At 45.5% G+C, this 57,671-nt stretch carries 51 protein-coding genes, 2 tRNA genes, 2 pseudogenes and 1 riboswitch (2 of these 56 running past the window's edge); of the genes and pseudogenes, 27 read left to right on the top strand and 28 right to left on the bottom strand.

Features of this window, described 5'->3' with window-relative positions:
• On the top strand, positions 1 to 530 hold the 3' end of the coding sequence (locus DWX23_RS10590; protein WP_122374474.1) for an AsmA-like C-terminal region-containing protein. 2,770 nt of this gene lie to the left of the window's left edge; 530 of the gene's 3,300 nt are visible here — the last part of the coding sequence; the start codon falls outside the window, past its left edge; its stop codon occupies positions 528 to 530.
• Here the strand turns inward: DWX23_RS10590 and rfbB are convergent.
• Together rfbB and rfbC are read right to left on the bottom strand one after the other, a co-directional pair.
• Positions 525 to 1,670, bottom strand: a complete 1,146-nt coding sequence (gene rfbB, locus DWX23_RS10595; protein WP_122374475.1) for a dTDP-glucose 4,6-dehydratase — start codon at positions 1,668 to 1,670, stop codon at positions 525 to 527. The genes DWX23_RS10590 and rfbB overlap by 6 nt on opposite strands.
• Before the next feature lie 8 nt (positions 1,671 to 1,678).
• Positions 1,679 to 2,239, bottom strand: a complete 561-nt coding sequence (gene rfbC / locus DWX23_RS10600) for a dTDP-4-dehydrorhamnose 3,5-epimerase (protein ID WP_122374612.1) — start codon at positions 2,237 to 2,239, stop codon at positions 1,679 to 1,681.
• 158 nt (positions 2,240 to 2,397) lie between these two features.
• On the opposite strand from rfbC, the gene DWX23_RS10605 reads away from it, so the two are divergent.
• The 5 genes from DWX23_RS10605 (at position 2,398) to DWX23_RS10625 (ending at position 8,707) form a co-directional block, all read left to right on the top strand.
• Positions 2,398 to 2,469 (top strand) — tRNA-Cys (locus tag DWX23_RS10605).
• Positions 2,470 to 2,505: 36 nt separating this feature from the next.
• A tRNA-Cys gene (locus DWX23_RS10610) sits at positions 2,506 to 2,577 on the top strand.
• 228 nt (positions 2,578 to 2,805) lie between these two features.
• Positions 2,806 to 4,389: an AGE family epimerase/isomerase gene (locus tag DWX23_RS10615; RefSeq protein WP_147382533.1), complete on the top strand. Its 1,584-nt coding sequence runs from the start codon at positions 2,806 to 2,808 to the stop codon at positions 4,387 to 4,389.
• 450 nt (positions 4,390 to 4,839) lie between these two features.
• Positions 4,840 to 5,058: riboswitch (cobalamin riboswitch) on the top strand.
• A 64-nt stretch (positions 5,059 to 5,122) separates the two neighbouring features.
• On the top strand, positions 5,123 to 7,642 hold the full coding sequence (locus tag DWX23_RS10620) for a ribonucleoside-diphosphate reductase subunit alpha (RefSeq protein ID WP_122374477.1): 2,520 nt from the start codon (positions 5,123 to 5,125) through the stop codon (positions 7,640 to 7,642).
• Positions 7,643 to 7,657: 15 nt separating this feature from the next.
• Positions 7,658 to 8,707: a ribonucleotide-diphosphate reductase subunit beta gene (locus tag DWX23_RS10625; RefSeq protein WP_122374478.1), complete on the top strand. Its 1,050-nt coding sequence runs from the start codon at positions 7,658 to 7,660 to the stop codon at positions 8,705 to 8,707.
• Between the two features lie 76 nt (positions 8,708 to 8,783).
• Here the strand turns inward: DWX23_RS10625 and DWX23_RS10630 are convergent, their stop codons facing one another.
• From DWX23_RS10630 to DWX23_RS10635, 3 genes are all read right to left on the bottom strand, one after another.
• Complete coding sequence (locus DWX23_RS10630; RefSeq protein ID WP_122374479.1) at positions 8,784 to 9,374, bottom strand: N-acetylmuramoyl-L-alanine amidase; 591 nt, start codon at positions 9,372 to 9,374, stop codon at positions 8,784 to 8,786.
• A gap of 61 nt (positions 9,375 to 9,435) precedes the next feature.
• The gene (locus DWX23_RS25265; RefSeq protein WP_255419589.1) at positions 9,436 to 9,570 is read right to left on the bottom strand and encodes a hypothetical protein; all 135 of its coding nucleotides are present in this window, start codon (positions 9,568 to 9,570) and stop codon (positions 9,436 to 9,438) included.
• A gap of 20 nt (positions 9,571 to 9,590) precedes the next feature.
• The gene (locus tag DWX23_RS10635) at positions 9,591 to 10,178 is read right to left on the bottom strand and encodes a protease inhibitor I42 family protein (RefSeq protein WP_122351626.1); all 588 of its coding nucleotides are present in this window, start codon (positions 10,176 to 10,178) and stop codon (positions 9,591 to 9,593) included.
• Positions 10,179 to 10,436: 258 nt separating this feature from the next.
• On the opposite strand from DWX23_RS10635, the gene DWX23_RS10640 reads away from it, so the two are divergent.
• Together DWX23_RS10640 and rimI are read left to right on the top strand one after the other, a co-directional pair.
• Positions 10,437 to 11,909, top strand: a complete 1,473-nt coding sequence (locus tag DWX23_RS10640; protein ID WP_122374480.1) for a RimK family protein — start codon at positions 10,437 to 10,439, stop codon at positions 11,907 to 11,909.
• A gap of 4 nt (positions 11,910 to 11,913) precedes the next feature.
• Positions 11,914 to 12,372, top strand: coding sequence for a ribosomal protein S18-alanine N-acetyltransferase (gene rimI / locus DWX23_RS10645; protein ID WP_122374481.1), 459 nt, complete (start codon positions 11,914 to 11,916; stop codon positions 12,370 to 12,372).
• A gap of 14 nt (positions 12,373 to 12,386) precedes the next feature.
• Here the strand turns inward: rimI and DWX23_RS10650 are convergent, their stop codons facing one another.
• Both DWX23_RS10650 and DWX23_RS10655 read right to left on the bottom strand, forming a co-directional pair.
• Positions 12,387 to 14,987 carry a glycoside hydrolase family 2 TIM barrel-domain containing protein gene (locus DWX23_RS10650; protein WP_233587576.1) on the bottom strand — a complete coding sequence of 867 codons (2,601 nt, stop codon included), beginning with the start codon at positions 14,985 to 14,987 and terminating at the stop codon, positions 12,387 to 12,389.
• A gap of 100 nt (positions 14,988 to 15,087) precedes the next feature.
• Complete coding sequence (locus DWX23_RS10655; RefSeq protein ID WP_122374483.1) at positions 15,088 to 17,079, bottom strand: glycoside hydrolase family 97 protein; 1,992 nt, start codon at positions 17,077 to 17,079, stop codon at positions 15,088 to 15,090.
• Positions 17,080 to 17,204: 125 nt separating this feature from the next.
• On the opposite strand from DWX23_RS10655, the gene DWX23_RS10660 reads away from it, so the two are divergent.
• Together DWX23_RS10660 and DWX23_RS10665 are read left to right on the top strand one after the other, a co-directional pair.
• Complete coding sequence (locus DWX23_RS10660; protein WP_122374484.1) at positions 17,205 to 18,941, top strand: SGNH/GDSL hydrolase family protein; 1,737 nt, start codon at positions 17,205 to 17,207, stop codon at positions 18,939 to 18,941.
• Positions 18,942 to 18,967: 26 nt separating this feature from the next.
• On the top strand, positions 18,968 to 19,825 hold the full coding sequence (locus tag DWX23_RS10665; protein WP_122374485.1) for a Bro-N domain-containing protein: 858 nt from the start codon (positions 18,968 to 18,970) through the stop codon (positions 19,823 to 19,825).
• 18 nt (positions 19,826 to 19,843) lie between these two features.
• Here DWX23_RS10665 and DWX23_RS10670 read toward each other — a convergent pair whose 3' ends face one another.
• The 4 genes from DWX23_RS10670 to tsaD form a co-directional block, all read right to left on the bottom strand.
• Positions 19,844 to 21,196: an MATE family efflux transporter gene (locus DWX23_RS10670; protein WP_122374613.1), complete on the bottom strand. Its 1,353-nt coding sequence runs from the start codon at positions 21,194 to 21,196 to the stop codon at positions 19,844 to 19,846.
• An 87-nt stretch (positions 21,197 to 21,283) separates the two neighbouring features.
• Positions 21,284 to 21,838 carry a Crp/Fnr family transcriptional regulator gene (locus tag DWX23_RS10675; protein WP_075558094.1) on the bottom strand — a complete coding sequence of 185 codons (555 nt, stop codon included), beginning with the start codon at positions 21,836 to 21,838 and terminating at the stop codon, positions 21,284 to 21,286.
• Positions 21,831 to 22,322: a CinA family protein gene (locus tag DWX23_RS10680; RefSeq protein WP_122374486.1), complete on the bottom strand. Its 492-nt coding sequence runs from the start codon at positions 22,320 to 22,322 to the stop codon at positions 21,831 to 21,833. Before DWX23_RS10680 ends, DWX23_RS10675 begins: the two co-directional genes overlap by 8 nt.
• Before the next feature lie 132 nt (positions 22,323 to 22,454).
• A complete protein-coding gene (gene tsaD / locus DWX23_RS10685) occupies positions 22,455 to 23,474 on the bottom strand; it encodes a tRNA (adenosine(37)-N6)-threonylcarbamoyltransferase complex transferase subunit TsaD (RefSeq protein WP_122374487.1) in 1,020 nt (339 codons plus the stop codon).
• A 143-nt stretch (positions 23,475 to 23,617) separates the two neighbouring features.
• Between tsaD and DWX23_RS10690 the strand changes: the two genes are divergently transcribed.
• The gene (locus tag DWX23_RS10690; protein ID WP_199673275.1) at positions 23,618 to 28,090 is read left to right on the top strand and encodes a translocation/assembly module TamB domain-containing protein; all 4,473 of its coding nucleotides are present in this window, start codon (positions 23,618 to 23,620) and stop codon (positions 28,088 to 28,090) included.
• On the opposite strand, the gene DWX23_RS10695 is transcribed toward DWX23_RS10690, so the two are convergent.
• From DWX23_RS10695 to DWX23_RS10725, 7 genes are all read right to left on the bottom strand, one after another.
• A complete protein-coding gene (locus DWX23_RS10695; RefSeq protein ID WP_122374488.1) occupies positions 28,050 to 28,985 on the bottom strand; it encodes a tRNA-dihydrouridine synthase family protein in 936 nt (311 codons plus the stop codon). The two genes, DWX23_RS10690 and DWX23_RS10695, sit on opposite strands and share 41 nt — an antisense overlap.
• A complete protein-coding gene (gene lipB, locus DWX23_RS10700) occupies positions 28,985 to 29,650 on the bottom strand; it encodes a lipoyl(octanoyl) transferase LipB (protein WP_122374489.1) in 666 nt (221 codons plus the stop codon). The genes DWX23_RS10695 and lipB overlap by 1 nt, the downstream gene beginning before the upstream one ends.
• Positions 29,596 to 30,390 carry a monofunctional biosynthetic peptidoglycan transglycosylase gene (mtgA, locus tag DWX23_RS10705; RefSeq protein WP_122374490.1) on the bottom strand — a complete coding sequence of 265 codons (795 nt, stop codon included), beginning with the start codon at positions 30,388 to 30,390 and terminating at the stop codon, positions 29,596 to 29,598. The genes lipB and mtgA overlap by 55 nt, the downstream gene beginning before the upstream one ends.
• A gap of 129 nt (positions 30,391 to 30,519) precedes the next feature.
• Complete coding sequence (xylE, locus tag DWX23_RS10710) at positions 30,520 to 32,067, bottom strand: D-xylose transporter XylE (RefSeq protein WP_122374491.1); 1,548 nt, start codon at positions 32,065 to 32,067, stop codon at positions 30,520 to 30,522.
• 141 nt (positions 32,068 to 32,208) lie between these two features.
• Positions 32,209 to 33,537, bottom strand: coding sequence for a xylose isomerase (xylA, locus tag DWX23_RS10715; protein ID WP_122374492.1), 1,329 nt, complete (start codon positions 33,535 to 33,537; stop codon positions 32,209 to 32,211).
• Between the two features lie 26 nt (positions 33,538 to 33,563).
• Entirely contained in the window at positions 33,564 to 35,069 is a 1,506-nt protein-coding gene (locus DWX23_RS10720; RefSeq protein ID WP_122374493.1) for a xylulokinase, read from the bottom strand.
• Positions 35,070 to 35,081: 12 nt separating this feature from the next.
• Positions 35,082 to 35,822 carry an NUDIX domain-containing protein gene (locus tag DWX23_RS10725; protein WP_122374494.1) on the bottom strand — a complete coding sequence of 247 codons (741 nt, stop codon included), beginning with the start codon at positions 35,820 to 35,822 and terminating at the stop codon, positions 35,082 to 35,084.
• 268 nt (positions 35,823 to 36,090) lie between these two features.
• Between DWX23_RS10725 and DWX23_RS10730 the strand changes: the two genes are divergently transcribed.
• On the top strand, positions 36,091 to 37,914 hold the full coding sequence (locus tag DWX23_RS10730) for a TrkH family potassium uptake protein (protein WP_122374495.1): 1,824 nt from the start codon (positions 36,091 to 36,093) through the stop codon (positions 37,912 to 37,914).
• Positions 37,915 to 37,926: 12 nt separating this feature from the next.
• A complete protein-coding gene (locus DWX23_RS10735) occupies positions 37,927 to 38,613 on the top strand; it encodes a TrkA family potassium uptake protein (protein ID WP_122351643.1) in 687 nt (228 codons plus the stop codon).
• A 235-nt stretch (positions 38,614 to 38,848) separates the two neighbouring features.
• On the opposite strand, the gene DWX23_RS10740 is transcribed toward DWX23_RS10735, so the two are convergent.
• A complete protein-coding gene (locus DWX23_RS10740; RefSeq protein ID WP_122351644.1) occupies positions 38,849 to 40,117 on the bottom strand; it encodes a hemolysin family protein in 1,269 nt (422 codons plus the stop codon).
• A 96-nt stretch (positions 40,118 to 40,213) separates the two neighbouring features.
• Between DWX23_RS10740 and DWX23_RS10745 the strand changes: the two genes are divergently transcribed.
• Positions 40,214 to 41,335, top strand: a complete 1,122-nt coding sequence (locus DWX23_RS10745) for a Card1-like endonuclease domain-containing protein (protein ID WP_122374496.1) — start codon at positions 40,214 to 40,216, stop codon at positions 41,333 to 41,335.
• A gap of 402 nt (positions 41,336 to 41,737) precedes the next feature.
• Here the strand turns inward: DWX23_RS10745 and DWX23_RS10750 are convergent, their stop codons facing one another.
• A complete protein-coding gene (locus DWX23_RS10750) occupies positions 41,738 to 42,673 on the bottom strand; it encodes a TIM barrel protein (protein ID WP_122351646.1) in 936 nt (311 codons plus the stop codon).
• Positions 42,674 to 42,772: 99 nt separating this feature from the next.
• Between DWX23_RS10750 and DWX23_RS10755 the strand changes: the two genes are divergently transcribed.
• The 3 genes from DWX23_RS10755 to DWX23_RS10765 all read left to right on the top strand — a co-directional run bounded on the left by DWX23_RS10755 (position 42,773) and on the right by DWX23_RS10765 (position 44,378).
• On the top strand, positions 42,773 to 43,048 hold the full coding sequence (locus DWX23_RS10755; protein ID WP_122361681.1) for a zinc ribbon domain-containing protein: 276 nt from the start codon (positions 42,773 to 42,775) through the stop codon (positions 43,046 to 43,048).
• 38 nt (positions 43,049 to 43,086) lie between these two features.
• On the top strand, positions 43,087 to 43,893 hold the full coding sequence (locus DWX23_RS10760; RefSeq protein ID WP_122374497.1) for an AraC family transcriptional regulator: 807 nt from the start codon (positions 43,087 to 43,089) through the stop codon (positions 43,891 to 43,893).
• A gap of 77 nt (positions 43,894 to 43,970) precedes the next feature.
• The gene (locus DWX23_RS10765) at positions 43,971 to 44,378 is read left to right on the top strand and encodes a pyridoxamine 5'-phosphate oxidase family protein (RefSeq protein WP_122374498.1); all 408 of its coding nucleotides are present in this window, start codon (positions 43,971 to 43,973) and stop codon (positions 44,376 to 44,378) included.
• 152 nt (positions 44,379 to 44,530) lie between these two features.
• Here the strand turns inward: DWX23_RS10765 and DWX23_RS10770 are convergent, their stop codons facing one another.
• Complete coding sequence (locus tag DWX23_RS10770; RefSeq protein ID WP_122374499.1) at positions 44,531 to 45,220, bottom strand: CDGSH iron-sulfur domain-containing protein; 690 nt, start codon at positions 45,218 to 45,220, stop codon at positions 44,531 to 44,533.
• A 91-nt stretch (positions 45,221 to 45,311) separates the two neighbouring features.
• Positions 45,312 to 47,888: a hypothetical protein gene (locus tag DWX23_RS10775; protein ID WP_233587577.1), complete on the bottom strand. Its 2,577-nt coding sequence runs from the start codon at positions 47,886 to 47,888 to the stop codon at positions 45,312 to 45,314.
• A 159-nt stretch (positions 47,889 to 48,047) separates the two neighbouring features.
• On the opposite strand from DWX23_RS10775, the gene DWX23_RS10780 reads away from it, so the two are divergent.
• The 3 genes and pseudogenes from DWX23_RS10780 to DWX23_RS10790 all read left to right on the top strand — a co-directional run bounded on the left by DWX23_RS10780 (position 48,048) and on the right by DWX23_RS10790 (position 49,599).
• Positions 48,048 to 48,326: a hypothetical protein gene (locus tag DWX23_RS10780; protein WP_122361677.1), complete on the top strand. Its 279-nt coding sequence runs from the start codon at positions 48,048 to 48,050 to the stop codon at positions 48,324 to 48,326.
• A 3-nt stretch (positions 48,327 to 48,329) separates the two neighbouring features.
• Positions 48,330 to 48,542 (top strand): annotated as a pseudogene (locus DWX23_RS10785) (RtcB family protein); the annotation flags it as partial.
• Between the two features lie 112 nt (positions 48,543 to 48,654).
• Positions 48,655 to 49,599, top strand: a complete 945-nt coding sequence (locus DWX23_RS10790; RefSeq protein WP_122374500.1) for a homocysteine S-methyltransferase family protein — start codon at positions 48,655 to 48,657, stop codon at positions 49,597 to 49,599.
• Positions 49,600 to 49,601: 2 nt separating this feature from the next.
• Here DWX23_RS10790 and DWX23_RS10795 read toward each other — a convergent pair whose 3' ends face one another.
• On the bottom strand, positions 49,602 to 50,075 hold the full coding sequence (locus tag DWX23_RS10795; protein ID WP_122374501.1) for an Lrp/AsnC family transcriptional regulator: 474 nt from the start codon (positions 50,073 to 50,075) through the stop codon (positions 49,602 to 49,604).
• A 173-nt stretch (positions 50,076 to 50,248) separates the two neighbouring features.
• On the opposite strand from DWX23_RS10795, the gene DWX23_RS10800 reads away from it, so the two are divergent.
• Positions 50,249 to 51,154: a DMT family transporter gene (locus tag DWX23_RS10800; RefSeq protein WP_122374502.1), complete on the top strand. Its 906-nt coding sequence runs from the start codon at positions 50,249 to 50,251 to the stop codon at positions 51,152 to 51,154.
• A gap of 135 nt (positions 51,155 to 51,289) precedes the next feature.
• A pseudogene (locus DWX23_RS10805) lies at positions 51,290 to 51,858 on the top strand (ORF6N domain-containing protein).
• Between the two features lie 118 nt (positions 51,859 to 51,976).
• Here the strand turns inward: DWX23_RS10805 and DWX23_RS10810 are convergent.
• Positions 51,977 to 52,504 (bottom strand): DJ-1/PfpI family protein, encoded by a 528-nt coding sequence (locus tag DWX23_RS10810; protein ID WP_122374503.1) that lies wholly within the window; start codon positions 52,502 to 52,504, stop codon positions 51,977 to 51,979.
• A gap of 165 nt (positions 52,505 to 52,669) precedes the next feature.
• On the opposite strand from DWX23_RS10810, the gene DWX23_RS10815 reads away from it, so the two are divergent.
• Positions 52,670 to 53,023, top strand: coding sequence for a helix-turn-helix domain-containing protein (locus DWX23_RS10815; RefSeq protein ID WP_122354025.1), 354 nt, complete (start codon positions 52,670 to 52,672; stop codon positions 53,021 to 53,023).
• Positions 53,024 to 53,294: 271 nt separating this feature from the next.
• Here the strand turns inward: DWX23_RS10815 and DWX23_RS10820 are convergent, their stop codons facing one another.
• Together DWX23_RS10820 and DWX23_RS10825 are read right to left on the bottom strand one after the other, a co-directional pair.
• On the bottom strand, positions 53,295 to 54,230 hold the full coding sequence (locus DWX23_RS10820; RefSeq protein ID WP_122374504.1) for a YafY family protein: 936 nt from the start codon (positions 54,228 to 54,230) through the stop codon (positions 53,295 to 53,297).
• 62 nt (positions 54,231 to 54,292) lie between these two features.
• Positions 54,293 to 54,715 carry a pyridoxamine 5'-phosphate oxidase family protein gene (locus tag DWX23_RS10825; RefSeq protein WP_233577116.1) on the bottom strand — a complete coding sequence of 141 codons (423 nt, stop codon included), beginning with the start codon at positions 54,713 to 54,715 and terminating at the stop codon, positions 54,293 to 54,295.
• Positions 54,716 to 54,964: 249 nt separating this feature from the next.
• Between DWX23_RS10825 and DWX23_RS10830 the strand changes: the two genes are divergently transcribed.
• A complete protein-coding gene (locus DWX23_RS10830; RefSeq protein ID WP_122354028.1) occupies positions 54,965 to 55,396 on the top strand; it encodes a hypothetical protein in 432 nt (143 codons plus the stop codon).
• A 7-nt stretch (positions 55,397 to 55,403) separates the two neighbouring features.
• A complete protein-coding gene (locus DWX23_RS10835; protein WP_122354029.1) occupies positions 55,404 to 55,628 on the top strand; it encodes a helix-turn-helix transcriptional regulator in 225 nt (74 codons plus the stop codon).
• Between the two features lie 478 nt (positions 55,629 to 56,106).
• Here DWX23_RS10835 and DWX23_RS10845 read toward each other — a convergent pair whose 3' ends face one another.
• Together DWX23_RS10845 and DWX23_RS10850 are read right to left on the bottom strand one after the other, a co-directional pair.
• Positions 56,107 to 56,472 (bottom strand): type II toxin-antitoxin system HigA family antitoxin, encoded by a 366-nt coding sequence (locus DWX23_RS10845; RefSeq protein WP_075558127.1) that lies wholly within the window; start codon positions 56,470 to 56,472, stop codon positions 56,107 to 56,109.
• Between the two features lie 41 nt (positions 56,473 to 56,513).
• Entirely contained in the window at positions 56,514 to 56,807 is a 294-nt protein-coding gene (locus DWX23_RS10850) for a type II toxin-antitoxin system HigB family toxin (protein ID WP_122354031.1), read from the bottom strand.
• A gap of 171 nt (positions 56,808 to 56,978) precedes the next feature.
• Between DWX23_RS10850 and DWX23_RS10855 the strand changes: the two genes are divergently transcribed.
• Positions 56,979 to 57,317, top strand: a complete 339-nt coding sequence (locus tag DWX23_RS10855; RefSeq protein WP_122374506.1) for a DsrE family protein — start codon at positions 56,979 to 56,981, stop codon at positions 57,315 to 57,317.
• Between the two features lie 57 nt (positions 57,318 to 57,374).
• On the top strand, positions 57,375 to 57,671 hold the 5' portion of the coding sequence (locus tag DWX23_RS10860) for a DUF3788 family protein (protein ID WP_122374507.1). It continues 120 nt past the right edge of the window; only the first 297 of its 417 coding nucleotides appear in the window; the start codon lies at positions 57,375 to 57,377; the stop codon falls past the right edge of the window.

Below are 57,671 nucleotides of genomic sequence, written 5' to 3' on the forward strand. Positions count from 1 at the left end.
CACTCGATCTCCCTTCTTTAAATTCAGCCTGCTATCTGCATGGAGAAAATATGGTACTGCTCGATGGCGAGACTTTTACGGAAATATCCAAGACGCTTATGTTCAAAAATAAGAAACGGAATGTCATAGACAGTATCTCTGTCGACCTTGCCATCAAAGACAATAAAATCGAAGTATTCCCCTTTCTGGTCGAAATGGACAGATATAAAGTGGCAGTCGGAGGAACACATAACCTGGACATGACATTCAACTATCATTTATCCGTACTCAAGTCGCCCGTTCCTTTCAAACTGGGAATAGACATCACCGGCAACCTGGACGATTTTAAATACAAGATCGTAAAATGCCGTTACAAAGATTTATTCAAACCGGCTAAAGAAGCCGAACTGGATAGCACACGGACAAACATCCGGAAAGAGATACGGGAATCGATACGCAATCAAATAAAAGAGACTGCCCCCGAACTGGTGAGCAGCCTCTCCTCAAATCATTCAGCGACTCCTCCGGATGGAGAAGCCAGTATTTTATAACTCACGGCCGGAATACATCCGGTCGTAATATTTCATATAGTCACCACCGGTAATCTCTTCCACCCATTGCTGGTTTTCCAGATACCAGCGGATTGTTTTGACAATACCGACTTCAAAACTGGTTTCAGGTGTCCAGTCGAGTTCTTCCGAGATCTTTGTTGGATCGATAGCATAACGCTGGTCATGTCCGAGGCGGTCTTTCACAAAAGTGATCAGGCTTTCGTTGATCCAGTCGATCCTAATCTCTCCGTCAGGACCGATCTCTTTCTTCTTCAATACCTGACGATATTCGGGGTGTTCAGTCATCAACTGACGAATTGTCTGAATGGTCAGTTTAACAATCTCGATATTCTGCTTTTCGTTATGTCCGCCAACATTATATACTTCTCCTACCCGACCGCGATGAATAACCGCATCGATAGCTTTACAATGATCTTCCACATACAACCAGTCCCGAACATTGGTACCGTCGCCATACACCGGCAAAGATTTCCCTTCCAGGATATTTTTGATAATAAGCGGAATCAGTTTTTCCGGGAAATGATAGGGACCATAGTTGTTGGAACAACGGGTAATACTTACCGGCATTTTATAAGTATCGGAATATGCCTTTACAAACAAATCGGCACTGGTCTTGGAAGCGCTATACGGACTTCTCGGGTCCAGCGGAGTCGTTTCATGGAAATAACCTTCCGCTCCAAGACTGCCATACACCTCATCCGTCGATACCTGGTGGAAACGTACGCCTTCACGCCACTGCGGATAACCGGTCTCCTCTTTTCCCGTCACCCAGGCTTTGCGCGCAGCGTCCAGCAGGTTTTGTGTTCCCAGAATATTCGTCACTAGGAACAACTGCGGATTTTCAATACTACGATCTACATGGCTTTCTGCAGCAAAATTGACTACATAATCGAAATTATACTTTGCAAAAAGTTCATCAACCAGCGTACGGTCACAGATATCCCCCTTTACAAACTCACAACGTTTGCCATCGATATCTCCTGCTATTGTACCCAGATTACCTGCATAAGTAAGCAAGTCGAGAACTACAATCTTTATATCCTGATGCTCTGCCAGCATATATTTGATAAAGTTGGCACCAATAAAACCAGCGGCACCCGTAACCAGATAAGTCTTCATCGTCCGTATTATTTATATGTAAAATTATATTCTGCCTCACTTAAGAGAGGCGCTTTTGTATCTTTCTCTGATAAAGTTAGAGATTCCGTGTCGGAAATCCTCCAATCGACCCCAATCGAAGGATCATCAAAACGAAGTCCCCTTTCATGACTCGGCATGTAAGGATTATCTACTTTATAAGTAAATACAGCTTCGTCGCTCAGTACATGAAATCCATGAGCAAATCCCTGGGGAATAAAGAACTGACGTTTATTCTCTGCTGAAAGTTCGACAGCTACATATTTTCCGAATGTCGGAGAATCGACACGGATATCCACTGCTACATCCAGAACACGTCCGGTGATCACCCGTACCAACTTCGACTGCGAATAAGGAGCCAACTGGTAATGTAATCCACGAAGTACTCCCCTGGAAGAACAGGATTCATTATCCTGAATAAAATTTATTTTACCGATATGTTGCTCGAACTCTTCTTTCTTCCAAGCTTCCATAAAATATCCCCGTGCATCATTAAAAACCTTAGGTTCAATAATCCATACACCCGGGATTTCTGTCTCAATATAATTCATCCTTTCATTTTTATAACTAACAGAAGACAAAGTAACTTCTTTTTCCTTAGTTCTGCAACTATCAACGCCTGCAAAAAGAATGAAAAAGATTTGCATAATCCAAACATAATCCTTTTCTTTGCACTCGCAAAACGATAAGACGTTATTTGAAACAAATTGGTTCCTTGGATGAGTGGCTTAGTCAGCGGTCTGCAAAACCGTGTACGGCGGTTCGAATCCGCCAGGAACCTCTAAAAAGAGTAACAGATTATCGATAAATAAATATTGGTTCCTTGGATGAGTGGCTTAGTCAGTGGTCTGCAAAACCATGTACGGCGGTTCGAATCCGCCAGGAACCTCTAAGAAAGCAGAAAGACTTCAATTAAGAATTGAAGTCTTTCTGCTTTCTTAGTATATACGTGGGTCTGTTTTTCAGGAAAGTTTCAACCTGTAATTTGTAAACCGAAGCTATCAAAAAACAAATTATGTCGTTCAAACAGGGTTTTATGCTGTCTGTGGAATATTTTTTGTCATCCGGTCGAAGTCCTCTACTTTTGCGGCGTGAAATAAAAATCAAGGAAACAAAAATGAAACAAAAAACATTTCTACTATTGGCTGCTGCTACTCTATTGGCAGCCTGTACCCCTTCTCCTAAACAGGTTTCGACCACTGAAATCGTGGAAATAACAAATACACTGCCACAAAAGAGGACAAATGTTTATAATGTAGATTCACTGGTAAAAGATCCCTGTAATAACCCGGAATTATGGATAGGACATCTGGAGAACGACCTGATGAAATTCTGGAACGGAAAGAATATACCAGAAGGAAAAAGTATCTTCTTCTCTACGTTCAGAAGCAACGACGGACAGGTCATTCCACAAGATACGGCACAATGGCCGACAGAATATAAGGAAGCGATGAAAGTTGCCGACCTGAAAGGGCTGGTGGAAGACGCAACCCAATATAACTATATCCGTGCCCATTCACGCCAGACTTTCGCATACGGCATTGCGTATAATATGACAGGAAATACCGATTATCTGCAAAAATGCCGCCAGGGAGCAATGGCGATCCTACAGGCAATGGACGAAAACAACGGCTTGTATAACAAACAAGATATCAATACCGGCGAATGGATGGACCCTGCCGACAAACGTAACAGTCAGGATCTGGCTTACGGAATAACCGGATTAGGCTATTATTACTACCTGACTCATGACGAAGCGGTTCTGAAACCATTACTTGCTGCGCGTAAATACATCTTCGATACTTATTTTGACGAAGGTAAAGATTTTCTGACCTGGCTACCCACATCAGTAATGGAAGGGAATGACAATGTAGAGATCGTCTCCCAACTGGACCAGTTGTATGCTTATATGCTCTGGGTCACTCCCTCTCTGCCAGAACCTTACCAGACAGAATGGAAAGCCGACTTGAAAAAACTGGCGAATGTAATGATAAACCATTTCTACAGCGAACGTTACGGTACTTTCTGGGGAAGTGCCACAAATGACCTGTCTAAAGAGTTAGGTACAGATCATACCGACTTCGGTCACTCTGTAAAAGCGATGTGGGTCATTTATGAGATCGGCAAAATCACCGACGATATTGCTTATGTAAATTTTGCCCGCGAAAAGATCAAAGTCATTTTAAACCGTGCATATATCGATGGAGACGGTTCATGGGCACGTCGTTACAATGCAGACGGTACATTAGACAAAGACAAAGAATGGTGGGGATTAGCCGAGCTCGATCAGGCTGCAGCTATACTTTCCTTGAATGACCCTTCTTATCTGCGGTTTACAAACAATACGTATAAATACTGGTTCGAATACATGGTCGACAAGCAGAATGGCGAAATCTGGCACATGGTAGATGCCGAAACCAACCTACCGTCACCGGAATACCCTAAGATACATGCCTGGAAGACATCTTTACACAGTTTCGAGCACTGTTTCCTGGGTTACGTGATCTCAAGCTATCACCGCAATCAACCTGTGACACTCTATTACGCATTTACAGAAAAAGAACCGGTTTCTTCCAGAAACGTTAATCCTTATTTCTTACGTGGTCATATCAAAGAGCAGAAAAAAGGAAACGTAATCGCATTAGATAATAACGAAAAAGGACGTAACGTTGTAGAGATAACGTTCGATTATATACATTAAATTCACGACCCTAACCCTCATAAACAATAATACTTGCATGGAAGGTGTGTCTACTTATATAGGTGCACCTTCCTTTTTTTTATCCATGCCTAGTCCTAAAAAGCGTTACACCTATCCGTACAAATAAATGCAGCCCGACAATCATTTTTCTATCTTATTAGAAAACTTACATCCAAAAAGATAATCCTTAACTTCTGTACAGTTCCGTATTTCACCGGCGAACCGGAACTGGATACTTATAAAGCAAAGATTCTGAAGGAAAAATAGCAGAATGACATTTCAACATCCAAAGCATAAAAATCAGGATGTTTGATAACATGAATAACATAATTTTTCTCATTCATATATTTTAAACCCGTTATAACATTATAGGATAGACGCTTACGAAAAATCGGTCATCATCTCTATTTCTTTTAACGTATTCCATGCTATTGGATTCCCAAATTCTGCTACCTTTGCTTTTGAACTGGTTCCGGATGGATTTCCTTTCATTCGGATTAAAAGGGAATCGGGTGAAAATCCCGAACAGTCCCGCTGCTGTAAAACTCCGCTCTACTTTCCGATAAAGACAATTGCCACTGGAGGTCATCCCCTTAAAGGGAGGACACCGGGAAGGTATCGGAAATTAAGGAGTCAGTCAGAAGACCTGCCGTTCATTAAAGGCTGTTTCTACTCGTGGGGATAGGGGAACAGTACGAAAGTATACTCTAATTTTATTTTTCAAAAGTATCTCATGGAAATAACCAAGAGAAATGGGGCATCCGAACCTTATAACAGGGAGAAAATAACCGTTGCCATCCGGAAAAGCTTTGCCAGTACCGGACAGGAAATAACGGACGAAAACATCCGCAGCATGGTGGATGAAGTGGAGCGTTTTGTAAACAGCAATGTAGCAAACCGCAGTGTAGAACGCATTCAGGACGAAGTGGAACGTAGCCTAATGGAACATGGTTTTTATGCCGAAGCTAAAAACTATATACTCTATCGCTGGCAACGGACGGAACGAAGGAAAGCCCTCAATCACATTACACATGAAGTGGGCGATACGACCATAATGGAGACACTCAAGGGTATACAGGATAAATTCACAGCCAACGAATATAGTCTGACTATACTGGCTGAGAAGTTTTTCAGTTTCTGCAAACCGGAAATGCCATCCAAAGAACGGCTGACAGCACTCATCAAAGCGGCTGTGGAACTAACTACGCAGGAAGCTCCCGACTGGGAGTTCATCGCTGCCCGCCTGCTCAACTTCCAATTGGCAAAGAAACTAAAAAAGCAGGAAGAAGCTGTCGGTTTCCATACATTCTATGATAAATTAAGCTATCTCACCAACGAAGGATTATATGGTAACTATATACTGGCTAATTACTCTCAGCAAGAGATAGAAGAAGCTGCCGGATTTATCTGTCCGGAAAGAAATGAACTGTTTAATTATTCAGGACTGGATTTACTGGCGAAACGCTACCTTATCCGTACTCGTTCCCATGAACCGGTTGAGTCCGTACAGGAAATGTTTCTGGGAATCGCCCTGCATCTTGCCATGCCCGAACAGCACGACCGGATGTTGTGGGTTAAAAAGTTCTATGACCTGTTAAGCAGCCTTCAGGTTACAATGGCCACTCCTACGCTTTCCAACGCACGCAAGCCTTATCACCAACTTTCCAGTTGCTTTATCGATACCGTACCCGACAGTCTGGAAGGTATTTACCGCAGTATCGACAACTTCGCAATGGTTAGTAAGTTTGGCGGTGGTATGGGAATGTACTTTGGAAAAGTGCGTGCCACAGGTGGTAATATACGAGGATTTAAAGGAGTCGCCGGAGGTGTGATCCGCTGGATGAAATTGGTAAACGATACAGCTGTTGCTGTCGATCAGTTAGGTATGCGGCAAGGAGCTGTAGCTGTGTATCTCGACGTATGGCACAAAGATCTACCCGAATTTCTCCAGCTCCGTACCAACAACGGCGATGACCGGATGAAGGCCCATGATATATTCCCGGCAGTATGTTATCCTGACCTGTTCTGGCGTATGGCAAAAGAAGACCTGAATCAAATATGGTATCTGTTTTGCCCGAATGAGATAATGACTATCAAAGGATATTGCCTAGAAGATTATTATGGCGAAGAATGGGAACAAAGATATCTGGACTGCGTGAACGATAACCGTCTTTCAAAACGTAGTATAAATATTAAAGATATTGTCAGGCTGGTATTACGCTCGGCTGTAGAAACCGGTACTCCTTTCACTTTCAACCGTGACACCGTAAACCGTGCCAACCCAAATCCCCACCGGGGTATTATTTACTGTTCGAACTTATGTACGGAAATAGCACAGAACATGTCATCCATCGAATCCGTATCTACTGAAATCCTCACTGAGAACGGTGATACGGTCGTGGTGAAAACAGTTCGCCCAGGCGATTTCGTGGTATGTAACCTAGCCAGCTTATCACTTGGGCATTTGCCATTGGAAGATGAACAACAGATGAAAGAAAAGGTAGCGACAGTGGTCCGTGCACTCGATAATGTGATCGACCTTAATTTCTATCCCGTACCCTTTGCACAGATAACGAATCATCGTTACCGCAGTATCGGCCTTGGGGTAAGCGGTTACCATCACGCGCTTGCCGTACGCGGCATCCGTTGGGAAAGCGATGAACATCTGACTTTTATGGACAAAGTATTTGAGCGTATCAACTATGCGGCTATTGAAGCGAGTGCTGAATTGGCGAAAGAAAAAGGCCGGTACGAATATTTTGAAGGAAGCGACTGGCAAACCGGAGCTTATTTCATGAAACGTGGATATAAATCAGTAGAATGGAACCGGTTACAGGAAAAAGTCAGGATAAATGGCATGAGAAATGCCTATCTTCTTGCCATAGCTCCCACCAGCAGTACAAGCATTATCTCCGGGACAACAGCAGGAGTAGATCCGGCAATGAAACGTTTCTTCCTCGAAGAGAAAAAAGGTACCATGCTCCCACGCGTGGCTCCTGCCCTGTCGGACAAGACTTATTGGTTATATAAAAGCGCCTACCAGATAGACCAGCAATGGAGTATCCGTGCTGCGGGTGTCCGGCAACAACATATCGATCAGGCACAAAGTATGAACCTCTATATCACCAACGAGTTCACCATGAAGCAATTGCTCAACCTCTACCTGCTGGCTTGGGAATGCGGAGTGAAAACGGTATATTATGTTCGAAGTAAATCACTGGAAATAGAAGAATGCGAAAGTTGTACATCATAAAAAACTAAAAGAACAATGGAAACAAAAATATTAAAGAAGAACGCCTTGTTCAATCCGGAAGGCGACACAGAAATCCGTCTCCGGAAAATGATCGGCGGAAATACCACCAATTTGAACGACTTCAATAATATGCGTTACAAATGGGTGAGCAGTTGGTATCGTCAGGCAATGAACAATTTCTGGATACCGGAAGAGATCAACTTGTCACAAGATACAAAGGATTATCCTCATCTGGAACCAGCTGAGCGGACAGCTTACAACAAAATCCTCAGTTTCCTGGTCTTCCTCGATTCTCTACAGAATAACAACCTGCCGGCTATCAGTGAATACATCACCGCCAACGAAGTCAATCTTTGTCTTCATATCCAGGCTTTTCAGGAATGTGTACATAGCCAAAGCTATAGTTATATGCTCGATTCTATTTGCAGTCCCGAAGAACGCAATGATATCCTCTATCAATGGAAAACGGATGAGCACTTATTGAAAAGAAATACGTTCATCGGCAATTGTTACAACGAGTTTCAGGAGAGCCAGAACGGCTTTACATTGATGAAAACCCTGATAGCAAATTACATTCTGGAAGGTATTTATTTCTATAGCGGTTTCATGTTCTTTTACAACCTGAGCCGTAACGGAAAGATGTCCGGGTCCGCCCAGGAAATACGCTATATCAACCGGGATGAAAATACGCATCTATGGTTATTCCGTAACATCATTCTCGAACTGAAAAAAGAAGAACCCGAACTCTTTACACCCGATAAGGTTAAAGTGTACGAGGAAATGATGCATGAAGGAGTGAGACAGGAAACGGAATGGGGACAATATGTGATAGGCAACAACATCCAGGGACTCAACCAGCAAATGGTGGCAGATTATATCCGCTATTTAGGTAATATCCGTTGGCTCAGTCTAGGTTACGAACCGCTGTTTGATGATAACCGCAAGGAGCCGGAAAGCATGCACTGGGTATCGCAATATTCAAATGCCAATATGGTGAAGACAGACTTCTTCGAAGCCAAAAGTACAGCCTATGCCAAAAGTACGGCATTGGAAGATGATTTGTAACAGATCCTCCTTTTAAATCGAATAACAAGGGACCGGATATATGAATAATGTGTATCCGGACTCTTATCTAAATTTATTATTCTTCTGGTATTAAAACTGTTTTGAGGTATTTTAAAATAGCCTGTACATGTATATCAGCAATTATCGCTCTTCCCTTTTCCGAACAAAGAAACAAAAAATCGTCCCAGGTATCCATAAATAGATTTTCAGTAAGAATAGCTGGGCAATTGGTATGCTTTAGAATAAACAAAGGATCATATTTCAAACCTCTGTTCCTGAAAGGGAAATTCGTGTCATGCCGGGATGTCACTTCTTCTGAAAAGACCGAAGCGATTTTTTGAGAAGTCATGGCATCACGGGTATAAAAGACTTCCCATCCTGTTCCACCTCCTGCATTAGCATGAATAGAAACAAGCATGCAGTTTGTCTTTCCAACCTGATTGGAAATAGTATTCACCCGGTTACAGCGTTCCTGGAGTGAGACATCATTAATTTCCTTTACTATCAGCTCACAATCTATATTTTTTTGAGTTAGTGTTTCATGTACCCGCCTTGCAATATCCCGATTAAATTCCCATTCAAACAAACGTCTGCTTTCATTCGGCCATTCCGGAGAACGTTTGCCCGGAGTTTCTATACCATGCCCATTATCGATCAATATCTTCATAAAATAAAAAGTTAAAAGGAGCTACTAAATATATCACCAGCTCCTTTTATGAATAAAATGATTAGCCTTCCAATCCTATTTCAAAAAACAACGTTGTACCCTTTGTACGGTAAGTAGCAACAGCATCCCAAATCACACGAAATTCCTGTATAAAACCTGCTGCATTTACACATGCAATTCTATTTACTTCCTGCATAATTGTCTTGGTTTTTATTATTAATCTCTCAAAAACGGAACAATTTTAGTGATCATCACTTCACCACCATAGCAAGGCAAAGCCTGATGAACATATACCATTGCATAGGATTCCCGAGGAGGATTCGTTGCAGTTACTGACTTACAGACATAACGATAATTTACACCTTCCACAATCTGAACAGCTACCGATACAGGTGTATATTGAACTCCGACAACTCCACGCATCGCTTCCTGAAAGACTGCCATCTCTTCCGGCAACAATTCATGATGATCTGTCCAACCTCCTGACTTCCGGTCGATATGGTCGTCCTCTATTTCAACAGGTTGAATCTGTTCGTAAAGAACACCAGCTTCCGACACATGTGTCTGAGCCAACTGATAAAGAGCTTTCCCGGGAGCTACAGCTTTAAAAACAAACACTTTTTTTCCCGGTGCACCGAGCAACTCTGCATCCGGTTCTATTGCATCTTCATCCAATAAGATCAAACCACCTTCCAAACGTGATAGAAAACAGTTCTCGCCTGTATTAAAATTAACTTCACGTTCTACTGTAAAGGTCTCATACAATTTCAAACTTCTACCTTGTGAATTTTCTTTTTCTTCCATGCTTATAAAATTTAAGATTCAGATTATAATAAGACAGCCCTTAAACCATCCTATCTTTACTGGCAAAGGAATGGTAAATTTTAATACGTACAAAGAAATTCAACCCTTAAGAAGTGACAACAGGAGCATTGTCATAAGACAAAAGAGATGTCACCCTCAAGACGTCGGATTGTCACATCAGCGAAACTCAATAATTAATGATTATTCATATCGCCGATTCATTTATTTAGCTACTTTTGCGCACTTATTATATTCGACATGAATAACGTGCTAATTTTATTAGACAGTCTGAATGATTGGAAACCGTATTATAAGACAAGCAGTATCTTAACCGTTTCCGATTATTTGAAGAACAAATCTCTCCAGAAAGAAAAGGGGAATAAGTTTGTCATCAACCTGAGTAACGATTACAGTTATAATTCCGAAGGATATTACTGTTCGCTACTAGCCCAAACCAGGGGACACAAAGTGATTCCCGGAGTAGATATCATTAACAAGGTGGAAGCCGGAGCCGGTGTCCGTATGGACCGGAACTTACAAAAGCTCTGTTATCAGTGGATACAGAAAAATGATATCACCGAAGACATCTGGAACCTGGATATCTATTTCGGTACATGCAAAGAGAAAGGGTTGGAAAAAATAGCCCGTTTTATCTTTGAGAACTACCCGGCCCCGCTACTAAGAGTCAGTTTGAATACCCGCCAAAAAAATCAAATCGAAACGATCCAGTTCCTTTCGCTGGAACAGTTGAACGACGACGAACAAAGTTTCTTTGCCGATGCGCTGGACCGTTTCAACAAAAAAGTATGGCGTGCTCCGCAGTCCGTCAAATCAGCACGGTATAGCCTGGCTGTATTATACGACCCGGAAGAAAAGTTTCCACCCAGCAACAAACAGGCTTTGAACAAATTACTGGATGTTGCTAAAAAGATGGATATACATGCCGAACTGATCACGGAAGAAGATGCTACTCGGTTAATGGAGTTCGACGCTCTGTTTATCCGGACCACTACGTCGCTGAACCATTATACTTTCCGCCTGTCACAACTGGCGAAGCAAAACGGGATGGTGGTGATCGATGATCCATTATCTATCATCCGGTGTACCAACAAGGTCTACCTGAACGAATTATTTGAGAAAGAAAAGATACCGGCTCCGCTGTCTATGTTAATCTTTAAGTCGAATGAAAATACATTCGAACAGATCAGCGAGCAACTAGGTTCTCCTTTCATCCTGAAAATTCCGGACGGATCGTTCTCTTTCGGAATGAAGAAAGTAACCAATGAGACAGAACTGAAAGCGGCACTCAATCTGCTTTTCGATAAATCGTCGATCCTTCTGGCACAAGAATTTACACCGACTGAATTCGACTGGCGAATCGGTATCCTGAACGGAGAACCGTTGTTTGCCTGCAAATATTATATGGCAAAAGGACATTGGCAGATCTATTGCCATTACGATTCGGGAAGAAGCCGGTGCGGACTGGTCGATACCATTCCCATTTATCAGGTTCCCCGTAAAGTACTCGATACGGCGGTCAAGGCAGCTTCCCTGATCGGGAAAGGGCTTTATGGAGTAGATATGAAGATGGTTAACGACCGGGCTATGGTTATCGAGATCAACGATAATCCGAGTATCGATCACGGGATTGAAGATGCCGTACTGGGAGACGACTTGTATTACCGTATACTGAATCATTTCGGGCGGACACTGGATATGAAACATTTTTAACCGGATGGAAAAGGAGTTGGAAATCAGGCAGGCAGTCCGTTCGGATCTCGATTCGATACTGGAGATTGAAACCGTTTGCTTCGGTGCGGACAGTTTTTCAAGGAGACAGATCTTATACCTTATTACCCAGGCAAAAGGGATCTTTTATGTTGTTACGGATAAGGGAAAAGTGATTGCATACAGTTCGTTGATATCGAATGCCCGTACTCATAACCTACGTATTTATTCCATAGCCGTTCATCCGGATGCCAGAGGCAGGAAGTTAGGGCAGCAACTGATGGAAAAAGCGATCGGATTTGCCCGGTCGTATCAACTCAAAAAGATAACGTTGGAAGTAAATGTGACTAACGAAGCCGCCATCGGCCTTTACCTAAAAAACGGATTCGAACACATCCGCATAATCAATAATTATTACGCGGATGGTTCGAATGCTTATTATATGTATAAGCTTATTAACTCCTAAACGTTTGATTAAAACTACAAATTCGTCGGGTTTCCCCCTACCTTAACTTCGGACAATCCGGCATTTCCGGAGATAAAACTGATGCGGACAAAGCGAATATTCTTTCCGAGGTCACCATCTATACGCTGCTTCTTTTCTTTCTTATTGCTGGTGCGCTGGTCGGATACGGTTATCCATGATTGGTTATCGGAAGATACTTCAATGACGTATTGATGTATATCGACTGTTGGGAAGACCAGTTCGATCGCGTTCAGATCATAGGAGGCTTCCAGATCGAGCTTCCACCAGGCAGCCTTATCTGAAGGGTCGGCAAACCAGGCGGTCTGGTCGTCACCGTCATTTGATAAAGTGCGGGAAGAAAGTTCCGCTGTCGAACTGACAAAAGAAGGACGGTTAACCGCCAATAACAACTCATTTACAGGTTCTTCTTTCTTCGGGGCAATATAGCGTTTATAAGGACGGTCCGCCACTTTCGGACGACCGGCCGACTCCCAGGTTGGCTGTCCTAATGTCCGAATAGTGAGGGTAGATGCGGGTAGCCCTTCAGCAGACGCTTCAATAATGGTAGTTCCGGCATAGTAACTACGGAATTCGATTGCAGCCTTTCCGTCACGGATCGTAATATCGGAGGCTTCCTCTTCTGAAGGAGGCATAAACTGGATGGACGAACCTGTTGGAAATTCGCCGGGGCCGGACAGGACGGATAGCTTAACGGGGATCTCATTACTAACCGGTTTACCGCTTGCATCCAACAAAGAGATCAGGATATGAACATCATCTGTCCCATCGGGAGCAGCGATCGTTGTCTTATCCGCAGACAAACCGATCTTTGCAGGAATACCCGATTCAGGCCATTGCGGTTCAACCGGGTTCCTGTTTCCTTTGGCATAAGCCTCCCGATACCAGTACCAGGAACGCTTCGGGATACGGAAATAATCCACTAATCCCATAATAGCCAGACCGGTTCCACCGACTGTCCCGTGATCGAAGCCACACCAGATCACTTGTCCTCCACGCCATTCCGGACGGTTAAAGCCATCTTTCAAGTCTGCCCATCCCGGTTCGAACGTACCCGGACGATGTGTCGTTACACTACCATATTCAGAAACCATACTAGGTACACCAGGATTCAGGAAACCCGCCCCGTCACCATTATAAAAAGCGATCTGGTTCTTCCCTAGTTTATCTACGCCTTTACGCTGGCTACCGCCGATAGCGACCAGGCGCGTCGGATCCCAAACATGCGTACTGTCGGTTGCCTTGTTCAGCAATTGCTTCATCCGTTCATTGGTGGATGCATCCGTAAAGAAAGGTTCATTACTCATACTCCATGCCGTAATAGAAGGACTATTCCGGTTGATTCGGATCAGCTCTTTCAACTGGGATAACACACTCCGGTCAAAACGATCCTGGTCTTCCGGATTCGGAGGATAACAACCGGACGAAGGAGTCCCCCAACCGTCACGGTCACCCGAACCGCCTCCCATACCCCAGAAAGCATTCTCCGGGAAGAACAGTATGCCGATCTCATCACAAGCCTGTGCAAACGAAGGGTCGTGCGGATAATGTGATCCGCGGATCGTATTGAAACCACAATCCTTCATCATCTGTATATCCCGGCGGAAACCGGCATTTGTTACGGCATCTCCCCAACCGGCATGATCCTGATGGACGTTTGCCCCCAACAGGTAAAAATGTTCGCCGTTAAGGAAGAACCCTTTGTCTGCTGTCCATTCGAACCAACGGATACCGAAAACGGTTTCTTTCCGGTCGGTCACTTTATTCCCCTGCTGAATCGTTGTCACCGCTTTATAAAGGTTCGGACTATCCGGATGCCAGAGAGCCGGGTCGATGATACTTGCCGGATACTGAGTGAATATTCGGGAACTGCCGGCTTCAAGCGTTTCTTTTGTTTCTGCTTTTGAAACAATTTTACCCTTGGGTGAAACGATCTCTGTCCGGATCGTAAACTGTTGCGGACGGGCATGGTCATTTCTTATTTCTGTCTCTGCCCTAAAAGAGGCAGACGATTTCGACACTTCCGGTGTTGTGATGAACGTTCCGCACCAGGCGACATGCAAAGGATCCGTTATATGTAAATACACATCGCGGTAGATACCTCCGCTAAACTGGTGATCGCCGGCACGTGGCGCCACATCCGCCTTCCAGAGATTGTTGACACGGACCGCTAAGATATTTTTTCCGGGTTTAAGGAAAGGTGTCAGGTCATAGCAGAAACCGGTATATCCTCCGGTATGCTCTCCTACCCGCTGCCCGTTCAGGAAAACTTCGCTTTGAATAAATATGCCTTCAAATTCAACCGATACTTGTTTACCCTTCCATGCTGCCGGCATTTCAATCGTCTTCCGGTACCAGCCATACCCATTGTATACGCTCTTCCACATGAAGTAAGGTAGAGAAAATGAGTGAGGAAGATTCACTTGTTCCCAACTTTGATCGGAAAAGGAGGTTTGTTCTGCCCCTTCCACATCGCCTAAAGTAAAGAGCCAGCCGCGATTCAAATTGATTTGCTGACGAACAGGGACGGCATTCAGATTCCAGCAGATCATAATCTGCAAGAAGAAAATAATCGTTACGAGAGTTTTTTTATTCATAAGTACTTTAATATTAATGGCGAAAAAAAACAGAACAGAAGGAGAATAGCATTTACCTGCTGCTCCCCTTCTATTTATACCTAAGATCTAACGGATACTATTATTTACAGATTTTGGCAGCATACCCTCCGCCCGGAGCCATCTTGATCTTCAGCTTACGATCAGCCGGGACAGGTATGATTTCTTTTTTGTAATCGCTGGCAGCACGGTCGGCATTGATACCGTCTTTAAACAGTTCCAGCTTGTAATCGCCGTCACCCAGGAAAGAAAGATCCAGCTCCAGCTCACGCGGTTCCCAGTTGGTGAGGGCACCCACGTACCAGTTGTCGCCATGTTTGCGAGCCATTGCTATATATTCGGACACTTTTGCATCGAGCACCTGGGTTTCTTCCCATACGGTGGGAATAGCTGCTATAAATTCCGTACATACCTTTTCACGCATATAATTCGTCGGATTGTCACACAGCATATTCAGAGGCGATTCGAAGATCACATAAGTAGCCAACTGGCGGCAACGTGTCCCCTGACTCATCGGTTCGGAATAAACCGGACGGTAGTTTTGGCGGATCGCATTACGCATAGCCCCTTGTGTATAATCTACCGGGCCGGCCACCATACGGATGAACGGGAAAGTCACATCGTAAGTAACCATATCGTATGATTCGGGCGACCACTTCAACTGTTCCAGGCCGTTCACACCCTCATAATTGATCACGTTCGGATACGTGCGCTGCAACCCTGTCGGTTTACAGATCCCGTGGAAGTCGACCAACATATTATAACGCGCACAAGTCTCCGCCGCACGATACAGGAAGTCTATTATTTCCTGATCGTCGCGATCCATAAAGTCTACTTTGAAACCTTTCACACCCATATCGGCATATCGTTTCACCACATTTTCCATATCGCGGTCGAAAGCATAATAACCGGCCCAGAGGATAATATCCACATTCTTCGATTTAGCATACGATACAATTTCTTCCAAATTGATTTCCGGGATCACCTGCAATAAATCAGCTTTCAGGTTTACAGCCCATCCCTCATCGAGGATCACATATTCGATGCCATGATCGGCAGCGAAATCGATATAATATTTATAAGTTTCGTTATTGATACCGGCACGGAAATCGACTCCGGAAATATTCCAGTCGTTCCACCAATCCCAGGCAACCTTACCCGGTTTGATCCAGGAGATATCCTTTACACGAGACGGGGCAGCCAGGCGATATACCATATCGCAATCGGCCAACTGCTTGTCATTGTCCGAAACAACGAACACACGCCAGGGGAAAGAACGGTTTCCTTTTGTCTTGGCTATATAATTCTCGCGTTCCTTTACCAGCATCTGCAACTGATTATGTCCGCCTTGCTGTTTCACCTTCGGATACGGAGCATGGACAGATTTCAGAGAAGGCTTGTCCGTCGTGTTATTCAGGAACATACCCGGATAACTTTCAAGGTCGGCCTCTGTGATACAAACTTTCTTTCCATTTCCCAAATCGACCAGGAACGGCAGGATCATCAGGCGCTTGTCGTTCAGCTTTGTGATCGGTTCGTTGTAATAAGGCTGTTCGAACGAATTGGAAAATTGCTCTTCAAACGTCGGCTTGGTGCTGTTCACATAAGCAGCGAAGGTCTTATGGTCGGTAGAGAAGTTGTAGGATGCCTCCTCATCTTTCACGATCATATCTCCTTTTTTCTTCGTCACGAAACGATACGCCATACCGTCGTTATACAGGCGGAACACGATACTGTAATCGCCGCGGAAAGCGATCGTCATCTCATTATATATATCGCTTACTTCCGATTTCTTATAGAATGGTGAGGGGATCGACTTATCGACGGAACCTTTCGTCACTTTCGAAACTTTTGGACTGTTGCCCCCCAGCACCTCTCCGGTCTGCAAGGTCATGGATATAGCAGAAGGAGCCAACACCTCCGTCCCGTCATGGTTCAACGAGAACTCTACATTATCTCCAACTGTCACTACTGTTTGCAGCTTCCTGTCGGGCGACTGCAACTGATAACTTTTCTGCGCCAATAAAGGCATGCTTCCCAACAACAGGAAAGTAAGCAGTACTTGTACTTTCATGGTATCTATGTTTTTTATTTTTAACAGGGGCAAATATACGTGAATAAACGAAAATAAAATTTCTAAAATTGTACTATCTTTGTCAATATTGTGTCAAAAAGTATGGTATATAAATAGATCGACCTATGAAAAGACTGTTGAATATCTTTATTCTATGTATGGTATGCCTCTCTGCCGGGGCAGAATGGAAATGGCAGAATCCGATGGACGCTGGTTTTCCCGTGATCCAGAACCAGGGCTGGCCCGATGAGATCGGACAGACCTATGTACGCCTACCCGACCGGGCAAAGGCCGAAGTCAGAGAACCGGTTTGGAACCTTTCCCGCAACTCTGCCGGACTGGCTATTCATTTTTATTGCAACTCCCCCCAGATAACCGTACGTTACCAGGTAAGCGGTGGGTATGCTATGCCGCACATGCAATCGACCGGCGTATCGGGGCTCGACCTGTACAGCATCGACAGCGAGGGCAAGTGGAGTTTCTGTTTCGGTAACTACTCATTCGGAGATACGATCCGATACAGCTATACAAACCTGGGACAAGACAAGTTCCATAACCGCGGGTTTGAATACAGACTCTACTTACCTTTATATAATAGCATCAAGTGGATGGAGATCGGCACACCGGAAGGAACTGAACTGACTTTCATTCCCCAATCGCCGGAGAAGCCGGTTGTCCTTTACGGTACTTCCATCGCACAGGGCGCTTGCTCTTCACGTCCGGCTATGGCGTGGGCGAACATCCTGCAACGTGCCCTGGGCTATCCGCTGATCAATCTGGGATTTTCCGGTAACGGGCAGTTGGAAAAAGGCGTATTGAATTACATCATCGAACAGGATGCCCGCATCTATATCCTCGACTGCCTGCCTAACCTCACCCAAAAGACCGAGCAGGAAGTGACAGACCTGGTGATCGCCGCCGTAAAACAGATCCGGGAAAAACGGAACGCCCCGATCCTCCTGGTAGAACATGCCGGTTACAGCAACGCACCCAGCGACCAGCGACAATACGAATCGTACACCCGCCTGAACGCCGCTTCACGCAAAGGACATGAAGCCTTGTTGCAAGCAGGTGTCAAAGACCTGTATTACCTGACACATGAAGAATTGAACTATCCGCCCGATGCCTGGGTTGACTACGTACACCCATCCGACCTCGGAGCCACCTACCAGGCGACAGCCGTTGAAAAGAAAGTACGCGACATCCTCCGGCTGCCGGTAGGAGACCGCCCGACGACCCAGCCTGTCACCCAACGTCGCGAACCGAACAATTACGAATGGCAGACCCGTCACCGCGACATATTGAAGCATATCCAACAAAACCCGCCCAAAGCCGTCATCCTCGGCAACTCGATCACTCATTTCTGGGGAGGAGAACCGGCAGGACCGAGAAGCAGCGGCGCGAAAAGCTGGAAGAAGATCATGGAACCGGCCGGATTCCAGAATCTGGGATACGGTTACGACCGTATAGAAAACGTACTTTGGCGCATCTACCACGGTGAGTTGGATGGATATGAAGCGGATAAAGTTGTCCTGATGATCGGAACGAACAATATGGGAATCAGCCCGGACAAAGATATTGTAGAAGGTCTGCGTTTCCTCATCACAGCTATCCGTAACCGCCAACCGAAAGCGACGGTTAAAGTGATCGGTATCCTTCCCCGCCGGGAACACGAGGATTGGGTGAAAAACATCAACCTGCAAATCCGCACAATGGCAAACGAGGAAAACTGCCTGTTCAGCGATGCCGGAACAACCTTGCTCCTGCCCACCGGCAAGATCGACGAATCGCTTTTCAACGACGGCCTGCATCCGAACGAAAAAGGGTATCAGTTAATAGCTAAAACAATAGCCGAGGATTAAAGCAACAGATATAAAGACAGCAAGTTATGACACAGCAAAATGCAATCAAAATCTTTGAAGAAAAAAAAGTACGCACCGTATGGGATAGCGAAACGGAAGAATGGTATTTTTCCATAGTGGACGTAATTGCCGTATTGACGGATAGTGATAACCCACGTCGTTATTGGAGCGACTTGAAACGTAAGTTATCAAAAGAAGGAAGTCAGTTGTACGCTAAAATCGTACAACTGAAAATGCCCTCTGGTGATGGCAAATACTACAAAACCGACGTAGCCACCACCGAGCAACTTTTCCGCCTGATCCAGTCTGTCCCTTCGCCTAAGGCAGAGCCTTTTAAACTCTGGATGGCTCAGGTAGCAAAAGAGCGCCTTGACCAGATGCAAGACCCGGAATTATCCATCGAGCAGGCTATGACCGATTACAAACGTTTGGGCTATTCCGACAATTGGATCAACCAACGTCTTAAAAGTATCGAGATACGTAAAGACCTGACTGATGAATGGAAACGTCACGGCCTGGAAGAAGGCGTACAGTTCGCTACTCTTACAGATATTATTTATAAGACATGGGCGGGAAAAACGGCAAAAGAATACAAACAATTCAAGAACCTAAAGAAAGAGAACCTGCGTGATAACATGACTAACAAAGAATTAGTTCTAAACATGCTTGCAGAGCTTTCAACGAAAGAGATCTCGGAAGCCATAGGTCCAGACTCTTTCGATGAGCACTCTGAAGTAGCCCGACAAGGAGCTACAGTAGCACGCAACGCCAGGTTGGAGCTAGAGGAAAAGACAGGACAGCCAGTTGTCACCCCTCTTAATGCCAAAAATATTCAGTCTTTGCAACAAGACAAAAAAGAGAATGAAAAGACTGAGGAAGAGTAGGCTGCCAGTATGTCAACCTTATCTCTTTAACGACCTACGCACCAGCCAGTAAGAGACTGACAACGTGCAAATCTCAGCGATCGGTATATCATACCAGATGGCGTCGATACCGAATACAGCGGGGAGGACAAGTATACCGATTCCTACGAATATGAGTCCTCTCAAAGCTGATATAATGATCGAAATCTTCGCATTCCCGATAGCCGTAAAATAGCTGGATGCCAGGATATTCAAACCACACAACAAAAAGGCAAAGCAATAGATCGAGACACCTCGCGACGCAATAGCAAAGGCCTCGCTGCTATGATCGTTGAAAAACAATCCGATAATCTGTTCGCCGAACAATAACAATACCAGGAACAAACCGATCCCGATCGCAGAATTAACCCGCACGGCAAGTCCCAGGATCGACTTGATACGTTCCTGCTTCTTCGCCCCGTAGTTATATCCTATAATAGGTATGATACCATCCGATATCCCCAGGAATATGGTGGTTCCGATAAACAGGATATAATTGATTGCCGTAAACGCCGCCACCCCACTTTCACCCAGATACTTCATCATCGTGATATTGAAGAGGAAAACGGTAATTGCCACCGACAGTTCAGACATACCCTCCGACGACCCATTATAGAAAGCATTCCATACCAGCCGCCAATTGTAGCGTCCACGTTGGACGGCAACGACTTCGTGACGCAAAAACAACCGGGGCACATTCAGGCAAGCACCGATCGTAAAGGCAATACCGGTCGCCAGTCCGGCTCCCATCACGCCCCAACCCAATACGGCAACGAACACGAGGTCGAGAATAATATTCAGGATCACAGTCGTCCCCATGACCGAAGTCGCATACAAGGGATGCCCCATCGCCTTAATGATATAGTCGCCGAAGAACATCGTACACAAAAACGGGAAGAAAGGGACCAATGCCCGGATATATCCTACGGCATCCCCCTGCAACACGGCATTCGCCCCCAGGAAAGAAGCGATCTCCCCCGCAAATAAATAGATCAACAGGCTCACCGCCAAAGACATGGCAATCAGGAACAGGAATACTGAACGCAACGCGTTGTTCGCTTCCTGCTTATCACCTTTTCCCAGACTGATACTGACAATCGTCTGTCCCCCGATGCCCATCACGATGGCAAACGCCGAGATCAAACTATAACACGGTAAGATCAGATTCACACTAGCCAGCGCATTAGCGCCCACAAACCGTCCGAGCACAATCCCGTCGATCACGGACTGGATACCCAGAAATAATAGTCCCGCCACGCCGGGAAGTGCATACTTTGTAAATAACCGGGGAATCTCACCTGTCAACAATAACCTCTCTCTTTCCTGGCGGAAGAGAGCTTTTTCCTTACTCATAAAACAACTTGCTTTTGGTTCCGGCTGCAAAGGTAAGGAGGTCTTTTCAGAGAAAAATTACCATAAGATAATTTCGGTTTGCTCTTTTTATTTAGAAGAGGAACGGATACGGCTCAACGATTGCGGCGTGATCTGCAGGTAGGAAGCGATATGTTTCAACGGCACTCGCTGGAACAGATCCGGGCGCGAGTGCATCAGACTCTCGTATTGTTCGCGGGCATCACTCCAACTGTCGTTGATAAAATAGTTCTCATATTCCCGCAGGTAATAGTCGAGCAGCTTCAATCCCCAGATAGCGATATCGTGCGACTGTTCGAAAAGTTTGTCCAGTTTCGTGGCAGGGATGCGGAACAGGACGGTATCCTCCACCATCTCCACGTTATAGACCGAGATGTCGCGGTAAACGAAATTGATCATTTCGCCGTCGCTGGCAAACCATAAGGTGATATCTTTCGTATCCAGTTCGACATATGCCCGGACCAATCCCTCTTTGACGAACCAGACAAACGGGTCGCGGTCGCCTTCCCTCGTCGAAAGTTCTCCTTTCGAGAAAGCCACCTCCTCCATCTCGTCGACCAGCAGCCGGATCGCTTCGTCGGACATGGGATAAACCGCCCGCTGTTGTTCTATGAATTTATCCATACTGTTTTTGTAACAAGTCCAATAACAGGGTCAACGCAGCATCCGCCGCCGCCTGTATATTTTCCGCCCTGACCGTTCCGAAATGAAAACAATGTGAGACGATTTCACCTTTCAGGGCTGCGGCGATCCAAACCGTGCCGACCGGTTTTTCCGGGGTTCCTCCGCCGGGTCCTGCAATACCGGAAGTCGCTACAGCACAGTCGCATCCGAGGGTACGGATCGCTCCCTGCGCCATCTGTTCCACCACTTCGCGGCTGACGGCCCCATGCTGGCGAAGACTTTCTTCCGAAACACCCAATACATGCTGTTTCACTTCGTTGCTGTAAGAGACAACTCCCCCGACAAAATAATCGGAGCTACCTGCCACCAGCGTGATCATATTGGCTATCCGGCCACCCGTGCAGCTTTCCGCCGTCCCCATCGTCAGTTTCCGTGAACGTAAGACGTCGCCTACCCGTTCACCTAAGACTTTATTCTCTGCCATAATTCGATATTATCTTCTGAAAAATAGGATGCATCCTTTTCCAAAATAGCATGCACCCTTTTTGTAAATAGCATGCACCCTTTTAAAAAAGAGGATGCATGCTTTTTTCTATACCGTAATTACACCTGATAATCAGATAACTACCCGTGAGAACGGAACAGCGTCCATCGGACAAAAATCCTTATCGAGGAATTTATAATAACCAGTGATGGCAACCATCGCCGCGTTGTCTGTAGTAAACGCGAACTTCGGGATATGCACTTTCCAGCCATACCGCTTCGCATGGTCGAGGAAGGCATCGCGCAAACCGGAGTTTGCCGAAACACCTCCGGCCACCGCTACCTCTTTTATATTCAGGTCTTTCGCTGCCTTGCGCAACTTATCCATCAGAATGTCGATCACGGTCGACTGAAGGGAGGCACAAAGGTCACGTTTATTCTTTTCGATGAAGTCCGGATCTTCCTGTAGTTTATCCCTCAAGGTGTAGAGGAAAGAAGTCTTCAACCCGCTGAAGCTATAATCGTATCCCGGAATATGCGGTTTGCTGAAAGTAAAGGCTTTCGGATTTCCTTCGTTGGCCAAGCGGTTCACCACCGGACCACCCGGATAACCCAGTCCCATTACCTTCGCACATTTATCGAAGGCTTCGCCCGCTGCGTCGTCTATGGTCTGCCCTATCACCTCCATATCGTTATAAGCATTTACTTTGATGATCTGCGAGTTACCGCCCGACACCAGCAAACACAGGAACGGGAACGAGGGAGCATGATCGTCTTCCGGCGTTTCCTTGATAAAGTGAGCCAGTACATGCGCCTGCAAATGGTTGATCTCGATCATCGGGATGTCCAAAGAAGCCGCAAACCCTTTGGCAAAGGAGGTTCCGACCAGCAGGGATCCCATCAACCCCGGCCCGCGTGTGAAGGCAACGGCGCTCAGTTCCGACTTATCGATGCCTGCACGCTTGATAGCCTCTGCGACCACCGGGATGATATTCTGCTGGTGGGCACGCGAAGCCAGCTCGGGAACCACGCCACCATATGCTTCGTGAACCGCCTGACTGGCTATCACATTCGACAGCATCACGCCGTCGCGTATTACGGAAGAGGAAGTATCATCACAGGATGATTCTATCCCCAATATTGTTACACTCATACTCTTCTCTCGTTTTTTTGTGCAAATTTAATGAATTCTATCGCGATATTGTTGTAGATTTGCGTTTAAAATATAGTAAAGATATCAGAGGACTCAAATACATAATCATTACCCTACTTGTTTTGTTCTGGATATTCTATGCGATGCCCTTTATCTTGTTGAAGATACCCTACATCCAACATCAGGTTTCCGACATTGCATCGACCGAATTATCCGGCCATCTCGGTGTGCCCGTAAAGATAGGAAATGTGAATATCGAATGGTTCAACCGTTTGGTCCTCGACAACTTATACCTCGAAGATCAGGAAGGTCAGACATTATTCGAAGCCAATCATGTAGCGGCGGGCTTTGAAGTTCTTCCGTTGTTTAAAGGAAAATTCGTTTTCACTACCGTACGGCTATTCGGTTTTTCCGTCAATCTCAAAAAGAAGACACCCGAAAGTCCGCTCAATCTCCAGTTCGTGCTGGATGCTTTTGCCAGCAGGGACACGATCAAGAAGAATCCGAATATCGACCTGCGTTTCAACTCGATCCTGATCCGCCGAGGAAACTTCCGGTACGACGTGCAAAGCGAGGCCGAAACGCCAGGAAAATTCAACGCCAGACATGTGGCTATCAAAAACCTGAGTGCAAAGATTTCCATGAAGGCCTTCAACAAGGACAGCCTGAACGCCAACATCAAAAAGATGAGCTTCGACGAGGCTTCCGGCCTTACGCTGAATAAACTGTCGATGAACGTTATCAGCAACCGCGACAGTGCTTTCATCAACAATTTCGAAATAAAACTACCGGAAACGGATTTGAAAATCAGCCGGGCAAAGATCGACATGCAGGAAGTAAAGAACGCTTCCGAGCTGCTAAACCATGCCCCGTTGGAATTGAATATTTCCCCGTCGCAAATCTGTCTGAAAGACCTCTCTCCTTTCGTCCCGGCTTTCAGCAACTTCACCGAGACCATCGAATTATCGGCAGAAGCGTCCGGCTCCGTCAACAATATCAACCTGCAACGGCTGACAATCCGTTACAGCGACAAGATGCTGTTTATCGGAAAAATGGACCTGAAAGGGATCAGCCATCCGGAAGATGCCTATATCTTCGGACAGGTAAACAAGATGTATATCACGACCGACGGACTGGCGGGCCTGGTAAACAATTTCAACAAGAAGCCGGTCGTGCTGCCCGATCCTATCGTCAGGTTGGGTACGATCAATTTTACCGGAGAGATATCCGGCTTCTTCGATAACCTGGTGGCGTTCGGAAAGTTCTCTTCGGCGATCGGTTCGGTGCAGACCGACATGATATTCGGTACAGACAAAGAAAACAATGTTGCAGCATACCTGAAAGGACATATTTCTACCTCCGGCCTGCATCTGAACGAACTGTTCAACGATGGCAACCCTTACGGGAACACCCGCCTGAGCATCTCGCTGGATGCCAAACGCTACAACAACAGCAGTTTCTTCGGAAATATTAAAGCGAACATCAACGAGTTCGAGTTCAAAAAATACAAGTACGAGGATATCCAGCTGTCCGGAAATTTCAAAAAGAACAGCTTCGACGGCATGGTACAGGTGAACGACCCGAACGGGAAGTTGCATGCCCAGGGTATGTTCCGCCACGAGGGGAAGAACTCTATGTTCAACTTCACCGCCAATCTGGAACATTTTCGTCCCGACAGCCTCAACCTGATCGACAAATATGAATCGCCGGATATCTCGCTATCCCTGAATGCCGATTTTACGGGGAATAATATCGATAACCTGGAAGGTAATATCACGATAGACAGCCTTTCGTTCCTGACGGCTCCAAGCAGCTTCTTCCTGAAAAAATTCCAGGTAACGGCATCCGGACATTCACTGGACCGCCATCTGACTATCTCGTCCGATATCCTGAACGGAGAGGTTACCGGTGCATACTCCTTTACCACGATCGTACCGAGTTTTATGAACACTTTCAAAGGATATATCCCGGCACTGATCAATACGACGCAGAAGAAAAAAGAAGTAGAAGAAAACAATTTCTCGCTGTTGCTGACAGTAGAGAATACGGAAAAGATATCCGAAACACTCAAACTGCCGGTGACGATGGTCAACCAGGCACGCATCACCGGACACTACAATAACTTGTATAATAAATTCCGCATCGAGGCTTTCCTCCCTAAATTCAAACTGGGAAACTCCCTGTTCGAATCCGGTTACCTGACTTGCGACAACCCGCAGGATAATATCAACCTGCAACTGAGGGCAACCAACTACAACCTGAAAGGACTTCGTAACTACCTCGACCTGAAAGCGGATGCCCGCGACAACCGGATCAATACGCTGATCGGCTGGGCGAACAATAAGGAAAAGGTGTTCCGTGCCGAGCTGTCGGCGTCTGCCCTCTTCACTGAAAAAGAACAGGAAAAGAGGCCTTCTACCCTGCGAACCGATATTTCCGTCAAGGAGAGCCAACTGGTGCTGAACGATTCTCTATGGACCATCCATCCCTCGAATATTGTAATTTCCGACGGGCAGATAGGTATCCGTAAATTCCTGGTAGGCAATGAGAAACAATCGTTGCTACTGGACGGAAACATCTCCAAAAATCCGTCGGATACGCTTTTGATGGACCTGAAACAGGTCGAACTCAAATACATTTTCGATATACTGAATATCCCGGTATTGCAGTTTGCCGGGAAAGCGACAGGTACATTTAATATAAGCGACCTGTACGGCAGTCGTATGCTGAACACCGATCTGGAGATAAAAGACTTCTCATTCAACCAGACACCGCTGGGCAGGCTGAACCTTTTCAGCGAATGGGACGATGAGCAAAAGGGTATCCTGATGCTCGGCAGTATCTATAAGAACGATACGACATGGACCGACGTAAGCGGTTACATCTTCCCGGTAGGACAGAATGCCGGGTTGTCCTTATTCTTCGGAGCCAACGATATCAATCTGGAATTCCTCCACCCCTTTGTGGAAAAGGTGGCTAAGAATATGAAAGGACGGGGCTTCGGAAACGTCCACCTGCACGGTCCGTTCAAGTCGCTGACCGTCGAGGGAGATGCGTATGTGCTGGACGGCGGCCTGGGTATCGAATATACGAATACATATTATACCTTCTCCGACTCCATCCATCTGGATGCCGGTTCCATCAATATGCGGAACCTGACCGTCCATGACGAGTTCGGTAATCCGGGTATCATCAACATGAGTGTCTATCACAATCACTTCAAAGATGTCAGTTTCGACGTAAATGTCAAGACAAACAATATGTTGGTGTTTAATGCGACACGCAGGCAGAACCCATTGATCTACGGAACAGTCTTCGGTAGCGGATCGGCGTCGATCAAAGGAAATGACAAGCTGATCAACTTTGACATCAATATGCGGAGCGATCCTAAGACGGCCATCACATTCGACTTTATAAACAATACGACGGCTGCCGACTACGACTTTATCACGTTCGTCGATAAGAAACAGTTGAACGAATCCATCGCAAACGGGACAATCTCGCCCGACTCCTTGAAAATGGCTGCCGCCAACGAAGAAGAAGGTGCCGAAATGCGCATGAATTTCCTGCTCGACATCACACCCGATGCCCGGATCGAGCTGATCATGGACCCGGTTGCCGGAGATAAGATAACCGGTAACTGTAGCGGAAGCATGCAGATAGAATACGGGACAAAAACGGATTTACGCATGTACGGAAACATGGGAATTGTCAGCGGCAACTACAATTTCAGCTTGCAACAGATCATCCATAAGGACTTTAAGATACGCGAAGGCAGCTCCATCGACTTCCGGGGTGACCCGTTCAATGCCACGATGCAAATAAATGCCATTTATAATGTAACTGCCAACCTGCGCGACCTGGATGAAAACCTGGCACTGGAAAGTCCGCGAACCAACATACCCGTCAACTGCGTGCTTAACCTCGACGGCATGTTACGCAGCCCTGCTATCTCGTTCGACCTGGAACTTCCCGGCTCAAACGAAGAAATAGAACGTCAGATGAAAGCGTTGGTCGATACGGAAGACATGATGACACGCCAGATTATCTACCTCCTGGTGCTGAACAAATTCTACACCCCCGAATACAGCCAGAATGCCTACCGTTCGAGCGAATTCAGCGCCGTGGCTTCTTCCGCCATCTCCTCCCAACTGTCGAGCATACTCAACAGCTTAACGGATAAGGTGCAGATCGGTACGAACATCCGCACCAGCGATGACGGCATACAGGATACGGAAGTGGAAATGTTGCTATCCAGCCAATTACTCGACAACCGTCTGTTATTCAACGGAAGTTTTGGATACAGGAATAATACGTACCAGGGGAAGAACGACTTCGTCGGTGAATTCGACCTGGAATATAAGCTGACCCCAAGCGGAGAGATCCGCCTGAAGGCTTACAATCATGCCAATGATATGTATAAGTATCTGAACCGGGCCTTAACGACCCAGGGGGTAGGTGTCATGTTCAGGAAAGACTTCAGTAACATTTCCGAGTTCTTCCGCCGACGGAAAAGACTGCTGCCGATCGTGCCGCTTGCTCCGGCTGATACTATCTCGCCGGCAAAGACGGATACTACGGCTGTAACAACTCCTTTACCGCCTGCTGATAAGTAGATAACTGGTTGCTTTTAAGTATTTTCTTCCGCAAACGTTTTTCTGCGTCCGGCAAGAGGTAATCCCAAAGAGTTTTCATTTTGGCAAGCACCTGGTGCTCTCCGCCTTCAAGTATGGCGCTGTATTTCTCAAATAAAAGTGTATGGAAACGGAACAGTCCGGCTTTCTTTTCCGTGTCCGGCAGCTCCTTTCCTGCCATATATTCCTTTGCCAGCCAGGGGGAAGACAATAAGCCGCGTCCCAACATCACCCCGCTCAACCGGGGATACAAGCGAATGATCCGGTCGATATCGGCCGGACAGTTCAGATCGCCGTTATAGAAAAGCGGGTGTGCACATGCTTCGTAGAAACGGGTAAAGCTGTCCATATCCACATGCCCTTTGTACTGTTGCCGCCCTATCCGGGGATGCAAAGTCACATGTGTAAGCGGCAACGAATCGATAAAGGGAAGCAAAGCAAAGACTTCGTCCGGTGAATCCCATCCTAACCGGAGCTTGACAGAGAAATTCATTTCCGGAAATTCACGGACTGTCTGCAACAGGGCGGCAGCATCTCCCGTATGCGGCAGGATACCTGCTCCGCGGTGAAGACGCGCCTGCATCGGGAAAGGGCACCCCATATTGATATCTGCCTGCCGGTATCCTTGTCCGAGAAATAAAGTTACCAGACGCCGGAATTCCTCAGGCGTGGCCGCTATCAACTGGGGAACGACCGGAGTAGCCACATTCCTGCCGGACGTTATATCCCGGAGATCCTTGTTCCGGAAACCGTCTTTCTCCACCCGCACAAAAGGGGTATAGTAGGCTTCGACTCCTCCGAATACCTGTGCATGCACTTCCCGGTACACGGCATCCGTATAGCCTTGCAAAGGGGCAAAATGTATCTTGTACTCCATCAGGGGAACAGTTCTGAAAATAATGAATGAAGCTGTGTTTTAGCTTGTTTGAAATCCTGCTTTTTCCCTAATTCTTTCTCCAGAGAGGTTACACCTTTATCCGTAAATCCACAAGGGTTAATCAGGGAAAAATAACTCAGGTCGGTATTGATATTCAGAGCAAAACCATGCATAGCAACGAACCGGCTGCTCTTTACTCCGATCGCACAGATCTTGCGGGCACGTCCTTTTACATCCGGATCGATCCATACGCCGGTAGCACCGTCGAGACGTTCTCCGCGTATCCCGTAAAGGGCGAGGAAACGGATAATGACTTCTTCCAGCCGATGGATATACTGTTTGAGTCCCAACTGCCAATATTCCAGGTCGAAGACCGGGTAACCGGTTATCTGCCCGGGGCCGTGATAGGTAATATCCCCTCCCCGGTTGATATGGTAGAAAGAGACGCCACGCTGCCGCAACAGTTGTTCCGGTATCAGGAGATTGGCATCTTTCCCGCTCTTTCCGATCGTCAGCACGGGTTGATGTTCGCAGAAGAACAACTTATTTTCTTCGCTGCCTCCCTCCTTCTTTGCCTGAAGCAAGGTTTCAAAAGCATCTGTCTGAACCTTTAGCGCATCTGCATAATCAATGCGTCCGAGGTCGTGAAAAGTGAAGCTCTCCATTTCTTTCTTTTTTTTATTTTTCCGTTCGTATTATCGATCTCACCGGCTCCGTAACCCATCTGTATCTTCAACAACTTACCCATCAAAGAAAGGATTTGTCCCTGTCGTTTCAACATATAGGGAGAAGGTTTACCGGAATTGAATTTCCTGGGATTCGGCAAAGATGCAGCGATCAACGCAGCCTCCTCGCGATTTAACCGGGAAGCCTGCTTCTTAAAATGGGCCTTGGCTACCGCTTCTGCTCCATAAATACCGTCGCCCATCTCGATGGAGTTCAGATAGACCTCCATGATTCTTTCTTTCCCCCATATCCACTCGATCAAGAGGGTGAAGTAGGCTTCGATCCCTTTCCTTATATAGCTTTTGGCAGGAAGAAGGAATACATTCTTGGCTGTCTGCTGGGAGATGGTGCTGGCGCCGCGTACGCGTTTTCCCTTTTCCGCTTCATCGCGTGCTTTCTGTATCTGTTCAATATCAAAACCGTTATGATCGAGAAACAAATTATCCTCCGAAGCGACAACCGCCTGTACCAACGGTTGTGCTATCTGCGACAACGGAACCCATTTATGTTCCAGCTTGAAGGGTTTCCCCCCCTTGTACTGATCGTACAACCGCGTCAGCATCAACGGCGTATAATAAACAGGGATGAACTTATACGCCACCACCGCCAGGATGCTGGATATAAAAAGAAACAGAAAGATATTCCTGCACCAGATCAGAATCCGTTTTATAATAGGCATATTCAATATCGTTTACTGCCGGCAAATGTACGAAATGTTACTTTCCTCCAAAAAGAAAAGTAACCAAAAATTCAGGCTGTATTTGCCTTGAACTTCCGGTTACTTCCTAACCAATCTAGTATATGGGAATTATCTTTTCCAGTATTGTTCCATCTGTTCCAACGTCTTTCCTTTGGTTTCGGGGACGAATTTCCAGATAAAGGCGGCAGCCAGGATACCCATCAGACCGTATATCCAGTAGGCCATACCATGATTAAATGTTTCAGTCAGGTACTGATTCTTGTCGAGCATCGGGAAAGTCCATGATACCAGGAAGTTGGCAATCCACTGTGCCGCAACGGCAATACTCATCACCGTAGAACGGATAGAGTTCGGGAATATTTCAGCCAGCAATACCCAGCAAACCGGTCCCCATGACATGGCAAAACCAGCCGTATAAACCAACATGCAAACCAGCGAACCGATGCCGACGGAATGGGTATAGAAAGTCGTACCCAGTATAGTCATCGAAACAGCCATAACCAAAGCTCCGATGATCATCAACGGACGGCGGCCGAACTTATCGACCGTAAAGATAGCCAGTACGGTAAACGACAGGTTCACGGCACCTACCACGATCTGCTGCAACAAAGCGGCATCGGTAGCGGCCCCCATCGTCTTGAATATCTCCGGTGCATAATATAATACTACGTTAATACCGACAAACTGCTGGAATGCTGACAACAACACACCCACCAGAATGATCAGAACGCCAAACGAACGGATCGGGAGTATCAAAGAGACAAAGAAGCTGCCAATCAAAGCGATCTCCAACGCACTCGTACTGCCAGCCAGTTCCAATCCTCCGTATGAGATCAGGAACAGAACCAACCAGGTTCCCATAAACTGGAAGTAAGGACGCATAGAGGGTGCTTTTTCCTTGAAACTTTCTTTAATATCTACCAATTCTTTCGATGCTTCTTCCTTATCCATCAAACGACTAAGAATAGAGAAGGCTTTCTCTGTTTTACCACGCATGACCAGATAACGGGGAGTTTCCGGTACGAACATCAGGAAAACAAGGAATAAGACTGCCGGGATGGTCTCAGAGGCAAACATCCAACGCCAGCCGGTGGCATGCAGCCACGCTGCATCTCCTTGTAAAGCAATAGTATAGTTCACGAAATAAACCACCAGCATACCGAAGATGATAGCAAACTGGTTCCAGGAAACCAGATTACCACGGCGGTCGGCAGGCGCCACTTCAGCAATATACATAGGAGAAACCATAGAAGCCAGTCCGACCCCTATTCCTCCCAATATTCTATAGGCAACGAACAAATACATATAAGTATGATCTCCGCTTCCGGGTAGTCCCAAGCCGAATTCCGGCCATGCGGAACCGATCGCGGAGAGCAGGAAAAGGATAGCCGCAACGACCAACGTCGGCTTACGACCATACCGCTGGCTCACCCATCCGGCAAAAGAAGCTCCGAGGATGCAACCGATCAGCGCACTGCTGACCACAAATCCTTCCAGCGAATTAGCCTGATCGAGAGGTAATCCGTAAGGTTCGATAAAAAATTTCCGTAGTGATTCTACTGTTCCGGAGATAACAGCCGTATCATATCCGAATAGTAACCCTCCAAGGGTAGCAACGAGGGTAAGGCCAAAAATGTAACTATTGTTGTTTTTCATATCTATCAGACTAAGAAACAAAAAGTAACTTCTCCACTCCGGAGAAAGGTTCGGAGATGTGCTATCATTTGGAAACACGTAATTATCACACGCCTCCTGCCTTTCTCCAAGAGAAGAGAAAGTTACTCTTTGTAACTAATTTTATATATATAAATTGAGAATCATTTCATATAATTCCTGCTTGCCACTGATCTGCTTCGGTTCGCCGTCACGAAGAGCGATCGTACGCAAGTCTTCCAAAGTCAGCTTGCCGTCTTCGAATGCTTTACCTTCGCCGTTGTCGAAGCTGGCATAACGCTCAGTACGCATTTTCTTGTAATCGGAGTTTTCAAGGATGGCAGCAGCCGTTATCAAAGCACGGGCAAAAACATCCATACCACCGATATGAGCCAGGAAGATATCGTCCAGGTCGGTCGAGTTACGACGGGTCTTCGCGTCGAAGTTCGTTCCTCCGGTAGTCAGACCGCCACCCTGAAGGATAACCAGCCATGCCTGGGTCAGCTCGTAGATATCCATCGGGAACTGGTCGGTATCCCAACCGTTCTGATAGTCACCACGGTTAGCATCGATACTGCATAACATACCAGCATCGACAGCAGCCTGCAGTTCATGTTCGAATGTATGTCCCGCCAATGTAGCATGGTTCACTTCGATGTTCAGGGCGAAGTCTTTATCCAGGCCATAATGACGCAGGAAGCCGATCACCGTTTCAGAATCCACATCATACTGGTGTTTAGTCGGTTCCATCGGTTTCGGTTCGATCAGGAAAGTTCCTTTGAAACCATTCTTACGACCATAGTCACGTGCCATGGTAAGCATCATGGCCAGGTGATCTTTTTCACGTTTCATATCGGTGTTCAGCAGGCTCATATAACCTTCGCGACCACCCCAGAATACATAATTCTCACCGCCCAAAGCGATACAAGCGTCGATAGCGTTCTTGATTTGCGTACCGGCACAAGCGACAGCCGGGAAATACGGATTGGTAGCTGCACCGTTCATATAACGTTTGTTACCGAATACGTTGGCTGTCGACCATAACAGTTTCTTGCCTGTTGCCTGCTGCAAACCTTTGGCATGTTCAACCATTGTCTGCAGATCTTTTTCAAACTCAACCATTGTAGGAGCCTCGTCTACAACATCCACATCGTGGAAGCAATAGTAAGGAATGCTACATTTGGTCATAAATTCGAAAGCGGCATCCATTTTATATTTTGCACGGCTGATACGGTCAGCCTCCGTGTTCCAGGGGAATGTTTTTGTCCCGCCGCCAAACTGGTCACCACCTTCGGCACAAAGTGTATGCCAGTAAGCCATAGCAAAACGGAGATGGTCTTTCAATGTCTTACCCATTACCACCTTATTTTCATCATAATAATGAAATGCCATCGGATTCTTAGAATCGCTTCCTTCAAACTGAATCTTTCCTATTCCGGGAAAGAATTCTTTTTCACCTTTATAAAAGTCCATGAAATTAATTGTTTTAATGATTTATATTACATTGGTATATTATTATTTGCCATTAATGTATCCAGACGTTCTTTCCAGATACTGTATGCAGCGCAGTATTTGTCCGCTTTCAATCCGTCAGGCTCGATCACATCGATCTTCTTCAGAGAGGCGAATGCTTCTTCCGCCGACTGATAGATTCCGGCACCGATACCGGCTCCCTTAGCAGCACCGACAGCTCCGTTCGTATCGAACAGCTCGATTACCGTACCTGTCACACCCGACAAGGTATCACGGAAGACCGGACTCAGGAACATATTGGCATTACCGGCACGGATCACATCGATGTCGATACCCATTTCGTTCATAATATCCATACCGTATTTGAAAGAGAACACGATTCCTTCCTGGGCGGCACGAGCGATATGCGCTTTACTATGAATATTAAAATTCAGTCCGTGTATAGAGCAGTCGATCTGTTTGTTCTGTAACATACGTTCGGCACCGTTACCAAACGGCAGGATAGACAATCCTTCCGAGCCGACAGGGATATCGGCAGCCAGATCATTCAGTTCGGGATAGCTGATACCTTCCGGCGCTACGTTTTTCTTCACCCATGAGTTCAGGATGCCGACGCCGTTGATACATAGCAATACGCCTAAACGGGTCTGCTCGGATGAATGGTTCACATGAGCAAAAGTATTCACTCTCGATAATGTGTCGAAGTTTACTTTTCCATTCACGCCATACACCACCCCGGAGGTTCCTCCTGTTGCTGCGATCTCTCCCGGATTCAGTACGTTAAGCGATAAGGCATTATTGGGTTGGTCACCCGCACGGTAGGTAACAGGAGTACCTTTCTTCAAGCCCAGTTCCGTTGCGACAGAGCCCAACAGTTCGCCCTGCAAGCCGAATGTCGGCCGGATCGCCGGTATCAGATCGTTGCTGAATCCGAAGAAGTTCATCAAGTCCTCAGATACCGTCTCGTTCTTGAAGTCCCAGAAGATGCCTTCCGACAAACCGGAAACCGTAGTAACGATATCTCCCGTCATACGCATGGCGATAAAGTCACCCGGCAACATAAACTTATGGACGGAACGGAACAGTTCGGGTTCAAATTCTTTTACCCAGGCCAGTTTGGCTGCGGTAAAGTTTCCCGGAGAGTTCAGCAGATGGGACAAGCACTTCTTCTCCCCTATATTCTTGAATGCCCGGTCGCCATAAGGAACGGCACGACTGTCACACCATATAATGGACGGACGCAATACTTCCATTTTCTTATCTACCAGTACAAGTCCGTGCATTTGATAAGAGATACCGATCGCTTTGATATCCGTTCCCTGGATACCGGCTTTAGCAATGGCTCCTTTTATAGCCTCTTTCAGATATTTCCACCAGTCATCCGGCTCCTGTTCTGCCCAACCGGGTTTCACAGCCTTAATAGGAGCTTCTTCCTTCGGATAGAAATCGGCACCGACCGTCAGTCCCGAATTGGCATCTACTATGGATGCCTTGACAGAAGAACTACCTATGTCACAACCTAATAAATACATATTCTTACGTGATTAATTCTTATTAAATTTTGAATGCATCTTATTATATTTCACTTTATCGAAACGATAATAGCGGGCGGCACGATGGGCAACTCCTGTTTCAACCTCGTCGGTCGGCACTATATATTCCAGCGAACTCATTTTCTTATGGAAGTTACGAACGTCCATTTCCTTATTATATATGATCTCATAAGTACGCCTCAACTGGTAAGCCGTAAACTTCAACGGCAAGTAATCGAAAATGATAGACGGTTCTTTCTCCACCCATTCCCGTATTTCTTCCACGGCAGCTCCGATAATCTCCCTGTGGTCGAAAGGCAAAGCCGGAAGAGAATCGACAGGGAACCAGGCAAGCGAGTTATATTTATTGGTCGGATTCGATTTCCGTCCGATCTTGCTTAACGCCAGGTAAGCTACAGTAACGATCCGTTCGATCTTCAGCTTCATGGCATTTTCCAGCCACTGCATATCGTCTGCATTTTTGGTACGTGACGGAGACCCGAAGCTACGGAACTGTTTCAAAGGAACGCGTTTCAAACCGGTGGCTTCATTAAATACCCGATAAGCAGCCGTATCCAGATCTTCATTCTCGTAAATAAGACTACCGGGTAATTTGTAATGTTTCTCATCACTATTATCTATCTTCCGTTCCACCAGCAGTACGCAAAGTTTGTCTTCATTGACTCCTAATAGCACGCAATCGACAGATACGTGCGAATAAAGCATTTTCTTGTTTTCCATATGTGTTTCCATGATATTACGTTAATCAGTTGCAAATATAATCATTTATCCAATATACAAAACACACAAAACTATTTTTTCAATATTTATAACAGCTTATTTATCTGCTATTTTACTATCTTACCTCATACAATAACATTTATCACCCATAATGTAAACAAAACAATATTATGGTAAAACGTTGATATTTTTCTTTTTAACATGCTTTATCAAAACTTTCTAAACTATTCCCACCCCGGAATACTTTTATTAATACATTTGCTACAGATTTTACTTGATCATGGACATAAAACATATACAGTTCACATGCCGGATGTATTGGGCCAACGCAAAAGGGCTGCTGAATATAGCGGCAGAAGGTATCATACTCCTGGCATCCATCGCCTCCCTGTTTGTTCTGGTTTATCAGTTCGGGTTTCAGCAGACCAGCGAAACTATACATCATTTATACCTGAGCCGTATCTATATTTTACTGGGGTTCTTTATCGGGATCACACTGCGGTATATAGTCCGGTTCAATGAGATCATACAAGAGAAGTTGCTGTATTTGGATATCGGGATCTATTTTCTCCTGTTTGCCGTTCTATCGGCAAAGGTCTTTTTCAGGGACGTCATCGAGCGGTCATTGCCTTATCTCGACTTCCTTTCGAAGCCGCTGTTCGTATATACTTTACTATTGCTGCTGAGTGTTATCCATTTATCGCGGCAGACATTCACACTGATGCAGACCCGTATCAAACCGTCGCTACTGTTCCTGCTCAGTTTTATTTTCGTAATCCTGATCGGCGCAGGATTATTGATGTTGCCGAATGCCACTACCCGGCCGATCCATTTTGTGGATGCCCTGTTTACGGCTACGACTTCGGTTTGCGTAACAGGACTTACGACGGTGGATGTAGCGACCACTTTCACTCATATCGGGCATGTAATCATTATGATCCTGATACAGATCGGAGGGATCGGCGTGATGACTTTCACCAGTTTCTTTGCGCTGTCTTTTATGGGGCATTCTTCTTTTACCAGCAAACTGATGCTGAAAGATATGTTGAATGAAGAGCGTACCGGAGGACTGTTCCGGGTGATCCTGAATATCCTGTTTGTTACTTTCTTCATCGAAGGGATCGGGGCTTATTTCATTTATATGGATATAAGAGGCACGTTACCGGGTGCCACGGTACAGGATGATATATTCTTTGCCATTTTTCATGCAGTATCGGCTTTCTGTAATGCCGGGATCTCTACGTTAAGCGGTAATATGTGCGATCCGTTAGTTGTACATAATTACAATCTGCATGTCTGGATTTCCCTGCTGATCATCTTCGGCGGACTGGGTTTCCCGATCGTATTCAACTATCTGAAACTGCTAAGGCATTTTATCGTAAATACGTTCATGGTCGCTACCAGGCTGCAAAAACGGTATATCCATACTCCCCGCATTATCAATATCCATACTTATATCGTAGTGATAAGTACGCTGGCGTTGATCATCGGCGGAATGATCCTCTATTTTATTTTTGAAACGGACAATACGCTGGCAGGCCTTCCGCTCAAAGGGAAACTGGCGGATTCTTTACTGGGAGCAGTCACCCCGCGAACAGCCGGATTTACGGTAGCCGATATGGGAACACTTCGTCCAGTAACCTTGATGCTTACGCTTATTCTGATGGTTATCGGTGCTGCACCGATGTCTACCGGGGGTGGGTTGAAGGTAACGACGGTTTTCGTGGCGATCGTCACGGCATTGAACGTTGCCCGTGAAAAAGAGAAGGTGGAAGTACGTAAACGGGAAATATCTCCCGCAACAATCCGCCGGGCGTTTGCGACCATTGTCCTTTATTTCATTTTCGCCTCGGTTGCAGTCTGGATGCTGTCTTACACAGAAGAAGGGACGCCGATCTTTACACTTACCTTCGAAGTTGTTTCTGCCTTGAGTACGGTAGGGTCGAGCCTGAATTTTAGTCCGCTGCTTTCCATGACGGGAAAGCTGATCATCATCTGCACGATGTTGATCGGACGTATCGGGGTACTGACTTTTATGGTCGGCTTTATAAAAGAGTACAAAAAGAGGGATTATACATACCCTCAGGAAAATATATTAATGTAATAAGAATGCCTTATGAAATTTCTGGTTATAGGATTAGGTAATCTGGGACGTGCCATCGCGGAAAATTTAACCCGCATCGGCGACGAAGTGATCGGTGTCGATTTGAATCTGCATAAAGTAGAGGCTGTCAAGCAGACCATTTCCGGTTCTGTCAGCCTCGACACGACCGACAGGGATGCGCTGAACACGCTTCCGCTAAGCGAGATGGATGCTATTTTTGTGACCTATGGGAAGAATTTCGGTACTTCAGTACAAACAGTCGCCTTATTAAAGAGCCTGGATGCCGGCAGGCTGATCGTCCGTTCCATCTCTCCCATCCATGAAACGGTGATCCGTTCTATCGGTGTGTCGGAGATCATTCGCCCGGAACAGGATTATGCCGCCACATATGCTTCCCAGAGCTTGCTGGGCGATCTGTTCCAGCGTTGGTATCAGGTGACGGAGACGCATCATCTGTACAAAATAAAGACACCGGGTGCTTTGGTCGGACAGACTTTAAGGACGATCGACTTCCAAACGAACTTCGGTATCCGCCTGGTCGGAGTAGAACGAGCCAAAGAAATACGAAACCTGATTGGATTGAAACAAACAGAATATTATGTGGTCGACCCTCTAACCGATGATCTGGTGCTGGAATCCAACGACAAGTTGATCCTCTTCGGAAAAATGGAGGTGCTTCATAAGATCAAAGAACTGTAAGAAGAGAGAAACTATACAGAAGGCTTTTCAAAGCATATATGTTTTAATGACGAAACATATATGCTTTGAATACAAAAGTCCCTTATTTTGATTACAAAATAAGGGACTTTTCAAATCTACTCAGTGAATGTCACTATTCACTATCAAGAAAGAGGATACGATACATTCCTCTATCGAATTATGGCTTACAGTTTCAGGGAAATCCTTCCACTATTTAATCTTCGTACAAAGAATATCAATCTATCTTCTTCACCAACACCTTGTCGATACGTGCCCCATCCATATCCACGATCTCAAATTCGAAAGTTAACCAATTCAGTGTCTCACCGGTCTTCGGGACACGTTCCAATATTTCCAGGATCAAGCCGCTCAACGTATTATAATCATGTTCGGCATAGAGATCTTCCATATCGAAATACTCCAGAAAATCATAGAAGTTATACTGTCCGTCCACCAACCAGGAACCATCGGCACGCTGAGTGATCTCAGCCTCTTCTCCCAATTCCGGAACCTGGCCGATCAAACCTTCCATGATATCTTTCAAAGTAACGATACCTTGGATACCACCGAACTCATCCGTCACGATACCATATTTAACACGTGCCTGTTTGAACTGCTCCAACGCATTATAAACACTTTGGTTTTCCGGCAGATACTGAGCCGGACGTATTACCTGTTCCAGCGAGAAATCAGGTTCATCGATCCGTCCGAACAGATCTTTCAGGTAAACGACACCTTTGATATTATCGAATTTTTCGGAAGCTACCGGATATATATTAAACAGGTTTTCCTGTACCTTTTCACGGATCTTTTCAATACTATCCGTTACATCCAGCCAAACCAAGTCACTCCGGTGTGTCATAATCGAACCGACATTACGGTCTCCCAGGTTGAACACACGTTCCACAATGTCTTGTTCTACTTCCTGCACTTCACCTCCGTCAAAGCCTTCTTTGACGATCGCCTTGATCTCTTCTTCCGTTACTTTATTTTCTTCATTTGCTTTAATTCCGGTAATTTTAATAACAAAGGAAGTACTTTTAGATAATAACCATACAAAGGGTAAAGCCAGCTTTGATAGCAGAAACATGGGTCTGGCAACCAGCATCGAAACCCGTTCGGCATATCCCATGCCGATACGTTTCGGCACAAGCTCACCCATGATCAAAGTAAGATAAGTAACGATTATAACGATTACAGTCTTTGACAATCCTAGTGCATAAGGCTCAAGTACGGGAACATGACGTACCACTTCTGACAGATTATAGGCGAAAGCCTCTCCTGAATACAAACCGGTCAGGATTCCGATCAGCGTGATACCGATCTGGATAGTAGATAAGAAACGATCGGGCTCACCAGCCAACTTCAGAGCTGTTTGCGCAGATTTATTACCTCTTTTTGCCTCTAGTTCCAACCGGGCCTTACGGGCAGACACTAAAGCGATCTCAGACATCGACAAAATACCATTCAACAAAATAAGGCCGACAATAATAAAAATTTCCATTTGCTATATATACAGCGATTGATTAGGGAGCGAAGATATGAATTATATCGAAATTAATACTACATTTAGAACCTTAATTAATATATGATATAAAACATGAAACATCAGATCATATTACTTGGCAAAGATATCACCTCTGTTTATCACGGGATCAAAGAGTTTGCACCCGACCATGTGCATCTTCTTTGCACAAACGAGACAAAAGATGTAGCTGCCCCTTTATTTCCGCTACTCCCCGCCAGTATCCGCCGGACCTTATACCGGACCGAACCGTACGACGGAGAAAACGTTCGCAACGTGTGCCGCAAGATACACCAGGCCTACCCTACCGACGAGTTTGCCTATAATCTTTCGGAAGGAACCAAGCTGATGGCATTCGCCGCATTTACAATAGCCAAAGAATATAACGCCCCGGCCTTCTACCTGACTCAACTGGGCGACCTGATCCGGTTGGAAAACTTTGAAAAGCATCCGATGCAAAGCCAGTTGGATAATAAAGAGATATTGGGCCTGAGCGGAAATATCCTGACGGAATACCAGGACGCCAAACAATTGAGCGATGCCGACATACAGGCTTCCGTCTCCATCAAGCAGTTTATCGAACAATACCCGAAAGAACATACCATGATCCAGAAGTTCTTCAATATATTCTGCAATAAGGAACTATCCCGCTTACCGTCATCACGGGTTTTCAAGAGCGGGTTGCGCTTCAAGCAAAGACAGGATACTTTCCTCATTGCACAGCAAAACCATGTATTGCTCAGGTTAACGACCCCCAACGCAGGTATGTTATTTTTCAAAGGACGCTGGTGGGAAACACTCGTTGCCCATAAAGTCAGGACATGGAGCCAGAGACATCCCAACCGTCCCGAGGTATGGCAGAGCGTTCTATTCAGGACAGAAAACAACAGTTCCAGGACAAAAAACGAAGTGGATGTCTTGTTGAACAACCAACAGAAACTAATATTCATCGAATGTAAATCAGGAAATGTAACGCAGAACGATATATATAAGGTAGATGCGGTACGTGAAACCTATGGCGGAGATATCTCGCTGGCCGTATTAGCCAGTTATTACCCGGTGGAAGACAGTTTACAGGAAAAATGCAAGGATCTGCAGATCAATTTATTTGCCCCTGCCTATATCGACGATCGTATCCATCATCTGGATACCCTTCCCGACTGGTTGGAAAAGCTGTCCAACTCCCTACAGTTATAAAAAAATGAAGCCGTTCTACCTTCTCAGGCGGAACGGCCTTTATCAATCGATAAGTTTTTGCTAATCTAATACATATTAGAAAACAATATCGGGAGATAGATACTTACACTTATTCTAAATTCTAAACTTCATCATCATATTCATAGAGGGGAACTCACTTATTCCCCAACACCTTTATTTATGCAAATGACGTGCCAAAAGAATATAAAGTCGAAATACACCTATCTAATACACTAACTATCAACAGATAAAAACATTTTATATCACATCTTGTATTTCCGTACATCTCACAACTGTGGTGTGGAATCGATGTGGAAGTGTGGATTTTTTCCACACCACACTAAAAAAGCCGGTCTATTCCTAGACCGGCTTTCACACGTACCTTTATATATTATACTTTACTTATTTTACAAACTTGGCTTTCAAAAGATAATCGGCACAACCTTTTATCCCGTCAAACTGGGTACGGCCATCCGGCATACCTTCCAGTTCTACATAATATTCCTTTACACCGATCTGATAGGCCTGTTTGAAGATCATCTCAAAGTTCATAAAGCCAGATTGTCCAAGGATTGCACGATCTTTGATATGCAACAGTTTAATACGATTCGGATATTTCTTCATGTATTCCACCGGATCATTCTGCCCGATCACCGTCCAATATACATCCATTTCAAAGAATACCAGATCAGGATCCGTATCTTTCAGGAAAAGATCATAGATTTTTTCGCCTTTGTTATGGCGGCCGAATATAGCTTCTTTACCTCCGGGAAGTACTTTGGCAAACTCAAAGTCATGGTTATGGTAGCCAAAAGGAATACCTGCCGCTTTTACAATTTTTCCGGCTTCGTTGAAAACATCGCAAACATAGCCTACCTCTTCCACACTGCGGGTACGGGGTTGTCCGGGCTGAACCAGATATTTCACACCTAACTTGGCATGATCGTCTGCCGTCTTTTTCCAATATTCCATAATCATATTGCGGGTATCCGGTGTGTACTCGCCTGTCGGAGGATTCACGTGAGAACTGGTGATCTTCAATCCGGCATCTTCTGCCATCTTCTTGAATTCCATCATATCGACACCATTGATCTTGCCGTTATTGTAACCCGCCAGTTCAAGAGTGGAATAACCCATCTTTTTAAGGTTCTTCATTCCACCGGGAACGTCCTTCATCAGTTCACCTCCCAAAGAATAAATCTGTAAACCGATACTTTTGGCAGCAGTCGTTTCCGATACGACGGGAGTGGCTGCATGTAATGATTCTGCCTTTCCGGCTACCAGCCCCCCCAAAGTCAGGACAGAGGCACTTTTTAGAAAATTTCGTCTATTTACCATGGTCTATTAAAATTTAAGTCTTCAAAGGTATTGTTTTTAATCTGAAAAATAATTCTATATTTGTTCTAAAATAAGAGGCTTATAAATAAATTTAAGAGTATGGAACCTATTTATTGTCAAAGTTGCGGGATGCCGCTGATATCCGATACGGATTATGGAACAAACCAGGACGGGAGTAAAAACAAAGAGTATTGCGCGTTCTGTTTTAAAGACGGGAAATTTGTACAGGATGTAACGATGGATGAAATGATCCAAATCTGTCTTCAGTATTCAGATTCTTTCAAACACGACAACGGCGAAAGCTACACAAAAGAAGAAGCGCTTGCCGGCATGCAGTATTATTTCCCTCAACTGAAACGCTGGAAAAAAGAGTGAACCTCTACGAATCCAATCAAACTGTGTAATACGCCATTATGTACCAGGAATATCCTCCATGCCCGTCACTGGCTCCCTATATCGACAAATATTGGGAGGTGAAAGGCGAGACTGAATACGACATGCGTTATAAGATATTGCCTGACGGATGTGCGGATTTCATCTTTTCCATCCAGGAACCGTCGCAACCTCTGAACGGTGAAATGCTGATGCAGCCTTACCGTTTTTATTTCGTCGGTCCCATGCGGGTTTATTCCGAACTGGTCACACGTTCGACCAACCTTCATATGATGGGTGTACGCTTCTCTCCTTGCGGACTGGCGGCATTCACAAAGGTTCCTTTGGGAGAATTTACCGACATGCGAATCGATGCTTCCGAATTGGATATGCTTTTCGACAATAGTTTTGCAGAAATGTTATGCGAAAGAGAATCTTTGCAGGAACGCATACAAATCATAGAAAGGTTCCTCCTTTCCCGCCTGTCCGCTATCATTACCATAGACCGGCAGATGTTGCAGGCAACCGATCTGATCATCCGGTCGAACGGGATGCTCCCCATCCGTCAACTGACCGATAAATTATATCTCGGCCAACGTCATTTCGAGCGCAAATTCAAACACGTCACCGGTTATACACCGAAAGAATTCAGCAGGATCACCAAATTCAGGAACGCAACCCGAGTTTTAAGGGGCATAAAAGATACAGACATGCAGCAGTTAGCCATCGACTGTGGCTACTACGACCAATCTCATTTTATCAAAGAGTTCAGAAGATTATCTGGAAGCAATCCATCCGCATTCATGTCTTTACCGATACCGGAAGACGATCCGCTTACCTATATATAATAGAAGAAAGTCGATTTTTTACAACAGCAACCGCGAAGTTTCCCTTATGTTTGCCTCCGAAACAAAAAAATAGTTTTATGGAAAAGATCAAACAAGAGGCAATCGAATTGCTGAATAACTGCGAGGTAACAACATTAGCCTCCATCGACGAACAGGGTTATCCCCGTCCCATAGTCATTTCGAAGATCAAGACAGACGGGATCGATACGATCTGGTTCTCAACGGGAACGAGTTCTGAAAAGACAAAGAATTTTATCGAAAACCCGAAAGCAGGCGTCGCTTTCTTCAAGGAAGGCGACAGTGTGACGCTGACAGGCACCATCGAAGTAGTCGAAGACGCTGCGGAGAAGAAAGCATTATGGGTAGACTGGTTTTATGAGCATTTCCCCAAAGGTGTGGAAGACCCGGAATATTGCATACTGAAGTTCAAAGCTGAACGGGCAACTTACTGGATCGGCCATAAGTTCGTGAAGGGGAAAGTGTAAACATCATATACGTTTTAAATAAACAATCGTTCGATAACTGTTCTTTATTCGTTCGACAACCATCGAATAATTATACGACAGTTGTCGAACGAATAGAGAACAACTGCCGTATGAATACTTATTTAAACCCAACGGTAGTTTACATTCAGACATTAATCATCCAACTCTCCCTGATTCCGCATGTGCTTGCCATCGCAGAAGGGTTTGTTCTGTGAAAGACCGCAACGGCATAACGTAACACGGTTGCGCACCGGATAGACACGTCCGTTTTCGTCTTCTATAGGAATACCGCCTTTCACCCAGATAGGACCGTGTACGCTGGCAGGGACATCTTCCAGGATGCTGATACCTTCGGGCAGTTCGGGTTCAATCCGTTTACCATCTTTCGTAACGGCTGTCAGCCGACCGCTGGGGCAGTTGGCGCACTGTTGTTTTACTATTTCAATCGTATCCTTCGAGTCACCCTCCTCCACCTGTTGCCAGGCAGTACCGTGCGTATCGCAGAAACGGGCTACCGCACAGAGGCTTTCGGCATCCAGCATATCGATGACTTTACCTTCATAAAGGACAGACATTTCATCATACGAATCGTGACTGGCTGTCGTATCTCCTTTAAAGCCAATCTTTTTATGCGTTCCGTCGCAAAAAGGTTTGTTGTGCGAGCCACCGCAACGGCACAGATGATATACGCCTTCGACGGAATACTTTTGTATTTCCTTATAACCGGTGGAAGCTCCTTTCCGGTTGCCGATATAACGTAACTGATTCAACGGGATATCCCCGATCACTTCGTAAGGTCCGTTCGGGAGAACCTTGATTTTCTTTTCACTATTAGATTCCATCACCTAAGTTGTTTTAATTTTATGTACTATTTATTAAACAACCTGGATTTCAGTTTGTTTAGTCAAACCTTCCGGAAAATCAAGCCATCCGCTAAAATCCCAGTCCAAGCTCGAACATGAAACGGAAACTATCGGTCGAACCGAACCATGAATACTTCGTCGTGACCTTGTTGATCAACGTCAGCCATACCCCTCCTCCGTACGAGGTATGCCACCTTTTCGATTCTTCACCCGGGAACCAGACACGGCCGTAGTCGAACCCGGCAAACACTCCGTACTTCAAAGGGGTGAACGGATTCTTAAGTTTCCCCATATCCAACCGGATATCCGAATATTGGTAAAAAGCTTGTTTCCCGATAAAACGGTTATCCCGGTAACCGCGTAGCTCGGTGGATGCCGCCTGGTAGAATTCGTATTTATTGTTGAAGAGCAGTTTACATTTCGCCATCGTCGCCCAGGTCAGACGATCGGTAATCCGTACGTCCAGTTCCATAGAAGCACCGGCATAAGGGAAATTACGTCCGGCATCCCTCAGATTCATCATCCAACCGGCTGTTACAGCTCCACCGATCCGGGGGATAAAAGAAGAAAGCTCTTTCTCCGTCTCCAGCGTAGCTCCCAGGTCGAAGAAGTAGTTATTCTTGAAAATCCGGTGATCTTCGGGATAATACTGGTTGATGAAACGGTCGCTCGTTTCCTTCGCCTTGAACATTTCCAGCGAAGTTCGAACAGTCAGCTTTTCATTCTTTCCGAAATTGAGCAGAAAAGAAGGCGACAGTTTGAACTCGCGGATATGGACACGGTTGTAATTTTTCTTCGCTTCCTTATATCCGTCCGTATTATTCCCGAAACCGAAAAAGTTATAGAAATTCCTCTTCGAACTGATTGTCGCCTCTATATTGAACGATTTCTTTCCGTCGTAAGAAAGAAAAATCCCTTGGTACATGAACCCTTGCAGGTAATTATAGCCGACACGGTGCTGGTAAGTAAACGGCGAACGTTTAAAGCCATACATCGTATAGGTAAAGAATGTGCCGAGACTGAATCCTTTATCCGAGTCGTAAATCCCCCAGGGTGTGAGCGACATTTTATGATATTTGATCTTATTGTAGTCATACTGATGTATTTCCGGTATATCCGAAAAAACTTTACGGGCATGAGGAATGGAGTCTAACCGGGCCTTTTCCGACTTATACTCGTAAATCCGTATATGATGACCCGGGTCCAGCCGGTAGCTATTCTCACCACGGCCGGCAATCAGGAAGACAGGCATTTCTTTCTTTGCTTCTCCGTTCACTTCAAAACGGTCGTCACCTTCAAGGCCGTATAGCCAAAGTTCCTTGGTCTTTTTCCGGCTATATTTCCGGTCGAACACCAGCCGGTCTGTCTCTTTATCGTAGATGCGGATAAACAAACTATCCGGATTAGTACGATCGATGACGAAACGGTCAGAACGGTTGCTTCCCGTCAGAACCGGGGTTCGCTGCAACTGATCGAAATAAGCCGTTGCTATCTCTTCCAGCCTATCCCGTCTCTGTTTCACGATCGCGCTGATCCGTTCGATCTCCTTATCCTCTATTCCCTTCGGCAAACGCGAGAAAGCATCGTCTATCACCGAATCGGTCAGTGTCCGGCGGATGAATCGGGCCTGCTGCATCCATACATCGGCATCACTTTGGGAAGCCAACGCCATATCCAAAGAAAAACCCAAGGCGTTCTCTTTGCGGACGCTTTTCAGCGAAGGATCGTAATTAACAATGAAACCCAGGCCCAACACCCGGAGCATTTGTTTGAACAAAACGCCGTCAACCTTCGTAAAAGCATGGTTACGGTCGATGACGATCGGGTCGAAGGTTAGGCTGTCGCCCCGCTGACGCGCTATCCAGTTCCAGTTTTCGGGTATCTTATTCCAGTCACCTATCACCATATCCAACAGACGTTCGCGGATATAAAGTTCCTGATTCACCTGATAATTCTTATCCGTCCGGATAGTATCCAGCAAATCTTCTGTCAGGAGAATATTCGGGCGGGTATTAAAATCGGGCACATCGATGACACTGACCAGCTTATTTCCGATAGGCGTTCCATCTGCCACTGTATCGGTTGTGGAATACTCGGGCAAGTAAAAGATCCGCGAATTATTTGAGTTCAACCCCGACGAACGCGCCAGATAATCGGCAGAGATAAAGGTAAACGGATTGATAATAGTATAGGCATCGCCGATGAACTGGTCCAGATATGTATTTCTGAATACTTGTTTGCTATAGACTTCCTGGAAGAATTTCGATTCGAGGAAGGTAGTATATCCACCTAGCGGCTTTAAAAGACATAACTGTGCCTGATCGTTTTCCAGAAGTAATCCCTGGAAATCAGTAGCCTGCTCCACCACCTTCATCCCACCCCAAAGCGTTTGCAGGGTGACGGCAGGCACGGTGATCGGGATAGAATATAATTTCCGGTAATGTTCTCCCCAAAGCATCTTATAAAAATCACTTTTCTCAGTGGCCGACGACGGGTAGATCGATTTTCGGACCAGCGAATCACCTTCGGTCATACCGGCACTGTCGACCGGCAACAATAAATCCGCTGCCGCCTCCGGAGACGGAAAAAACAGCAGGACCAACAATAATATATAGTAACAGACAGTATAAACATGTAATTTCATCATCTGCAAACTGAATCACAATTATATTCAAACAAGTAACACCTGTATATTTACATAACAGAGCAGGCATTCAACTTGTTTTACTCATAACGCCTGGCAGCCTGATCCAGTTTTTTTCGTATTTTAGCAGACAATAAACGAATCCTTTAAAAAGAAAAGCTTATGAGTTTTGCTGGCCATGTTTTCGATATGATACGAAGGAACAAAGAGGATCGGGAGATGCTCAGACAACTCCGTGACCGGGGAAAAGACACCCGTGCAAAGTACGCTTCCCAACTCCCGGACATCAGTGCCGAAGAGTTCGACCGGATCAACCGGCAGGTGAAAGAACGCGAACAAGATGAACAAAAGTACTTCTCACAAATAAAATATGTGATTTTATTGGCTGCCCTTGCTGCCTTTGTCTTATTATGGATCATATTAAAAGTATTCTCTTTCTGATATCACCATAACTTCACTTGGCGGGAAGAAATTTCGCCCAACCGCTACGCCATCGTCCACCGTAAAAGGGCCGCTCCTGCCGGAAAAGGGCAACCCGGACTGATCCCCGGCAGTATGGCTACTCCCGGTTTAGAACGAATTATGCCAGCTCAGGAATCGCTCGTCGATATCCACGGCAGGTTCATACCCCGGATAGTAAGAATGAATAAAGAGTAAAAGAGAGTAATCTACGAAACATCTTATATAATGTAAAACCAGCAAGATCGGACAAATAGAAACCGTAAAAGTTTCTTACATTTGTCGTCCAGGCTAAAAAGACTCTATTTTAATGAACAAACATAGTTTTACCGAATCTTACGACACATGCCCCGCCCTGCTGACAGAGGGTGCTATCGTCGAAAGATTACGCCACGAATACCGGATCTCCCTGGACGAACAGATCGTCCACGCCGGATTGATATACGACGAACAACATAAGCAACAACTGGCTGCCATCTACAGCCAGTATCTGGATATCGCGGAAAGCTCGCGGCTCCCTCTCCTGCTGATGACCCCTACCCGGAGAGCGAATAAAGAACGGATTGCCGCATCGGTATTCAGGGACAAAGATATCCTGGCGGACAATGTCGCCTTCCTTTCTGAGCTAAGGGACCGATACACGACTCCGGTCTATATCGGCGGACTGACCGGATGCAGGGGAGATGCTTACAGCAACCGGAAGTATTTTTCCATTGAAGAGGCTTTCAGCTATCATCTTCCTACGCTCCTTGATTTCAAAGAGTCCGGAGTCGATTATCTGTTTGCCGGCATCATGCCTGAACTGACCGAAGCAACCGGCATGGCCAAGGCAATGGAGACAACCGGTTTACCCTACATCATCAGCTTTATGATCGGACGCAACGGCCGACTGATGGACGGAACGTTCATCCACGAAGCAATCGAGGCTATTGATAAACAAACCTCACGCCCTCCCGTCTGCTATATGGCGAACTGCGTGCATCCGGATGTCCTCTTTGAAGCTTTGTCGCATCCGATGAACGATACGGAACTGGTGAGAACGCGCTTCAACGGCATCCAGGCGAACGCATCCAGTCTCAGTCCCGAGGAACTGAACGGTTGCTCCTGCCTGCAATCGTCGACCGCCGCCGAACTTTCAGACCGCCTTATGACTTTATTATGGGATTTCCCGCTGAAAATCTGTGGCGGTTGCTGCGGAACCGACGGCTCGCACCTGAAAGAGTTTGCCGATATCCTGTCGCGCCGCGCCGGATAGTTTCATTCACCCGGCACCACCTTCAAGGCGGTTGTATGCTTGATCTCGTTCAACACGAACGAACTTTGCATCTTGACGATGCCATTTACTTTGGTAAGCTTGTTAAAGACAAACTGGTCGTATGCAGCCAGGTCTTTAACAACCACCTTGAGAAAGAAGTCGTAGATGCCGCCGATCGAATAACATTCCATCACCTCGTCGATCTCTTGTATCTCTGCTTTGAACCGCTGGATATGCTCATCGTTGTGCACCGCCAGCGAGACGTTGCAGAAAACCACGAGCGGAAGTCCTACCTTCTTATTATCCACCAGGGCGACATAATTCCTGATATAGCCTTCTTCTTCCAGCCTTTTCACCCGTTCGTAGACAGGCGTTTTCGAGATATTCAGCTCCGCCGAAAGCTCTTTCATATTCACTTTGGCATTATTCTGCAAAGCCTGTAAAATTTTAATATCGATCTGATCCAGTATTGCCATAGTATTTTTTCCTATTTTCGTTGTAAAAGATATTCCCAAAACACACATTATCCTGTATAGAATCCAAATATAGGAATAATTCCTTATTTTCAACAAATACACAGAACCTATTTACTTAATACATATATTTGCGGAACCATTTTCCTCCATTGTTAATAGAAATTCATAAAAATATGGCAAAGAATAATCTGACTTACTGGTATCATCTGATCGCAATCATCACGGTTATTATCTGGGGTACGACTTTCGTTTCGACAAAAATCCTGATTCATAACGGGCTGTCTCCCGTCGACATTCTTTTCTACCGTTTCGCGCTGGCTTATGTCTGCATCTGGTTTATTTCTCCCAAGGTGCTGTTTGCCCGGAGCAAACGGGATGAACTTATGTTCGTAGCCGCCGGGCTTTGCGGGGGATCGATCTATTTTATTACCGAAAATACGGCGCTGGGGATCACGCTGGCTTCAAACGTGTCGCTCATCATCTGCACCGCTCCTATCCTGACGGCGTTTCTTTCGCTCCTGTTTTACCGCGGGGAGAAGATCAAACCGAATCTGATCTACGGCTCGGTCATGGCGCTGATCGGGGTGGCGTTTGTCGTGTTCAACGGTAGTTTTCTACTGAAGATCAATCCACTGGGGGATATGTTGACGCTGATCGCAGCGTTGATGTGGGCGTTTTACTGCCTGATACTGAAACAGATGGGGAACCGGTATCCGACATTGCTGATTACCCGGAAGGTGTTTTTCTACGGGCTTGTCACATTAACCCCGATGTTCCTACTCCATCCGCTGAATACGGATACGGCGATACTCTTCCGCCCGGTCGTTGCAGCTAACCTGCTGTTCCTGGGCGTGGTAGCATCGATGCTTTGTTACATCATGTGGAACACGGCAGTCAAAGAGCTGAGTCCGTTCCGCACGGCCAACTATATCTATATTGTCCCGCTGGTGACGCTGATCACTTCCGCCATCGTGATCGACGAAATCATTACGGTGATCGCCCTGATCGGATCGGTCTTTATCCTGAGCGGGGTTTATATTGCGGAGAGGGGATTTCATTTTAAAAGAAACAAGGGATAAATAAATATTCGTTTCATGTATCATCATAGTCTTAAAATCTTGCCTGAGAATAAAAAATAAGGCTTTAAGCATGCTGAAAACAAATAATGGTTATCTTTACGAAACTAAGATTAATCATAAAAAAATATCTTAACTATGAACGAATTGCAATTAATCCAAAGTAAGATCTATGAAATAAGAGGTCAAAAAGTGATGCTGGACAAAGATCTAGCGGAGTTATACCAGGTTACAACCGGAAACCTGAATAAAGCAGTTCAAAGGAACATTAAGCGTTTTCCCCTTGATTTTATGTTTCAGTTAACAAAAAGCGAGTTTGAAGAACAAAACTTGATATTCCAAAATGGAACATCAAGATGGGGGGAACTCGTAAGTTTCCCTTTGCTTTTACAGAACAGGGATTAGCTATGCTTTCAGGAGTACTCAATTCGGACATCGCGATACAGGTAAATATAAATATTATGCGTGCTTTCGTTGCTGTCCGCCAGAAATTAATTATGCCCCCTATCGATAAGTTCACAGCACTTAAGCAGGAAATAAAAGACCTGAGAGAATATATCGAAGAGACGTTTACCGATTACAACGACATCAACGAAGATACCCGGATACAACTTGAATTAATCAATAAAACACTGGCTGAATTGCAAGTACAAAAGACACTATCGGATAAGCCACGTAACCCGGTAGGCTTTGTGAAGCCAAAATAATTTACTCATAGAAACGTACGGGGATAGTGTATCTTATCCGAATAACCTTTCCCCGACGTTTAGCTGATTTCCATTTAGATACCTTCTTCATCCAAGCGTTCGGACGAAGAGGAACGGATTACTTCAGTGCCTCGACCACCCGCGGCAGCATCGTCCAGATAGCGTTTTCGCACTGTGCTGTGTAGAAATTACCATCTATCTCGGATTTTTCGTCGGTAGCCTGGGCAGACTGGATGGCAGGCTTTGCCAACGGGTGAACGGCCACTTTCTTTCCTTTCGCAACGCCTGCGATCTCAAACATCATCGCGGCGGCACAATGTCCGATCATGATCTTGCCTTTATCACCAAAGGCTTTGATAACGGCCAGCATATCCTGGTTGTACTGCTTGCCGGCATTTTCGCTGAACACCGGAACGGCATCGCCGCAACCGAACACCAGCGCATCGAACTCGTCCTCATGCCCTTTCAGGTTGGCTATCACATCATCCACGATCAGCTTGATACCTGAATTTGTCTTGATCTCTGCCGTCTCGGCAACAGCAAACACCTTATAAGAAATTCCGTTTTCAAAAAATGCTTCCAGATACTGGAACAACCCTGATCCGTTCACCGGATTTACTGCTAAAACTGCTACTTTCTTTGACATAATTGTAATTATTAAGTGAAACAATAGTTACCTTTCGTAAGTTTATTACCTTTGTGCAGCAAATGTAGACGATCCGGGCGAAAGAAACAAGAACGCACCTCGGAATAAGCTACTTACACGCAGGTAACCATTATTGAGTTTCAACTTCATACGAAAAGAAAGAAAATGAAAAATTTTCATCCTACAGGAAATTGCCCGGTCCGGGACGTCCTCAGCCGACTTGGCGACAAATGGTCGATGCTGGTCCTGACTACACTGAGTGCGAACGGCACGATGCGTTTCAGCGACATCCACAAGACCATCGACGATATCTCGCAACGGATGCTGACCGTCACGCTCCGTACCCTCGAATCCGACGGCCTTGTGCACCGCAAAGTCTATCCCGAAGTGCCGCCCCGCGTGGAATATTGCCTCACGGAAATGGGCACGACGCTCATGCCTCATATCCAGAACCTGGTAGATTGGGCACTCGGACATATGGACGAGATTCTGACCAGCCGGGAGACGGCTAAAGGATAAACAATCTTGAAAATCAACCATTTTCCCGAAACGGCCACCGCTACGGAGAAGTCCTTATTGCCTTGCCGGAAAAAAGAATACATGCCTTGCAAAAAGAGGATACATCCTTTTGAAAAATAGGGTGCATGCTTTTCGGAAAAAGGGTGCATGCTTTTCGGAAAAAGGGTGCATGCTTTTTGAAAAGAGGGTGCATGCTTTTTCGATAAAGGGTGCGGACCTTTTGTGCAAGAGAAAAATAGGATTTTATCCGAAGATATAGAGGTAGTTGCTTTCAGATGCGGATCTTGCCGATCAACTCCCGGACGACTGTTTTCAAAGCTTCCGGCGCGATGATCTCCGCCCGGTCGGCAAACGACAGGTACCAGTGGCCGAACTTGTCGAGCGAATAGGTCCGGTATTTCTGGACGAAGTACTCCCCGTCCGCCACCTCCTCATAAAGTCCGTAAGTGTATTTGGAAACTTCCGTATCGCGTGCCACGTCACGGTGGACACGGAGCGTCACTTCGACCTCATCCTCTACATCATAGATCCGGGGGATCAGCTCGTCGAGCGGAAGATGCTCCTCCTCGAAACCGTTTTCGCCCAGACAGAGGTGGACGATTCTGCCGAGATGGAAGGTGCGGTAATCCCTCCTCAACTTGCACCAGGCGAGGACATACCAGATGCCGCCCATGAAGAACATACCCTGGGGTTCGATCGTACGGTGGGTGACCTGGTAGTTGTAGCCCGCCTTGTAGGTCATGACGAGCTGTTTCTTGTTCAGCAACGCCTTCATAAGGGTTTGCAGGACATTGGCAGAGGCGGTGCGCGTATTCTGGTGGATACCCGAGATACGGATATAGGGGTCGAAATGATGGAGGATATCTTTGTCGGCCGTCCGCAGCACGGCGCGTATCTTGTCCATCCCGCTGCGGAATACATCGTAGGTATCGCCGTCGGTCTGATGGCGGACAAGTTTCTCCGCCACGAGGAAAGAGAGGGCCTCGTCGATCGTGAACATCAGGGGCGGCAGCTTGAAACCGTCCACCAGCGAGTAACCCAGCCCAGCCTCGCCGCCGACAGGGATCCCCGACTCTTCCAGCGAACGGATGTCGCGATAAACCGTCCGGAGACTTACACCGAACTGATCCGCTATCTCACGTGCGGTGACGACCGGGCGGGATTGCAGCTTGACCAGTATAGCGGATATTCGTTCCAGGCGGTTCATTGTGTGCGTTTGTCGGATTGATTGGTGACAAAGATACAACTTTTACGTTACCGGCAGCGGGATCAGCAGATCATCGCCCGGATAGAAGCCGGGATGAGGCGGATAATACAGATGCCCTCTCCCGTCGGTCCTTCGGGTGAGTATTCGTTCATCCAGTCTTGCCAGAGTTCGCGTTTCAATGCTTCGTCGGTGATGATCTCGGCTTTGCCTGCGATCTGGACCTGCCCGCTCTCCATCGTAGCGTACATTACTTCACAGCGCGGATCCAGGCGGAGGTTCGCTAATTTCTGACAGCTGGCTTCTGTCGCAAAATGGAGTTGCTGCAAGGTCTGGCCTGCCAGGTTGTTGAGTCCCGAAAGGCGCGGTCCCGTCTCCGGATTGTTGGTGGCAACGATGCCATATTCAAATCCCCGGATGAACTTTTCCGCTTCTTCCACCTGCTCTTTCGTCATCCCCGCAACTTCCCCTAAATAAAACAATTTCATTTCCATCTTCGTAGTTTTTTAATGTTAATATTTGAACTGTGAAGCAAAGGTATGGGGAGGGGGTGACAACAGTATGTCAGCAGGGAAGAGATTATTTCGATAGTAAAAAACATTTTATTTCGATGGTGATGAAAAAAAGAGAGGAAAAGATAGAGTATATCACAATAAGTATTTATATTTGTAACCCATAGGTTACATTATAAAACCTAGAGGTTATATTAATAAACACTAGTTAACACATTTGTCATTATGGAAGCATCTATCATTGAAAAAACAGAGAAAGCTAGATTTAATGTCATGTTATTACAGATAATCAGTTTTGGATTTTGGATGGCCGGAGGGATTTTAATTCAATTTCCTTTCAGTAAACCTGTTATTATTATATGTAGTGTAATGTCGGCTATTTCCGGCTTATTATTCTGTTATGCAACGTTTAAGAACCTGTTCCTCAGCCGGGAGATCAAGAACAATAAAGAGTTATTCTATGCTCTAAGTAACGAAATGTACAAAAGTTTCGATTACAAAGCCCGAACCAGTGGCTTATTCTCCACACTTATAAGCGTAATACTTATTTATTTGCTGGATGATTATATCCATTTGCCGGTCAAGATGTACTGTTTAATCCTTCTGTTCATCGCCGTTATTACGGTAGGTGTACATCGGTTGATTCTATATAAATAATAGTCAGATGGAAAACAAAGAACTAATTAATAAAATAAAAGTCTACCGGGCGATAAAAAAGATCAGCCAGGAAGAACTGGCCATTGCCATCGGGGTTACCCGCAAAACCATAAATACCATCGAAACAGGTAAATATATCCCTTCAACTATCCTCGCATTAAGGATCGCCCGATATTTTAACGCTCCCGTCGAAGCTATCTTTGAGTTGAATGAAAACGACGAGGCCACTTGATCATACTCCGAAAACCGAACAATTTTCAGATAAATGAAAGGTCTCCTTCTTTTTTATTTCAAAGGATATAGAGTTTTCCTTTTTATTATGTAAGTTTACAACTCAAACCATAAATCTAAAATCGTATGCTTGATAATACTCAAATTGATAGAATATTTAAGAAGTTAAGAAAGATATATCCTATAATAACAGGAACAGCAATCGGACTATTTTTATCAGGGAATATTGTTCCTATACCTCCCAATTTCCCTTATAGTCACGGGATATGGGGAGTTATGGGAGTCTGCATAATTATCCTGATCTCCTTCATTTTCTCCTATCTGAGCTACGTGATTAAAAAAAAGATCGGCCTCCTGCAAAAGAAAGACGGCGAGGCATAGAATTAAGCTATCATTCAATCCTCTTTTCATCAGAAACATCTATACAAAACTACGGTTTATTTCAAAAAAGGTAGTCGTTTTGTACAAATAAGATCCAATTACACACCCAAAACAATATTAGCATCAATATGTAATTTCCGGCTTATATCTCTGGCTACCTTTAATGTCGGTTCACATTTACCGGAAAGATACTCACTAATCCGGGAAGGACTAACACTCAACAACTCTGAGAGCTTTGTCTGGGTAAGATTCATTTCATACATACGAAGCTTAAGTACATCTACCAGAAGAGGGGTTTCCACTGGAAAATGTTCTTCTTCGTAATCGGCTACTAAGTCCGAAAGCAAATCCAGTTCAAGGAAATTCTTGTTATCAGTAGGTGTATTGTTATTTACAACCTTCAGCAGTTCTTCTATTCTTGCACAGGCTGCATCATACTGTTTTTTATCTTTTATCTTTGCCATATTTATCTACAGTTTAAAGTGTGTCTCACTAATGCAAAATACTATATCTTAGAACAGTCTATTTTATCGTATTCATTATGTGTGCCTATAAAGCGAATGAAAACTTTTCTGGCAGCAAATAATATGATAGCAACCAATCTATAGTCATTACCTTTTATATTAAAAACAAATCGGTCATTACCCACAAAATCAACACTATTGAATGTTTGCTTTACATCTGCCAGGCATAACCAATCGCTTCTTTCCGTCTTTTTATACCAATCTTTCAAAGCGACATCTGCATCAGCATGTTTCTTAGAATATTCTCTTATGGCTGCAAATGTGATTATTCTCATGATTAATTATTTGCGACAAAGCTACTCACTTTATTCCAAATAACAAAATATTTTTCCAATATACAAAAGCGCTTTCCCTTAAGAGTAGAGATTATCCCTCAAAGAGTATTTAATTCTATTTTTTATATACATTTGCGAATCGACATAACCATATACATAAATCATCTTATTATGAACGACAAATTAAACATTCTCTGGATAACCGACAATAAAGACACTATATTCAATATGTTATCGATGTACACCCTCAACTCCAAAAAGAGAGGCTGGTGGAAAGAAGTGAACGTGATCCTTTGGGGAGCCTCCGTTAAGCTCGCCGCCCAAGATACGCAGGTGCAGACGGAAATCCTGGAAATGCTTCAAGCAGGCGTCACCGTCGAAGCCTGCCAGGACTGCTGCGAAAGGTTCGAAGTGAAGCCAATCATCGAGAAACTGGGTGTTACCGTCAGATACATGGGAGCCCCGCTAACCGAATATCTCAAGAACGGAGAAAAAATATTGACCCTTTAACGGGCGACATATCCTTATACAATTCTCTTTATTTTATACACCGAAATACACAACATTATGGAACCTCTGATTTTAAAAGACAAAAACGTTTTCCCCACTAATGAAGTCATCGCCGACGTTCTGGAGGCAAGTTTTCCCGCATTCGAAGAATTCAGCGCATCGGCCGCAGCCGCCGACCTGACACTCGAGTGGAACTATTACAACGACGGGAAGGCCTGGTTATGCAAAGTCCTGTCAAAGAAGAAAAACCTTGCCTGGCTGGTCATCTACCAGAGCTTTTTCAAAGTCACTTCCTACTTCACGGAAAAACACCTGGACCGTATCGCCGGGATGGAAATTACGGAAAGCATCAAA

Source organism: Parabacteroides sp. AF18-52 (assembly GCF_003479145.1).
GTDB classification, from domain to species: domain Bacteria; phylum Bacteroidota; class Bacteroidia; order Bacteroidales; family Tannerellaceae; genus Parabacteroides; species Parabacteroides faecis.

Coding starts and splice junctions, on each gene's coding strand:
- rfbB (WP_122374475.1), bottom strand. CDS start 1,670: ATGAAGACTTATCTGGTTACGGGTGCCGCTGGTTTTATTGGTGCCAAC.
- rfbC (WP_122374612.1), bottom strand. CDS start 2,239: ATGAATTATATTGAGACAGAAATCCCGGGTGTATGGATTATTGAACCT.
- DWX23_RS10615 (WP_147382533.1), top strand. CDS start 2,806: ATGAAACAAAAAACATTTCTACTATTGGCTGCTGCTACTCTATTGGCA.
- DWX23_RS10620 (WP_122374477.1), top strand. CDS start 5,123: ATGGAAATAACCAAGAGAAATGGGGCATCCGAACCTTATAACAGGGAG.
- DWX23_RS10625 (WP_122374478.1), top strand. CDS start 7,658: ATGGAAACAAAAATATTAAAGAAGAACGCCTTGTTCAATCCGGAAGGC.
- DWX23_RS10630 (WP_122374479.1), bottom strand. CDS start 9,374: ATGAAGATATTGATCGATAATGGGCATGGTATAGAAACTCCGGGCAAA.
- DWX23_RS25265 (WP_255419589.1), bottom strand. CDS start 9,570: ATGCAGGAAGTAAATAGAATTGCATGTGTAAATGCAGCAGGTTTTATA.
- DWX23_RS10635 (WP_122351626.1), bottom strand. CDS start 10,178: ATGGAAGAAAAAGAAAATTCACAAGGTAGAAGTTTGAAATTGTATGAG.
- DWX23_RS10640 (WP_122374480.1), top strand. CDS start 10,437: ATGAATAACGTGCTAATTTTATTAGACAGTCTGAATGATTGGAAACCG.
- rimI (WP_122374481.1), top strand. CDS start 11,914: ATGGAAAAGGAGTTGGAAATCAGGCAGGCAGTCCGTTCGGATCTCGAT.
- DWX23_RS10650 (WP_233587576.1), bottom strand. CDS start 14,987: ATGAATAAAAAAACTCTCGTAACGATTATTTTCTTCTTGCAGATTATG.
- DWX23_RS10655 (WP_122374483.1), bottom strand. CDS start 17,079: ATGAAAGTACAAGTACTGCTTACTTTCCTGTTGTTGGGAAGCATGCCT.
- DWX23_RS10660 (WP_122374484.1), top strand. CDS start 17,205: ATGAAAAGACTGTTGAATATCTTTATTCTATGTATGGTATGCCTCTCT.
- DWX23_RS10665 (WP_122374485.1), top strand. CDS start 18,968: ATGACACAGCAAAATGCAATCAAAATCTTTGAAGAAAAAAAAGTACGC.
- DWX23_RS10670 (WP_122374613.1), bottom strand. CDS start 21,196: ATGAGTAAGGAAAAAGCTCTCTTCCGCCAGGAAAGAGAGAGGTTATTG.
- DWX23_RS10675 (WP_075558094.1), bottom strand. CDS start 21,838: ATGGATAAATTCATAGAACAACAGCGGGCGGTTTATCCCATGTCCGAC.
- DWX23_RS10680 (WP_122374486.1), bottom strand. CDS start 22,322: ATGGCAGAGAATAAAGTCTTAGGTGAACGGGTAGGCGACGTCTTACGT.
- tsaD (WP_122374487.1), bottom strand. CDS start 23,474: ATGAGTGTAACAATATTGGGGATAGAATCATCCTGTGATGATACTTCC.
- DWX23_RS10690 (WP_199673275.1), top strand. CDS start 23,618: ATGCCCTTTATCTTGTTGAAGATACCCTACATCCAACATCAGGTTTCC.
- DWX23_RS10695 (WP_122374488.1), bottom strand. CDS start 28,985: ATGGAGTACAAGATACATTTTGCCCCTTTGCAAGGCTATACGGATGCC.
- lipB (WP_122374489.1), bottom strand. CDS start 29,650: ATGGAGAGCTTCACTTTTCACGACCTCGGACGCATTGATTATGCAGAT.
- mtgA (WP_122374490.1), bottom strand. CDS start 30,390: ATGCCTATTATAAAACGGATTCTGATCTGGTGCAGGAATATCTTTCTG.
- xylE (WP_122374491.1), bottom strand. CDS start 32,067: ATGAAAAACAACAATAGTTACATTTTTGGCCTTACCCTCGTTGCTACC.
- xylA (WP_122374492.1), bottom strand. CDS start 33,537: ATGGACTTTTATAAAGGTGAAAAAGAATTCTTTCCCGGAATAGGAAAG.
- DWX23_RS10720 (WP_122374493.1), bottom strand. CDS start 35,069: ATGTATTTATTAGGTTGTGACATAGGTAGTTCTTCTGTCAAGGCATCC.
- DWX23_RS10725 (WP_122374494.1), bottom strand. CDS start 35,822: ATGGAAACACATATGGAAAACAAGAAAATGCTTTATTCGCACGTATCT.
- DWX23_RS10730 (WP_122374495.1), top strand. CDS start 36,091: ATGGACATAAAACATATACAGTTCACATGCCGGATGTATTGGGCCAAC.
- DWX23_RS10735 (WP_122351643.1), top strand. CDS start 37,927: ATGAAATTTCTGGTTATAGGATTAGGTAATCTGGGACGTGCCATCGCG.
- DWX23_RS10740 (WP_122351644.1), bottom strand. CDS start 40,117: ATGGAAATTTTTATTATTGTCGGCCTTATTTTGTTGAATGGTATTTTG.
- DWX23_RS10745 (WP_122374496.1), top strand. CDS start 40,214: ATGAAACATCAGATCATATTACTTGGCAAAGATATCACCTCTGTTTAT.
- DWX23_RS10750 (WP_122351646.1), bottom strand. CDS start 42,673: ATGGTAAATAGACGAAATTTTCTAAAAAGTGCCTCTGTCCTGACTTTG.
- DWX23_RS10755 (WP_122361681.1), top strand. CDS start 42,773: ATGGAACCTATTTATTGTCAAAGTTGCGGGATGCCGCTGATATCCGAT.
- DWX23_RS10760 (WP_122374497.1), top strand. CDS start 43,087: ATGTACCAGGAATATCCTCCATGCCCGTCACTGGCTCCCTATATCGAC.
- DWX23_RS10765 (WP_122374498.1), top strand. CDS start 43,971: ATGGAAAAGATCAAACAAGAGGCAATCGAATTGCTGAATAACTGCGAG.
- DWX23_RS10770 (WP_122374499.1), bottom strand. CDS start 45,220: ATGGAATCTAATAGTGAAAAGAAAATCAAGGTTCTCCCGAACGGACCT.
- DWX23_RS10775 (WP_233587577.1), bottom strand. CDS start 47,888: ATGATGAAATTACATGTTTATACTGTCTGTTACTATATATTATTGTTG.
- DWX23_RS10780 (WP_122361677.1), top strand. CDS start 48,048: ATGAGTTTTGCTGGCCATGTTTTCGATATGATACGAAGGAACAAAGAG.
- DWX23_RS10790 (WP_122374500.1), top strand. CDS start 48,655: ATGAACAAACATAGTTTTACCGAATCTTACGACACATGCCCCGCCCTG.
- DWX23_RS10795 (WP_122374501.1), bottom strand. CDS start 50,075: ATGGCAATACTGGATCAGATCGATATTAAAATTTTACAGGCTTTGCAG.
- DWX23_RS10800 (WP_122374502.1), top strand. CDS start 50,249: ATGGCAAAGAATAATCTGACTTACTGGTATCATCTGATCGCAATCATC.
- DWX23_RS10810 (WP_122374503.1), bottom strand. CDS start 52,504: ATGTCAAAGAAAGTAGCAGTTTTAGCAGTAAATCCGGTGAACGGATCA.
- DWX23_RS10815 (WP_122354025.1), top strand. CDS start 52,670: ATGAAAAATTTTCATCCTACAGGAAATTGCCCGGTCCGGGACGTCCTC.
- DWX23_RS10820 (WP_122374504.1), bottom strand. CDS start 54,230: ATGAACCGCCTGGAACGAATATCCGCTATACTGGTCAAGCTGCAATCC.
- DWX23_RS10825 (WP_233577116.1), bottom strand. CDS start 54,715: ATGAAATTGTTTTATTTAGGGGAAGTTGCGGGGATGACGAAAGAGCAG.
- DWX23_RS10830 (WP_122354028.1), top strand. CDS start 54,965: ATGGAAGCATCTATCATTGAAAAAACAGAGAAAGCTAGATTTAATGTC.
- DWX23_RS10835 (WP_122354029.1), top strand. CDS start 55,404: ATGGAAAACAAAGAACTAATTAATAAAATAAAAGTCTACCGGGCGATA.
- DWX23_RS10845 (WP_075558127.1), bottom strand. CDS start 56,472: ATGGCAAAGATAAAAGATAAAAAACAGTATGATGCAGCCTGTGCAAGA.
- DWX23_RS10850 (WP_122354031.1), bottom strand. CDS start 56,807: ATGAGAATAATCACATTTGCAGCCATAAGAGAATATTCTAAGAAACAT.
- DWX23_RS10855 (WP_122374506.1), top strand. CDS start 56,979: ATGAACGACAAATTAAACATTCTCTGGATAACCGACAATAAAGACACT.